The organism is Anaerostipes stercorihominis, assembly GCF_057535655.1.
This window is the reverse complement of record NZ_BAAJCL010000005.1, coordinates 1-57671: the sequence shown is the minus strand read 5'-3', so window position 1 is coordinate 57671 and position 57671 is coordinate 1. Positions and strand designations below refer to the sequence as shown.

The 57671-nt window shown below is 41.2% G+C and carries 57 protein-coding genes (1 of these 57 running past the window's edge); 47 read left to right on the top strand and 10 right to left on the bottom strand.

The genetic code is table 11. The features are described from left to right. The 6 genes from ilvD to AC27EF_RS06995 form a co-directional block, all read left to right on the top strand. Positions 1–1230, top strand: partial view of a dihydroxy-acid dehydratase gene (gene ilvD / locus AC27EF_RS07020; protein ID WP_487109889.1) — the 3' portion only. Its footprint begins 438 nt before the window's first position; the window shows 1230 of its 1668 coding nt (coding positions 439–1668); its start codon lies beyond the left edge, outside the window; the stop codon is at positions 1228–1230. A gap of 21 nt (positions 1231–1251) precedes the next feature. Next, positions 1252–2937: a biosynthetic-type acetolactate synthase large subunit gene (ilvB, locus tag AC27EF_RS07015; protein WP_487109887.1), complete on the top strand. Its 1686-nt coding sequence runs from the start codon at positions 1252–1254 to the stop codon at positions 2935–2937. Between the two features lie 28 nt (positions 2938–2965). Beyond that, a complete protein-coding gene (gene serC / locus AC27EF_RS07010; protein ID WP_487109885.1) occupies positions 2966–4048 on the top strand; it encodes a 3-phosphoserine/phosphohydroxythreonine transaminase in 1083 nt (360 codons plus the stop codon). 9 nt (positions 4049–4057) lie between these two features. After that, a complete protein-coding gene (locus tag AC27EF_RS07005) occupies positions 4058–5218 on the top strand; it encodes a phosphoglycerate dehydrogenase (RefSeq protein ID WP_487109883.1) in 1161 nt (386 codons plus the stop codon). A gap of 11 nt (positions 5219–5229) precedes the next feature. Then, positions 5230–6315 carry an aspartate-semialdehyde dehydrogenase gene (asd, locus tag AC27EF_RS07000; protein WP_487109881.1) on the top strand — a complete coding sequence of 362 codons (1086 nt, stop codon included), beginning with the start codon at positions 5230–5232 and terminating at the stop codon, positions 6313–6315. Between the two features lie 130 nt (positions 6316–6445). Further along, the gene (locus AC27EF_RS06995; protein ID WP_487109880.1) at positions 6446–7315 is read left to right on the top strand and encodes a mechanosensitive ion channel family protein; all 870 of its coding nucleotides are present in this window, start codon (positions 6446–6448) and stop codon (positions 7313–7315) included. Positions 7316–7435: 120 nt separating this feature from the next. On the opposite strand, the gene AC27EF_RS06990 is transcribed toward AC27EF_RS06995, so the two are convergent. Both AC27EF_RS06990 and argH read right to left on the bottom strand, forming a co-directional pair. Beyond that, on the bottom strand, positions 7436–9136 hold the full coding sequence (locus tag AC27EF_RS06990) for a hypothetical protein (protein WP_487109878.1): 1701 nt from the start codon (positions 9134–9136) through the stop codon (positions 7436–7438). A 12-nt stretch (positions 9137–9148) separates the two neighbouring features. Next, positions 9149–10531 (bottom strand): argininosuccinate lyase, encoded by a 1383-nt coding sequence (gene argH, locus AC27EF_RS06985; RefSeq protein ID WP_487109876.1) that lies wholly within the window; start codon positions 10529–10531, stop codon positions 9149–9151. Positions 10532–10722: 191 nt separating this feature from the next. Between argH and AC27EF_RS06980 the strand changes: the two genes are divergently transcribed. The 3 genes from AC27EF_RS06980 (at position 10723) to AC27EF_RS06970 (ending at position 12616) form a co-directional block, all read left to right on the top strand. Further along, positions 10723–11148 carry a putative ABC transporter permease gene (locus AC27EF_RS06980; protein ID WP_487109875.1) on the top strand — a complete coding sequence of 142 codons (426 nt, stop codon included), beginning with the start codon at positions 10723–10725 and terminating at the stop codon, positions 11146–11148. 73 nt (positions 11149–11221) lie between these two features. Continuing rightward, positions 11222–12061, top strand: a complete 840-nt coding sequence (locus AC27EF_RS06975; RefSeq protein ID WP_487109873.1) for a TrmH family RNA methyltransferase — start codon at positions 11222–11224, stop codon at positions 12059–12061. Positions 12062–12094: 33 nt separating this feature from the next. Next, positions 12095–12616 carry a nitroreductase gene (locus AC27EF_RS06970; protein WP_487109872.1) on the top strand — a complete coding sequence of 174 codons (522 nt, stop codon included), beginning with the start codon at positions 12095–12097 and terminating at the stop codon, positions 12614–12616. 63 nt (positions 12617–12679) lie between these two features. On the opposite strand, the gene AC27EF_RS06965 is transcribed toward AC27EF_RS06970, so the two are convergent. Then, positions 12680–13894: an argininosuccinate synthase gene (locus AC27EF_RS06965; RefSeq protein ID WP_487109871.1), complete on the bottom strand. Its 1215-nt coding sequence runs from the start codon at positions 13892–13894 to the stop codon at positions 12680–12682. Between the two features lie 236 nt (positions 13895–14130). Here AC27EF_RS06965 and argC point away from each other — a divergent pair, with 236 nt between their 5' ends. The 11 genes from argC (at position 14131) to holA (ending at position 25689) form a co-directional block, all read left to right on the top strand. After that, positions 14131–15171: an N-acetyl-gamma-glutamyl-phosphate reductase gene (gene argC, locus AC27EF_RS06960; protein WP_487109870.1), complete on the top strand. Its 1041-nt coding sequence runs from the start codon at positions 14131–14133 to the stop codon at positions 15169–15171. Positions 15172–15219: 48 nt separating this feature from the next. Then, on the top strand, positions 15220–16446 hold the full coding sequence (argJ, locus tag AC27EF_RS06955) for a bifunctional ornithine acetyltransferase/N-acetylglutamate synthase (protein WP_487110017.1): 1227 nt from the start codon (positions 15220–15222) through the stop codon (positions 16444–16446). Positions 16447–16501: 55 nt separating this feature from the next. Then, positions 16502–17425, top strand: a complete 924-nt coding sequence (gene argB, locus AC27EF_RS06950; RefSeq protein ID WP_487109868.1) for an acetylglutamate kinase — start codon at positions 16502–16504, stop codon at positions 17423–17425. Positions 17426–17430: 5 nt separating this feature from the next. Then, positions 17431–18621 (top strand): aspartate aminotransferase family protein, encoded by a 1191-nt coding sequence (locus tag AC27EF_RS06945; RefSeq protein ID WP_487109866.1) that lies wholly within the window; start codon positions 17431–17433, stop codon positions 18619–18621. A 71-nt stretch (positions 18622–18692) separates the two neighbouring features. Next, positions 18693–19130, top strand: coding sequence for a DMT family transporter (locus AC27EF_RS06940; protein WP_487109864.1), 438 nt, complete (start codon positions 18693–18695; stop codon positions 19128–19130). Positions 19131–19216: 86 nt separating this feature from the next. Then, positions 19217–19771: a helix-hairpin-helix domain-containing protein gene (locus AC27EF_RS06935; protein WP_487109863.1), complete on the top strand. Its 555-nt coding sequence runs from the start codon at positions 19217–19219 to the stop codon at positions 19769–19771. A 17-nt stretch (positions 19772–19788) separates the two neighbouring features. Further along, positions 19789–20478: a response regulator transcription factor gene (locus AC27EF_RS06930; protein WP_487109862.1), complete on the top strand. Its 690-nt coding sequence runs from the start codon at positions 19789–19791 to the stop codon at positions 20476–20478. A gap of 28 nt (positions 20479–20506) precedes the next feature. Continuing rightward, a complete protein-coding gene (locus tag AC27EF_RS06925) occupies positions 20507–21910 on the top strand; it encodes a sensor histidine kinase (RefSeq protein WP_487109861.1) in 1404 nt (467 codons plus the stop codon). 9 nt (positions 21911–21919) lie between these two features. Beyond that, complete coding sequence (locus AC27EF_RS06920; protein WP_487109860.1) at positions 21920–22441, top strand: GerMN domain-containing protein; 522 nt, start codon at positions 21920–21922, stop codon at positions 22439–22441. A gap of 3 nt (positions 22442–22444) precedes the next feature. Beyond that, positions 22445–24643, top strand: coding sequence for a DNA internalization-related competence protein ComEC/Rec2 (locus AC27EF_RS06915; protein WP_487109858.1), 2199 nt, complete (start codon positions 22445–22447; stop codon positions 24641–24643). 53 nt (positions 24644–24696) lie between these two features. Next, the gene (gene holA, locus AC27EF_RS06910) at positions 24697–25689 is read left to right on the top strand and encodes a DNA polymerase III subunit delta (RefSeq protein WP_487109857.1); all 993 of its coding nucleotides are present in this window, start codon (positions 24697–24699) and stop codon (positions 25687–25689) included. Positions 25690–25821: 132 nt separating this feature from the next. On the opposite strand, the gene rpsT is transcribed toward holA, so the two are convergent. Continuing rightward, a complete protein-coding gene (gene rpsT, locus AC27EF_RS06905; RefSeq protein ID WP_487109856.1) occupies positions 25822–26085 on the bottom strand; it encodes a 30S ribosomal protein S20 in 264 nt (87 codons plus the stop codon). Positions 26086–26323: 238 nt separating this feature from the next. Between rpsT and gpr the strand changes: the two genes are divergently transcribed. The 4 genes from gpr to hemW are packed head-to-tail and all read left to right on the top strand — an operon-like array spanning position 26324 to position 31291. Beyond that, positions 26324–27172, top strand: coding sequence for a GPR endopeptidase (gene gpr, locus AC27EF_RS06900; RefSeq protein ID WP_487109855.1), 849 nt, complete (start codon positions 26324–26326; stop codon positions 27170–27172). Positions 27173–27193: 21 nt separating this feature from the next. Then, complete coding sequence (spoIIP, locus tag AC27EF_RS06895; RefSeq protein WP_487109853.1) at positions 27194–28303, top strand: stage II sporulation protein P; 1110 nt, start codon at positions 27194–27196, stop codon at positions 28301–28303. A gap of 41 nt (positions 28304–28344) precedes the next feature. Further along, positions 28345–30150, top strand: a complete 1806-nt coding sequence (gene lepA / locus AC27EF_RS06890; protein WP_487109852.1) for a translation elongation factor 4 — start codon at positions 28345–28347, stop codon at positions 30148–30150. Next, positions 30140–31291: a radical SAM family heme chaperone HemW gene (hemW, locus tag AC27EF_RS06885; protein ID WP_487109850.1), complete on the top strand. Its 1152-nt coding sequence runs from the start codon at positions 30140–30142 to the stop codon at positions 31289–31291. Before lepA ends, hemW begins: the two co-directional genes overlap by 11 nt. Here the strand turns inward: hemW and AC27EF_RS06880 are convergent. After that, on the bottom strand, positions 31286–32185 hold the full coding sequence (locus AC27EF_RS06880) for a S8 family peptidase (RefSeq protein WP_487109849.1): 900 nt from the start codon (positions 32183–32185) through the stop codon (positions 31286–31288). The two genes, hemW and AC27EF_RS06880, sit on opposite strands and share 6 nt — an antisense overlap. Before the next feature lie 92 nt (positions 32186–32277). Between AC27EF_RS06880 and AC27EF_RS06875 the strand changes: the two genes are divergently transcribed. The 3 genes from AC27EF_RS06875 to AC27EF_RS06865 are packed head-to-tail and all read left to right on the top strand — an operon-like array spanning position 32278 to position 33944. Then, positions 32278–32637 (top strand): CidA/LrgA family protein, encoded by a 360-nt coding sequence (locus AC27EF_RS06875; protein WP_487109847.1) that lies wholly within the window; start codon positions 32278–32280, stop codon positions 32635–32637. Continuing rightward, entirely contained in the window at positions 32630–33322 is a 693-nt protein-coding gene (locus AC27EF_RS06870; protein WP_487109846.1) for an LrgB family protein, read from the top strand. Before AC27EF_RS06875 ends, AC27EF_RS06870 begins: the two co-directional genes overlap by 8 nt. A gap of 28 nt (positions 33323–33350) precedes the next feature. Beyond that, positions 33351–33944, top strand: a complete 594-nt coding sequence (locus AC27EF_RS06865; RefSeq protein WP_487109844.1) for a cytidylate kinase-like family protein — start codon at positions 33351–33353, stop codon at positions 33942–33944. 86 nt (positions 33945–34030) lie between these two features. Here AC27EF_RS06865 and AC27EF_RS06860 read toward each other — a convergent pair whose 3' ends face one another. Both AC27EF_RS06860 and AC27EF_RS06855 read right to left on the bottom strand, forming a co-directional pair. Continuing rightward, positions 34031–35047 (bottom strand): glycosyltransferase family 2 protein, encoded by a 1017-nt coding sequence (locus AC27EF_RS06860; RefSeq protein WP_487109843.1) that lies wholly within the window; start codon positions 35045–35047, stop codon positions 34031–34033. Positions 35048–35105: 58 nt separating this feature from the next. After that, the gene (locus tag AC27EF_RS06855; RefSeq protein ID WP_487109842.1) at positions 35106–37004 is read right to left on the bottom strand and encodes an ABC-F family ATP-binding cassette domain-containing protein; all 1899 of its coding nucleotides are present in this window, start codon (positions 37002–37004) and stop codon (positions 35106–35108) included. Positions 37005–37224: 220 nt separating this feature from the next. On the opposite strand from AC27EF_RS06855, the gene AC27EF_RS06850 reads away from it, so the two are divergent. From AC27EF_RS06850 to AC27EF_RS06820, 7 genes are all read left to right on the top strand, one after another. After that, the gene (locus AC27EF_RS06850) at positions 37225–37875 is read left to right on the top strand and encodes a redox-sensing transcriptional repressor Rex (RefSeq protein WP_487109840.1); all 651 of its coding nucleotides are present in this window, start codon (positions 37225–37227) and stop codon (positions 37873–37875) included. Positions 37876–37878: 3 nt separating this feature from the next. Next, the gene (gene acpS / locus AC27EF_RS06845; RefSeq protein WP_487109839.1) at positions 37879–38241 is read left to right on the top strand and encodes a holo-ACP synthase; all 363 of its coding nucleotides are present in this window, start codon (positions 37879–37881) and stop codon (positions 38239–38241) included. Then, entirely contained in the window at positions 38238–39731 is a 1494-nt protein-coding gene (locus AC27EF_RS06840) for an NAD(P)H-hydrate dehydratase (protein ID WP_487109837.1), read from the top strand. The genes acpS and AC27EF_RS06840 overlap by 4 nt, the downstream gene beginning before the upstream one ends. Further along, on the top strand, positions 39697–40839 hold the full coding sequence (gene alr / locus AC27EF_RS06835) for an alanine racemase (protein WP_487109835.1): 1143 nt from the start codon (positions 39697–39699) through the stop codon (positions 40837–40839). The genes AC27EF_RS06840 and alr overlap by 35 nt, the downstream gene beginning before the upstream one ends. A gap of 98 nt (positions 40840–40937) precedes the next feature. After that, complete coding sequence (locus AC27EF_RS06830) at positions 40938–41285, top strand: type II toxin-antitoxin system PemK/MazF family toxin (protein ID WP_487110015.1); 348 nt, start codon at positions 40938–40940, stop codon at positions 41283–41285. A 73-nt stretch (positions 41286–41358) separates the two neighbouring features. Then, entirely contained in the window at positions 41359–42309 is a 951-nt protein-coding gene (locus tag AC27EF_RS06825; protein WP_487109833.1) for a hemolysin family protein, read from the top strand. Beyond that, positions 42293–43021 (top strand): YebC/PmpR family DNA-binding transcriptional regulator, encoded by a 729-nt coding sequence (locus tag AC27EF_RS06820; protein WP_487109831.1) that lies wholly within the window; start codon positions 42293–42295, stop codon positions 43019–43021. Before AC27EF_RS06825 ends, AC27EF_RS06820 begins: the two co-directional genes overlap by 17 nt. An 80-nt stretch (positions 43022–43101) precedes the next feature. On the opposite strand, the gene AC27EF_RS06815 is transcribed toward AC27EF_RS06820, so the two are convergent. Then, positions 43102–43872 carry an ABC transporter permease gene (locus tag AC27EF_RS06815; protein WP_487109829.1) on the bottom strand — a complete coding sequence of 257 codons (771 nt, stop codon included), beginning with the start codon at positions 43870–43872 and terminating at the stop codon, positions 43102–43104. After that, a complete protein-coding gene (locus AC27EF_RS06810) occupies positions 43869–44768 on the bottom strand; it encodes an ABC transporter ATP-binding protein (RefSeq protein WP_487109827.1) in 900 nt (299 codons plus the stop codon). The genes AC27EF_RS06815 and AC27EF_RS06810 overlap by 4 nt, the downstream gene beginning before the upstream one ends. A gap of 234 nt (positions 44769–45002) precedes the next feature. On the opposite strand from AC27EF_RS06810, the gene AC27EF_RS06805 reads away from it, so the two are divergent. From AC27EF_RS06805 to AC27EF_RS06795, 3 genes are all read left to right on the top strand, one after another. Beyond that, positions 45003–45797: an enoyl-CoA hydratase/isomerase family protein gene (locus AC27EF_RS06805; protein WP_487109825.1), complete on the top strand. Its 795-nt coding sequence runs from the start codon at positions 45003–45005 to the stop codon at positions 45795–45797. A gap of 79 nt (positions 45798–45876) precedes the next feature. Then, a complete protein-coding gene (locus tag AC27EF_RS06800; RefSeq protein ID WP_487109823.1) occupies positions 45877–46593 on the top strand; it encodes a 3-oxoacid CoA-transferase subunit A in 717 nt (238 codons plus the stop codon). A gap of 2 nt (positions 46594–46595) precedes the next feature. Continuing rightward, complete coding sequence (locus AC27EF_RS06795; RefSeq protein WP_487109821.1) at positions 46596–47255, top strand: 3-oxoacid CoA-transferase subunit B; 660 nt, start codon at positions 46596–46598, stop codon at positions 47253–47255. A gap of 47 nt (positions 47256–47302) precedes the next feature. Here AC27EF_RS06795 and AC27EF_RS06790 read toward each other — a convergent pair whose 3' ends face one another. Beyond that, positions 47303–47917, bottom strand: coding sequence for a hypothetical protein (locus AC27EF_RS06790; protein ID WP_487109819.1), 615 nt, complete (start codon positions 47915–47917; stop codon positions 47303–47305). 431 nt (positions 47918–48348) lie between these two features. On the opposite strand from AC27EF_RS06790, the gene AC27EF_RS06785 reads away from it, so the two are divergent. From AC27EF_RS06785 to AC27EF_RS06740, 10 genes are all read left to right on the top strand, one after another. After that, positions 48349–49335 carry a diaminopimelate dehydrogenase gene (locus AC27EF_RS06785; RefSeq protein ID WP_487109817.1) on the top strand — a complete coding sequence of 329 codons (987 nt, stop codon included), beginning with the start codon at positions 48349–48351 and terminating at the stop codon, positions 49333–49335. Positions 49336–49707: 372 nt separating this feature from the next. Then, positions 49708–50415, top strand: coding sequence for a zinc metallopeptidase (locus AC27EF_RS06780; RefSeq protein WP_487109815.1), 708 nt, complete (start codon positions 49708–49710; stop codon positions 50413–50415). A gap of 221 nt (positions 50416–50636) precedes the next feature. Continuing rightward, positions 50637–51389, top strand: coding sequence for a nickel pincer cofactor biosynthesis protein LarB (gene larB, locus AC27EF_RS06775; protein WP_487109813.1), 753 nt, complete (start codon positions 50637–50639; stop codon positions 51387–51389). Further along, positions 51382–52650 (top strand): nickel pincer cofactor biosynthesis protein LarC, encoded by a 1269-nt coding sequence (gene larC, locus AC27EF_RS06770; protein WP_487109811.1) that lies wholly within the window; start codon positions 51382–51384, stop codon positions 52648–52650. Before larB ends, larC begins: the two co-directional genes overlap by 8 nt. Continuing rightward, the gene (gene larE, locus AC27EF_RS06765) at positions 52607–53476 is read left to right on the top strand and encodes an ATP-dependent sacrificial sulfur transferase LarE (RefSeq protein WP_487109809.1); all 870 of its coding nucleotides are present in this window, start codon (positions 52607–52609) and stop codon (positions 53474–53476) included. The genes larC and larE overlap by 44 nt, the downstream gene beginning before the upstream one ends. 1 nt (position 53477) lies before the next feature. Beyond that, a complete protein-coding gene (locus tag AC27EF_RS06760; protein ID WP_487109807.1) occupies positions 53478–54473 on the top strand; it encodes an energy-coupling factor ABC transporter permease in 996 nt (331 codons plus the stop codon). Beyond that, positions 54470–55273 (top strand): cobalt ECF transporter T component CbiQ, encoded by an 804-nt coding sequence (gene cbiQ / locus AC27EF_RS06755; protein WP_487109805.1) that lies wholly within the window; start codon positions 54470–54472, stop codon positions 55271–55273. The genes AC27EF_RS06760 and cbiQ overlap by 4 nt, the downstream gene beginning before the upstream one ends. 41 nt (positions 55274–55314) lie before the next feature. Beyond that, positions 55315–56043: an energy-coupling factor ABC transporter ATP-binding protein gene (locus tag AC27EF_RS06750; RefSeq protein ID WP_487109803.1), complete on the top strand. Its 729-nt coding sequence runs from the start codon at positions 55315–55317 to the stop codon at positions 56041–56043. Between the two features lie 93 nt (positions 56044–56136). Further along, on the top strand, positions 56137–56520 hold the full coding sequence (locus tag AC27EF_RS06745; RefSeq protein ID WP_487109801.1) for a hypothetical protein: 384 nt from the start codon (positions 56137–56139) through the stop codon (positions 56518–56520). A gap of 129 nt (positions 56521–56649) precedes the next feature. Beyond that, positions 56650–57312, top strand: a complete 663-nt coding sequence (locus AC27EF_RS06740) for a ribonuclease H1 domain-containing protein (RefSeq protein ID WP_487109799.1) — start codon at positions 56650–56652, stop codon at positions 57310–57312. Positions 57313–57671: the final 359 nt, after the last annotated feature.

The following is a 57671-nucleotide window of genomic DNA, read 5'->3' as shown; positions in this document are numbered from 1 at the left end:
GGGCGCGTAAACGGATGCAAAACCAGCTTATCGAGTATGTTTGAGGCGGTCGGCTCCTATGCTGCAGGGAAAATAACAAAAGAAGAGCTGGACGAATTTGAAAATAAAACATGTCCAACGTGCGGTTCCTGTTCTGGAATGTACACTGCCAATTCGATGAACTGTCTGACGGAAGTTTTGGGAATGGGGCTTCAGGGCAACGGTACTATTCCGGCAGTTTATTCTGAGAGAATCCGCCTTGCAAAGCACGCGGGAATGAAAGTTATGGAGCTGTTGGAGAAAAATATCAGACCGAGAGATATTATGACGGAAAAAGCATTTGAGAATGCGCTGACGGTGGATATGGCTCTTGGATGTAGTACAAACAGTATGCTTCATCTCCCTGCGATTGCCCATGAAGCAGGGGTGAACTTGGATCTGGAGAAAGCCAATGAGATTAGTGCGAAAACACCAAACTTATGTCATTTGGCTCCGGCAGGCCGAACATATATTGAAGAGCTGAATGAAGCAGGCGGAGTGTATGCAGTGATGAATGAACTTAATAAGAAGAATTTGCTGCACACAGATCTTATAACGGTAACAGGAAAGACGGTTCAGGAGAATATTGAAGGATGTGAGAACAAAGATCCAAATGTAATTCGTCCGATTGAGAATCCATACAGCCAAACAGGAGGAATTGCCGTGTTAAAGGGAAACCTTGCACCGGATTCCGGCGTGGTGAAACGCTCCGCAGTAGCGCCTGAGATGTTGAAGATGGAAGGACCGGCGCGAGTCTTTGATTGTGAAGAAGATGCAATCAAATCAATCAAGGGCGGAGAAATTAAGCCTGGGGATGTGGTTGTCATTCGTTATGAGGGACCGAAAGGCGGACCTGGCATGCGTGAGATGCTGAATCCAACCTCAGCGATTATGGGAATGGGACTTGGCTCCAGTGTGGCATTGATTACAGACGGCAGATTTTCCGGGGCGTCCAGAGGAGCGTGCATCGGACACGTTTCGCCGGAGGCAGCAGTTGGCGGACCGATTGCATTGGTAGAAGAGGGAGATATCATTGCCATTGATATTAATGCAAATTCGTTGAATTTAAAGGTATCCGATCAGGAGATGGCAAAAAGAAGAGAAAATTGGAAACCAAGAACACCAAAGGTAACTTCAGGATATCTTGCCAGATATGCTTCGCTTGTTACATCTGGAAATCGCGGGGCAATTTTAGAGATCAATCAGAAATAGAATTAGGAAAGAGGTCAAAAGATGAAACAATTGACAGGGGCTCAGATTGTTTTGGAATGTTTAAAAGAGCAGGGTGTGGATACGGTATTTGGGTATCCGGGCGGAGCCATTTTAAATATTTATGATGAACTGTATAAACAAAAAGATACATTTACCCATATTCTGACTTCTCATGAACAGGGGGCGTCCCACGCGGCGGACGGGTATGCCAGATCCACCGGAAAAGTGGGCGTTGTGTTTGCAACCTCCGGTCCGGGAGCTACAAATATTGTGACCGGGATTGCTACGGCGCATATGGACTCTGTGCCGGTGGTTGCCATTACATGCAATGTGGGAGTCAGTCTTCTTGGAAAAGACAGTTTTCAAGAGGTTGATATTTCGGGGATCACGCTTCCGATCACAAAGCATAATTTTATTGTAAAAGATATTGAAGATCTTGCGGATACTATAAGACGGGCTTTTAAAATTGCAAAAAGCGGAAGACCGGGACCGGTGTTGGTTGATATTCCGAAAGATGTTACTGCGGCAAAAACGGTGTATCAAAAAGAAACACCGAAAAGAATTATACGATCCAGCGAACTGATTCGTGAGATGGATATCCAGACGGCAATTCGGATGATTGAGGAGGCAAAAAGGCCCTATGTATTGGTGGGCGGCGGAGCCGTAATTTCGGATGCGGAACAGGAATTAAGAGAATTTGTGCAAAAGGTCCACTGTCCGGTCTGTGATACATTGATGGGAAAAGGTGCGTTTGACGGTTCTAATGATTTATATACAGGTATGATTGGAATGCATGGCACGAAGACATCGAATCTCGGAGTATCAAACTGTGATCTCTTAATTGCAGTGGGTACTCGCTTCAGTGACAGAGTGCTGGGAAATCCAGATACCTTCGCAAAAAACGCGGCAATTCTTCAAATCGACATTGACCCTGTGGAAGTGAATAAAAATATTAGAACCCCGGCGTATATCATAGGGGATATTAAGGCGGTTCTGACAGTGATAAATCGGCGTCTGACGCAGCAAAACCATGACGCTTGGGTGAAAGAGATTGAGGAATACAAAGAAAAATATCCAATGACGTACGAAAAAGGCAGATTGACTTGTCCTGAGATTGTAGAACAAATTTATGAGATGACAAAAGGCGAGGCAATTATTACAACAGAGGTTGGACAGCATCAGATGTGGGCGGCGCAATTTTATAAGTATGATCGTCCAAGAAAGCTGCTGACATCCGGAGGTCTCGGAACCATGGGATATGGTCTTGGAGCCAGCCTTGGAGCGAAAGTCGGAAATCCGGACAAAGTTGTGGTAAATATCGCGGGCGACGGATGTTTTCGCATGAACCTGAATGAGCTTGCAACGGCGTCACGATATAACATTCCGGTTATTGAAGTTATTATAAATAATGGAGTTCTCGGAATGGTAAGACAATGGCAGGATTTATTTTATGAAGAAAGATACTCATATACAACGCTGCAGGATTCTGTTGATTTTGTGAAAGTTGCAGAAGGATTTGGAGTTGCAGCAAAGAAAATTACGCATATTGAGGAATTTAAAAAAGCGTTTCAGGAAGCGCTGGATGCGGGGAAGCCGACCGTCTTGGACTGCCATATTGATTTAGATGATAAAGTATGGCCGATGGTAAATCCGGGAGGCTCGATTGAAGAAGCATTTGATCAATCAGATTTGGAAGGTAAAAAATAATATAATTTTAAATAAAGGAGAATGAGAAATGGCTAGAGTGTATAATTTTTCTGCCGGACCGGCAGTTTTGCCAGAAGAGGTATTAAAAGAGGCAGCAGATGAGATGTTGGATTATAAGGGATGCGGCATGTCTGTGATGGAGATGAGTCACAGATCCAAAATGTTTGATGACATCATCAAGACAGCAGAAGCAGATTTAAGAGATTTGATGGACATTCCGGATAACTACAGAGTATTATTTCTTCAAGGCGGAGCCTCTCAGCAGTTTTCAGCGATTCCGATGAATCTGATGAAAAATAAGGTGGCAGATTATATTATAACAGGACAGTGGGCAAAAAAAGCATATCAGGAAGCGTCCAGATATGGAAAAGTAAATATTTTAGCTTCCTCTGAAGATAAAACCTATTCCTATATTCCAGATTGTTCTGATCTTCCGGTATCTGAGGATGCGGATTATGTATATGTCTGCTACAATAACACAATTTACGGAACGAAATATCAGCAGGTCCCGAATACAAAAGGGAAAATTTTAGTGGCTGATATGTCTTCCTGCATCTTATCCGAGCCGGTGAATGTGGAAGATTTTGGAGTAATTTACTTTGGGGTACAGAAAAATGTCGGACCTGCAGGCGTTGTTGTCTGTATTATTCGAGAAGATCTGATAACTGACGACGTCCTTCCCGGAACTCCGACCATGTTAAAATGGAAAACACAGGCAGATGCAGATTCTTTATATAATACTCCGCCGTGCTATGGCATTTACATTTGCGGAAAAGTATTTCAGTGGATCAAAAAGCAGGGCGGACTGGAAGCTATGAAAGAACGAAATGAAGCAAAAGCCAAGATTCTGTATGATTTTTTGGATCAGAGCGAGATGTTTCGAGGTACGGTTGTAAAAGAAGATCGCTCTTTAATGAACGTTCCGTTTGTGACAGGAGATCAGGAGCTGGATGCAAAATTTGTCCAGGAGGCAAAGAAAGCAGGATTTGAGAATCTAAAGGGACACCGGACGGTTGGAGGAATGCGTGCAAGTATCTACAATGCAATGCCAAAAGAGGGTGTTGAAAAATTAGTTGCATTTATGAAAAAATTTGAAGAAGAGAATAAATAAGGAGCAGTCATGTATACAGTAAAATGTTTGAATCCCATTTCAAAGCAAGGATTAGATTTATTTACAAGTGAATTTGAGGTTATTGATGATTTAAGTGCAGCAGATGCAGTTTTAGTTCGGAGTGCAGGAATGCACGATCTTGAGATTCCGGATAGTCTTCTGGCAGTGGCAAGAGCAGGCGCGGGAGTGAATAATATTCCTTTAGAAGAATATGCAAAACGGGGAATTACGGTTTTTAATACTCCGGGCGCAAATGCCAACGGTGTAAAGGAATTGGTGGTAGCAGGACTTCTGCTTGCATCTCGTGATATTATCGGAGGATATAACTGGGTAAAAGAAAATGCAGATACTCCGGAACTGGCAAAGGTTGTGGAAAAACAGAAAAAATTATATGCCGGAAATGAATTAAAGGGAAAAAGCATCGGTGTGATCGGTCTGGGAGCCATTGGTGTTCTGGTAGCAAATATTTGCAATCGCCTGGGAATGAAAGTCTATGGTTATGATCCTTATGTGTCTGTGCGCTCTGCCTGGAGCTTATCCAGAATGGTAAATCACAGCAGTTCTTTAGACGAACTCTATACAAAATGTGATTATATTACAGTACATGTTCCTTATATGGATTCCACAAAGGAAATGATTAACAAAGAAGCAATTGCAAAGATGAAAGAGGGTGTTACCATCTTAAACTTTGCCAGAGGTGAACTGGTAGAGAATAAAGCGGTGATGGATGGATTGCAATCTGGAAAAGTGAAGCATTATGTAACCGATTTTCCAAATGAAGAGGTTGCCGGCATGGACGGAATTATTACCATTCCGCATCTTGGAGCGTCAACGGAAGAATCAGAAGAGAATTGTGCCGAAATGGCAGTAGAGCAGATGATGAATTATCTGGCAAATGGTAATATTGTAAATTCTGTAAATTATCCGAATTGTGATTTGGGTGAAATCGATTCTGAAGCACGTATTACAGTACATCATAAGAATCTTCCGAATATGATTGGTCAGTTAACGGCAATTTTGGCTGGGGACGATCATAATATTGTCAATATGCTGAACAAGTCTAAGGGAGATTGGGCATATTCTATCTTTGATGTAGAAAAGAAACCTTCCAAGGATATCATTCAAAAAATGAAAGAAATTGAAGGCGTTGTACGCGTGAGAGTACTGTAAGGAGGATTAGAATGAATGAGAAATTAAAAGTAGGAATCTTAGGTGCGACAGGTATGGTTGGTCAGAGATTTATTTCTCTGTTGGAAAATCATCCATGGTTTCAAGTAACAACCTTGGCTGCCAGTCCGCGCTCAGCGGGAAAGACATATGTGCAGGCGGTAGGAGACCGTTGGAAAATGGATACGCCGATGCCGGATGCAGTGAAGGAAATGGTTGTAAAAAACGTAAATGAAGTAGAAGCGGTAGCAGAAACGGTTGATTTTGTGTTTAGCGCAGTGGATATGTCAAAAGATGAAATCAAGAAAATCGAAGAAGCTTATGCCAAAACAGAGACTCCGGTGGTATCCAACAACAGCGCCCATCGCTGGACACCGGATGTTCCGATGGTGGTTCCGGAGATTAATCCAGAGCATTTTGAAGTTATTGAAAGTCAGAAAAAACGTTTGGGAACGACCAGAGGATTTGTTGCGGTAAAACCAAACTGTTCCATCCAGAGCTATGCGCCGGTATTAACCGCATGGAAAGAGTTTGAACCATATGAGGTTGTCGCAACTACTTATCAGGCAATTTCAGGCGCCGGAAAAACATTTAAAGACTGGCCGGAGATGGTGGAGAATATTATTCCATATATCGGTGGAGAGGAAGAAAAAAGTGAGCAGGAGCCTCTTCGCCTCTGGGGAAACATCGAAGACGGTGTGATTGTTAAAGCTGAGACACCTGTAATTACAACACAATGTATTCGTGTTCCGGTATTGAATGGGCATACTGCAGCGGTCTTTGTGAAGTTTAAAAAGCATCCGACAAAGGAACAGCTGATTGAAAAATTAGTGAATTTCAGCGGACTTCCACAAGAATTAGAGCTTCCAAGCGCGCCAAAACAGATGATTCAATATTTGGAGGAAGATAATCGCCCACAGGTAAAGGCAGATGTGGATTATGAAAACGGTATGGGTGTTTCTGTGGGACGTTTGAGAGAAGACACTGTTTATGATTATAAATTTGTGGGACTTTCTCATAATACGGTCCGCGGCGCTGCAGGAGGAGCCGTACTTTGTGCAGAGACACTGAAAGCAAAGGGATATATTACCAGGAAATAAGCCTTGCATCCAAGGCCTGAAACAGGTATCATAAAGAAACACGTAGATGTTTACGTGTTTCTTTATATTTTCTGGTATCGGAAATTTTTGGCGGATTTGTCCGCTCGTTCTACAAACAAAAGAGGAGCATATGATGTTATCAAAGATTAATATTAACTGGAGCCAATTATTGGAGAAGTATTTGGATGTTGCTTTTAGTTTGATTGGAAAGCTGATTGTATCGTTTTTGATTATTTTTATCGGATTTAAGCTGATTAAAGTTTTGATCAATTTAATAAAAGCAGCTTTGGAGAGGGCAGAGATTGACTATGGAGTCATTTCCTTTTCCTGTTCTTTTGTAAAGATCGCTTTGCGCTGCGTTGTTATTTTTATGGCAATTGCTCATGTGGGAGTAGAGATCAGTTCTTTTATTGCGATCCTTGGTTCCGCAGGCGTAGCGGTAGGTCTTGCGTTGCAGGGAAGTTTGTCCAACATTGCAGGAGGCGTTCTTTTGCTGATTTTAAAGCCGTTTCAGGTGGGAGATTACATTGTTGTTTCAGGCACAGACTGCGAGGGACAGGTTGCGGCAATGGATATTTTTTATACAAAACTGAAAACCATTGACAATCGGGTGATTGTCATCCCCAATGGAACATTAAGTAATTCCAGCTTGGTTAACAATACGAAACAGGACCGCAGACTCATTGATATAACCATTGGAGTTTCTTATGACGAAGATATCAAAGAAGTGAAACAAATACTTTCAGAAATTGCCAAAGACGAGAAAAGAATTCTTGATCAGGAGGGCGTGAACATCTTTGTCAGCAGTTTGTCCGATAGCGCTGTCATTATGGGAATTCGCTGCTGGGTATCCACAGAGGATTATGTCGCGACCAAATGGGAATTAAATGAAGAGATTAAAACTCGATTCGATAAACACGGAATTGAAATTCCGTATCAAAAATTAGATGTCTGTATCAAGACGGACACAGACGGCGCAGAGATTTCAGATGAGAAATAAGGCAGGAACTCTTACAGCAGCCTCCAATGGTTGAACGTTATGTGAGTATCAGGAATCGCTCACAAAGCTGTTTGACTTTTGGGGGGGGGCGCTGCTATGATGAGAACCTGCTTTTTCTTTTTAAAGCCGATGCCGTTTGATCCATTGTTCCAGAGCAGCTTTTGCCTGATTTCCTTTTTGGATGAGATCCTTCTGTTTTAAAGGAATCAATATAAGGATAGCAAGAAGAAAAACCAGGGGTATCAGCCATTTTAAACCAGAAGTCCATAGACTGGAAGATACCTTTCCCTGAAAAGATATTTTAATTTTATCGCTTTTCAGCTGATAGGTGTAAAGCTTTTGAACCGTTTCGTTTGAGTCAATTAGAGAGGCAGCAAAACGATTCGAGGTATTCTGGGAACTGGAATTTTGAATCTGATCTTTCGGTGTGACTGCTACATGAACACTTTGTTTTGGATGAACGGACACAAAGGTGTAGGTCCCTGAAATTTCGTCTTCTTTGCCAGGCAGCGAAAGTTTTTCTTCCAAGGTTGTGGAGGTTCCATGAAAAAGTGAAGAACTCTCTTTCACTGTCAGCGAAGATCCCTGAAAGATGTTGGAAAGATCATGACTGCAGGCATCCACAGAACCTTGCTGCTGGAAAGAGAGAACTTTTTTCTTCTTTCCGGTTATGGAAACATCGGAAATGGTTTCACCCTGAAAGGCTTCCTTTAGTTTTGCCAGTTGAAGCCGGCTGCAGGAGGAATCGAAGGTGAGCCTTGTCTTTCTGCGAAGATCGTTTTTGTTATTCCATACGGTTACGATTTCATAACCAGCAAGCTTTTGTGTGTGCTCAGAAGAGAACGTGATTTCCTTTTTTTTGATTGCTTGATCAAGGAGTGTTTGATTTTCAAAGGTATATACCACAGGAACCGTTCCCTTTTTTTGTACGAAATTGGAAAAGTCCAGAGATTCTTTATAATCAGTCTGAAACTGGAATGGGTTTCCTTTTTTGCAGATCACTTTATAGGTTCCGAAAGAATTTTTGGAGTGAAGAACCTTTCTTGTCTCTTCTGTTAAATTAGAAAAACTATCCGCAGAGAAAGTAACGGATAAAATTTTTCCATCACTGTTTCCGCTCCAAGAGACAGAATGTCCTTGAAAATAACGGCGGATCTTACCGAGATTTTGATCTAAGGTTGACTGTGGAAGGTAAAATCGGATTGTGCGGGAAAGGGTTCCGTCACTCTTTGGTTCCGTGTGAATCCGGATGGAAGAAAGTTCGGCATACTTCATCTCATCAATAGAAATTTTGCCGGAGGTTTCATAGGTTTTTCCGAGAAAAGAGATGGTTGTCTTTTTTAAGTCCCACAAATCATCGACAGAGTTATTGTCAATGTATTTTTTTTCATAAAGGGCGGTGTAAAGCCATGCCATCAGATCCTTGGAAGAAAAATTTTCTTTATAAATGAGTCCGGATACAAATGGAGAATCCCCGTATTGGTATGTGATCTCAGGAGCAAAGTGGAGAAGTTCTTCGGTTTTCTTCTGATAATCTTTGAAAGAGGAAAAACTTAGAGAAAAAGTGTAAGAGTACATGCCGTCTTTGGAGGATTTTTTATAGGTCAAAACCTCTGGACAGGAATCCTCAATTAATTGATCCAAATCCTCCTTTGTCCCCTGAAAGTTCCGAAGAAAATCATTGGAAGAAAAGGTACAAGACATCGTTCTTGTACCTGAAAAATCTTTATTTAAAGATACATTTCCGGTTAGTTCCACTCCACATCCCCATAAAAGTGTCAGGGAGAGAAGAAGGAACGAAAGAAAGATTTTTTTCTTCATAGAAACTCCTTGCTATTTGAGGGAAGCCAGATAATCTTCGTTGATTTTTAACACGTTTTCCATCGCAGCGTGTCCGGGAGCTCCGATGGTATTTCGTTTTTCAACACAAGTTTCCATACTGATGGCATCGTAAATATCCTCCTCAAATACCGGTGAAATGTTTTGGTATTCTTCCAGAGATAAGTCATCCAGAGATTTGTTTTGTTCAATACAAAGAAGAACCAGCCTGCCGATGATTCCGTGTGCATCGCGGAATGGAACACCATGATTAACAAGATAATCAGCGGCATCGGTTGCATTGGTGAAGCCGTGTTTCGCGCTTGCTTCCATTGCCGGTTTGTGGAAGGTCATAGTTTCCATCATTCCGTGGAACAGGGAGATACATCCCTTTACAGTGTCGATAGCATCAAACGTCAGCTCTTTGTCTTCCTGCATATCTTTATTGTATGCCAGAGGAATTCCTTTCATTGTTGTAAGAATGGAAGTCAGAGCGGCATATACACGACCTGTTTTTCCGCGGACAAGTTCGGCAATGTCCGGATTTTTTTTCTGAGGCATAATACTGCTTCCAGTGCTGAATCCGTCATCAATGGAGACAAACTGGTATTCGTTGGAATTCCATATAATAATTTCTTCACTGAAACGGCTCAGATGCATCATAATGGTAGATAACGCAGAGAGTAATTCAATCACATAGTCACGATCAGAAACAGAATCCATACTATTTAGCGTTGGTCCGTAAAAATCTAAAAGAGAAGCCGTCTGCTCCCGGTCCAGAGGATAGGTCGTTCCTGCCAGCGCTCCGGAGCCTAAAGGGCAGTAATTCATACGTTTGAATATATCGCCGAGTCTGTCATAATCTCGTTTGAACATTTCCATATATGCGCCCACATGGTGAGCCAGAGTTACCGGCTGTGCTTTTTGAAGATGCGTAAATCCAGGCATAAATGTATCAATGTGCTCCTTCATAATCTGGTGAAGCGTTTTCATAAACTCTTTCAAAAGAAGCTGGATTTCCAGAATTTCATCTCGTGTGTAAAGCTTCATATCCAAAGCAACCTGATCGTTGCGGCTGCGTCCTGTGTGGAGTTTCTTTCCCACATCGCCGATGCGCTGGATCAGATTTGCTTCCACAAAGCTGTGAATATCTTCATACTCGTTGGTAATTTCCAAAACACCGGTTTCAAGATCCTCTAAGATACCATTTAAACCGTCAAGAATGGTATCCCGCTCCTGAGAAGTCAAAACGCCGACGCTTGCAAGCATTGTCACATGAGCAATGCTGCCTCGGATATCCTGACGATAAAACTTTTGATCGAATGAAATGGATGCATTAAAATTGTAAACCAATTGATCTGTTTCCTTTGTAAAACGCCCGCCCCATAATTGTGCCATAAAAATTTTCCTCTTTTCTGTATATAATTTCTTTTTCCTCATAAAATCAAATGTATTTCCTTTTATATTCTACACGAAAGCGCGAATTTTTTCCATAAAATTTTCATTTTTTCGGAAAAGCAGATGCTGTGAATAGGAATGTTGGAAAACACGCACAATACAATAAGTATGAAAAAACAGGTGGATAGAATATGGAGAAGATGTATCGAATTGAAAAACATGTAATTTTATTTGGCATCGGAGGAATGGCTTATTTTTTTCTGGAAGTGCTGGTGCGCGGTTATTCTCACTATACCATGTTTTTATGCGGCGGAGCGTGTTTTGTATGCTGTGGTCTGCTGAATGAAAATGTGAAGATAAAAATGAGTTTTATAAGCCAAATGGTGTTATCCTCTTTGATTATTACTGCGTTGGAATTTACAACAGGTTTAATTGTAAATGTATGGCTGAAAATGGATATTTGGGACTATTCAAATCTTCCCTATAATTTTATGGGACAGATTTGTCTGTTTTATTCATTTTTATGGTTTTTGGTTTCCAGTGTTGCCATTGTTATGGACGATTACTTAAGATATAAATTATTTCAGGAAGAAAAGCCTCATTACAAAATTCTTTAGAGGATTTTCTATCGACAACTGCGTTTGGATCTGCTAAGGTAATAAAGTAGGAGAACCAATCGGAGGAAAGATCATGGAAATTACAGATTTTGAGGCTTCGGAGCTTGATATGTATGCAAGACTTTCAGAAAGCCGGCTATTACACTATCACGAGCCCCAAAAGGGTATTTTTATTGCAGAGAGTCCTATGGTCATTCAGACCGCGTTAGATGCCGGATATATTCCAATATCATTTCTTGTGGAAAAACAGCAGTGGACGGATGCTGCAAAAATTCTGACACAGCAGTGGGAAGATGTTCCGGTCTATATATTAGAGCGTGAACTGTTTCAAAAGATGACGGGATTTCAAATGACAAGAGGAATGCTGTGCGCTATGCGCCGTCGGGAACTTCCTGCAGCAGAAGAAGTCTGTAAACATGCAAAAAGGATCGTGGTCTTGGAAAACGTTATGAATCCGACCAATGTGGGGGCAATTTTTCGTTCGGCAGCGGCTCTTGGCATGGGTGGAATTTTGCTGACCGGAGGATGCAGTGACCCGTTGTATCGAAGGGCTGTTCGTGTCAGCATGGGAACGGTATTTCAGATTCCGTGGACGTTTCTGAACGAGAAGTCCGGGAATTCAAAGGACTGGATTTCTTTTCTGCAAGACAAGGGATTTAAGGTGGCTGCCATGGCATTAAACGAGACAGCGCTGTCCATTGCAGACCCCAGATTACAACAAGAGGAAAAGCTGGCGATTGTTTTGGGGACCGAAGGATTTGGGCTGTTGGAAGAGACGGTGGACCGCTGTGATTATACAATGAAAATCCCGATGTTTCACGGAGTGGATTCTTTAAATGTGGCAGCTGCCAGTGCAGTTGCATTTTGGCAGTTGGGTTTTTGTGACAGCGATGAGCCAAAGAGCAGATATTAAAAAATTAGCAAAATAAGATTTAGGAGGTTACATATGAGCGAAGTATTGGATTTGATAAAATCCAGAAGAAGTATCCGAAAATTTAAGCCCGATGAGATTCCAAAAGAAGTGCTGGATCAAATTATAGAAGCGGGAACGTATGCGGCAACCGGAATGGGAAAACAATCCCCGATAATTCTGGCAGTAACCAACCGTGAAATCAGAGACAAATTATCAAAATGGAATGCAGATATTATGGGAACAACGAGTGATCCGTTTTACGGTGCTCCGGTTGTTTGCGTGGTGCTGGCAGATAAAACAAGACCTACAGCAGTGTATGACGGGACGTTGGCTATGGCAAATTTAATGTTGGAAGCACATGCTCTTGGGATTGGAAGCTGTTGGATTCATAGAGCAAAAGAAGAATTTGACTCAAAAGAAGGAAAAGAATTATTAAAATCTCTGGGGATAGAAGGAGCGTATGAAGGAATCGGACATTGTGTGCTGGGGTATGTAGACGGAGAATATCCGAAAGCTCCAAAAAGAAAAGAAAACTGGGTATATTATATAGAATAAAAAAACATCTCTGTGAGACAAAGCAACAGAATGCCAGAGTTTCACAGAGATGTTTTTTGTTTTCTACTTGTCTAATTCTTTCAGTTTCATTGCGCGAACCTTCAGAGGAAGTCCGAATAAGGTAATGAAGCCTTCCGCATCATGATGATCATACAGGTCTCCTGTGGTAAAGGAAGCAAGAGATTCGCTGTATAAAGAATATGGAGAAGTTGTTCCGGCTTTGATGATATTTCCTTTATAAAGTTTGAATTTTACTTCACCGGTTACGTATTCCTGAGTTGAGGTGACAAAGGCCTGAATAGCTTCGCGAAGCGGAGTAAACCATTTTCCTTCATATACAACCTGAGCCAGTTTATTTCCCATATCTTTTTTCACTTCCATTGTAGCGCGGTCTAATACCAGTTCCTCTAACTGATCGTGTGCTTCCATTAAAATGGTACCGCCCGGAGTCTCATACACACCGCGGGATTTCATCCCGACAACACGATTTTCTACAATATCAACGATACCGATTCCATGTTTTCCGCCTAACTGATTGAGTTTTCGGATAATATCAGAAACCTTCATTGTTTCACCGTTAATTGAGGTTGGGATACCTTTCTCAAATGTCATGGTAACATATTCTCCCTCCTCAGGAGCTTTTTCAGGAGATACGCCCAACACCAGCAGATGATCATAATCTGGTTCATTGGCAGGATCTTCAAGCTCTAGCCCTTCATGACTGATGTGCCATAAGTTGCGATCCCGGCTATAGCTCTGATCGGCAGAAAACGGAAGATCAATGCCGTGAGCTTTACAGTATTCAATCTCAGATTCACGGGAATCCATATCCCATTTATCATCACGCCATGCGGCAATAATTTTAAGATCAGGGGCTAATGCCTTGATTCCCAATTCAAAGCGAATCTGATCATTTCCTTTTCCGGTTGCCCCATGGCAGATTGCAGATGCGCCTTCTTTGCGTGCTACATCAACCAGAGCTTTTGCAATTCCAGGGCGTGCCATTGAAGTTCCAAGCAAATACTTGTTTTCATAAACAGCGCCCGCCTGCACGCAAGGCATAATATAGTCATCACAGAATTCATCGGTAATATCGACAATATATAATTTAGATGCACCGGAATATTTCGCTCTTTCTTCCAGTCCGTCTAATTCCTCTCCTTGTCCGCAGTCTACACAGCAGCAGATAACTTCATAATCGTAGTGTTCTTTTAACCAGGGAATGATTGCTGTTGTATCAAGACCTCCGGAGTATGCTAAAACGACTTTTTCTTTCATTTTTAAATAATTCCTCCTAAATTTTACATATGTAGTTTTATCTGTCTATTAATATACTTGATCCGTTAGGTTTTTGCAAGATGTTTTTTTCTTTTCAATGCATATTTTTTGATAAAAAATGAATAAAACAAAAAATATATGCATATTTATGCAAAAGTATTGCATATTTTAAGATTCGGTTGTATACTAATGAACAATGATTTTGAGAGATAAATAAAGAAAAGAAGGAGATAAAAATGATTAAGGCAGGAATTATCGGATCAACCGGATACGCAGGTCAGGAACTTGTAAGAATTTTGACACAGCATAAGGATGCTGAAATTCTATGGTATGGCTCTCGAAGCTATATTGATCAGAAATATTATGATGTATTTCAAAATATGTTTGAAATTGTAGATGCTAAATGCCTGGATGATAATATGGAAGAACTGGCATCAAAAGTAGATGTGATTTTTACGGCGACGCCTCAAGGATTGTGCAGTTCTTTATTATCAGAAGAAATCCTTTCCAAAGTTAAGGTGATAGACCTCAGTGCGGATTTTCGGATCAAAGATGTAAAGCGCTATGAAGAGTGGTATGGAATCAAACATCAAAGTCCGCAATACCTTACAGAGGCTGTTTATGGACTTTGTGAGATAAATCGGGAAGCTGTAAAAAATGCACGGCTGATTGCCAATCCGGGATGTTATCCAACTTGTTCGATTTTATCCATTTATCCGGCAGCAAAAGAAGGGCTGATTGATATGAGTACGATCATTATTGATGCAAAATCCGGCACATCCGGAGCAGGAAGAGGGGCAAAGGTCAGTCAGCTGTATTGTGAAGTAAATGAAAATATAAAGGCTTATGGAGTTGCATCACATCGGCATACGCCGGAGATTGAAGATCAGCTAAGCTATGCATCCGGAGAAGATGTGGTATTGAATTTTACACCGCATCTGGTACCGATGAATCGAGGAATCTTAATCACCGCGTATGCATCCTTGAAAAAAGACGTTTCTTATGAAGATGTAAAAGCAATTTATGATTCTTATTATCAAAAAGAATATTTTGTTCGGGTGTTGGAGCAGAATGTCTGCCCAGAGACAAGATGGGTAGAGGGAAGCAATTATGTGGACGTAAACTTTAAAATTGATCCTCGGACCAACCGCTTGATTATGATGGGAGCCATGGACAATCTGGTGAAAGGAGCAGCAGGACAGGCGGTTCAGAATATGAATCTTATGTTTGGACAAAAAGAAACAGAAGGGCTGGAGCTTGTGCCGATGTTTCCGTAGTTGGAGAGATCATAAAGAAGAAGCAGGAAGGATAGAAAGAAGATGGAGATGAAAAAAATAGACGGTGGAGTTACGGCGCCGAAAGGATTTTTAGCAGCGGGCTTAAGAGCCGGAATCAAACAGGGAAAAAGTAATAAGGATATGGCAATTATTGTAAGTGAGAAACCGGCGGTGGTGTCAGGAACATTTACAAGAAATCTTGTGAAAGCTGCCCCTGTTTTGTGGGGAAAAAAAATTGCAGAGGAGCAGGAGACTGTGCGTGCTGTGGTTATAAATACAGGAATTGCCAATGCCTGCACAGGAGACAGAGGGTATCGCAATGTTTTGACAGAAGCGCAAAAAGTTTCGGAATGCCTGGAGATCAAACGGGAGGAAGTACTGGTGGCATCCACTGGCGTCATTGGGCAGCAGCTTCCTATGGAGATCATTGAAAAAGGAATTCAGCAGCTGATTCCTAAAATGAAAGCAGACAGAGACAGCGCAAAAGATGCCTCCTGGGCGATCCTGACCACGGATACAAAGCCGAAAGAAGCAGCTGTGGAGATAGAACTTGGGGGACAAACGGTAACCATCGGAGGAATGTGCAAAGGATCTGGAATGATTCATCCCAATATGGGAACGATGCTTGGATTTATCACAACAGATGTTCAGATTGACAAAAAGCTGCTGCAGGAAATGCAGCGAGAGATTGTGGAAGATACCTTTAATATGATTTCGGTGGATGGAGATACCTCTACCAATGATACGGTGTTTGTTTTGGCAAATGGAATGGCCGGGAATGCTGAAATTACAGAGAAGGATGAGGCGTATGAGAAGTTCCGTCAGGGGCTCTCCTATGTTCATGAATCATTGGCAAAGCAGATTGCAGCGGACGGTGAAGGATGCACAAAATTGTTTGAGGTTCACGTTGGCGGGGCAGCTACAAAGGAACAGGCTAAGACTTTAAGTAAATCCGTCGTAACATCCAATCTTACGAAAGCAGCTATTTATGGACGAGATGCCAACTGGGGAAGAATTTTATGTGCGCTTGGCTATGCAGGAGTGGCCTTTCATCCGGAAAAAGTGGATATTTCCTTAAAGAGTCAGGCAGGAAGCATTGCAATTGTAAAAAATGGAGTTGCCGCGGAATATTCAGAGGACGAGGCGACAAAAATTTTATCAGAAGATGAAGTTTGCGCGGAAATTGATCTGCATGACGGAGAGGCGCAGGCAACTGCGTGGGGATGTGATTTAACCCATGATTATGTGAGTATCAATGCAGATTATCGGTCGTAAAACAGCGATTTTTACAAGAGGAAGTTTATAAGGTCAGAAAAAGAAAGGAAGAAAAATGGATCAGATCAATCAGATTGAATTAATAGAACAGTCCAAAGAGAAAGCAAAAGTTTTAACAGAAGCGCTGCCGTATATTCGCCGTTTCAATAACTGTTACGTAGTTGTGAAATATGGCGGAAGTGCCATGAAAGATAAAAATCTGCAAAAAAGTGTCATTCGGGATGTTGCGCTTTTAAAATTAGTTGGCATGAAACCGATTATTGTACATGGAGGCGGGAAAGAGATCAGCAAATGGGTTCGCATGTCCGGAAAAGAACCGGAATTTTATCATGGACTTCGTGTAACCGACAAAGAGACGATGGAAGTGGCCGAGATGGTTCTTTTTAAGGTGAATCAGGAATTGGTTGCAATGATGGCGGAAGTCGGAGTGAAGGCGGTAGGACTTTCCGGGAAAGATGCCGAGATGATTCGTGTAAAGAAAAAAGAGATGCCGGGAAAAGATCTTGGATATGTGGGAGAAGTAAAAAGTGTAGATACAACATTGCTGGAAGCATTGATTGAAGATGATTTTGTACCGGTCATTTCACCCATCGGTCTGGGAGATTCCTATGAGCCTTATAATATCAATGCAGATGATACAGCATGTGCCGTGGCAGAAGCTTTAAATGCAGAAAAATTGGTATTTTTAACAGATATTGAAGGAGTTTTTGTAGATCCTGAGGATAAATCTACATTAATTTCAGAAATGGATCTTGCACAGGCAAAAGAGTTTATAGAAAAGGGAGTTGTCGGAGGCGGTATGCTGCCAAAGCTGAAAAACTGCATTGAAGCCATCGAAAGCGGCGTCTCCAGAGTTCATATTCTGGACGGACGAGTGACAAATTGTCTGCTGCTTGAATTTTTTACCGAGAAAGGAATCGGAACCGCTATTTTAAAAGAGCCTTTGTTTGATAAACCATTATTTAAAGAGGAGGCATAATCTATATGACACAGAAGGAATATATGGACCAGGGGGAACAATATTTATTAAAGACCTACAATCGTTTTCCGGTCGTATTAGAAAAAGGGAACGGCGTTTACTTGTATGATGCAGACCAGAATCAATATTTGGATTTCGGAGCCGGTATTGCAGTATTTGCTCTGGGGTATGGGAATGAAGCATACAATCGTGCGCTGAAAGAACAGATTGATCAATTGATTCATACTTCAAATCTTTACTATAATATCCCGGCGGTGAAGGCTGCAAAAACAATTGCGGAAGCTTCAGGATTAAATAAGGTATTTTTTACAAATAGCGGAACAGAAGCAATCGAGGGAGCCTTAAAAGTTGCAAGAAAATATGCTTACCAAAAAGATCCCTCAAAAGATTATGAGTTTATTGCAATGAATCATTCCTTTCATGGCAGAAGCCAGGGGGCATTAGCGGTTACAGGAAACAGTCATTACCAAGATGGATTTGTCCCAAAAGAATTTCGTGCAGTATTTGCAGAATTTAATGATCTTGAGGATGTGGCTTCAAAAATTACGGACAAAACTTGTGGAATCATTTGTGAAGTGGTACAGGGCGAAGGAGGAATTTATCCTGCCGATCAGAAGTTTTTAGAGGGTCTGCGACGCATTTGCGATGAGAAGGACATCTTATTAATTTTTGATGAAATTCAGTGTGGCATGGGACGCTGTGGTTCTATGTTTGCACATGATCTTTACGGAGTGAAACCGGATGTGCTGACCCTTGCCAAAGCCCTTGGATGCGGAGTTCCGGTGGGAGCTTTTGTTGTGGGAGAAAAAGCGGACGGAGCGCTGGTTCCGGGAGATCACGGAACCACTTATGGAGGTAATCCTTTGGCATGTGCAGCGGTGAATGCAGTATTTGATCAATTTCAACAGTTATATATTCCGGAACATGCCCGAGAGGTCGGAAGTTATCTGTGGGAGAAATTGGAAGTATTAAAGGAACGTTTTGACTGCATTGTCGGTCATCGGGGGATTGCTCTGATGCAGGGATTGGAATTTTCTCCTGAAAAGTCAGTGGGAGACATAGTAAACCGCGCCTTGGCACAGGGATTAATTTTAATTTCGGCAGGAAATCATGTGATTCGTTTTGTGCCGCCTCTGATCATTGAAGAGAAGCATGTGGATGAGATGATTCGGATTTTAGAAAACTGTATTGTATAATCTTTGAATAGAAAAGAGCCTTCACGGCAAAACTATGTGTTATAACATAGATTTTGAAATGGAGGTTCTTTATGTTTGGATTTATAATTGCGTTAATTTCCGGGGCTCTGATGAGTGTGCAGGGAGTTTTTAACACTGCAGTGACAAAACAAAGCAGTACATGGACAACCAGCACGTTTGTTCAGCTGACCGGATTTCTGGCATGTATTCTCATCTGGTTTTTCACAGAGAGAGAGCAAAGCTTTCTCATGCTTGCCAAGGTAACACCAAAATATTTATTGTTAGGCGGGATTATGGGAGCGGGCATTACATTTACCGTGATTCGCAGTATCAGCGCATTGGGACCTGCACAGTCTGCGATGCTGATTGTTGCTGCTCAGACAATTGTATCCTATCTTATAGAATTATTCGGATTATTTGGGACACAAAAAACAGAATTCCAATGGATAAAACTGTTGGGAGTGGCATTGTTTGTAACAGGGCTCGTAATATTTAAGTGGAAATCGTAAATATTTCTCTTGTGATGTAATATTTTTTTCGATATAATGGAGAAGAGATTTACATGTTCCAGACTCTTTGCAGTGACCGGAGGGTAGTGTTGTTTAAAAGAGTCAGAATATTCAGTATTATATTGGGATTTGCGTTGTGCATAGGAAGTTGTTCAAAAAAGGAAGAAATTCATCTTCCTGAAGAAAAGCCGTCAGTGACCACAACCTCTTCAGAGAAAATTTATGTGGATATTTGCGGTCAGGTAAAACATCCTGGAGTTTACCAATTTTCAGAAGGAGACCGGGTAGTTAAGGCTGTGGAAGCGGCAGGTGGATTTACTTCCAAGGCGGCAGCAGAAAGTATTAACCAGGCAGAAAAGATGAAAGACGGTCAGCAGATCTATGTGCCATCGAAGAAAGAGAAATCAAAGGATGCACAGACAGAGAAAGAAGCCGTGGACTCTTTCTCTGAAAAAGTAAATATCAATACTGCTGATGCGCAGGAATTGATGACGTTGTCTGGCATTGGAGAAGCGAAGGCTGCTGATATCATAGCCTACAGACAGGAACATGGTCCTTTTTCTAAACCTGAAGATATTATGAAGATTCAGGGCATCAAAGAGGGAGTGTATCGCAAGATCAAAGATAAGATAACAATATAAATGGTAGAGGTGAAAAAATGAGAAAGGTCTTAGTTGTTGACGATGAAAAACTAATTGTAAAAGGCATCAAGTTCAGTCTGGAGCAGGATGAGATGCAGGTAGACTGTGCCTATGACGGGGAGGAAGCTTTAAAAAAGGCAAAAGAGAACTCTTATGATATCATTTTGCTGGATGTGATGCTCCCGGGACTCTCCGGTTTTGAAGTTTGTCAGGCAATTCGTGAGTTTTCCAATATTCCGATTATTATGCTGACGGCAAAGGGTGAGGATATGGATAAGATTCTTGGTCTGGAATATGGTGCGGATGATTATATCACAAAACCTTTTAATATTTTAGAGGTTAAGGCAAGGATCAAAGCGATTATGCGCCGGAGCGTACACCATGAGGTCAGGGAAGAAGAACGTCAAAAGATTGTGGAATGCAGGGGCTTGAAGATTGACTGTGAAAGCCGCAGGGTACATATCCACGATAAGGAAGTGAATTTAACAGCTAAGGAATTTGATCTTTTAGAGCTTCTTGTTTTTCATCCCAATAAAGTTTACAGCAGAGAGGATTTGCTCAATACTGTCTGGGGATACGATTATCCAGGGGATGCAAGAACCGTGGATGTACATATCCGCAGATTAAGAGAAAAGATTGAAGTAAATCCCGGCGTGCCGGATTATGTACATACAAAGTGGGGGGTAGGTTATTATTTTCAAGCATAAGGCAAATCGGTTTGCCTTCTTGCACAGCATGCAGTTTTTTATTTTTATGTCTGTATTCCTCGTATCTGTGCTGATTGCGGTTTTGTTTAGTAAGCTTCTGAATGATGGGTACAGCGAGAAAGCCTGGGAGCAGAAAGTTGACAGCATTGCAAGTCAATTAAATTGGCTTGGCAACCAAGTAGTTGGAGTTGATTTTTTGATGGATGACAGCTCCAATTCTCTTTCTACCCAGACAGATGAGCTTGCGGCAAGTATGAGTGGGCGAATCATTATCATAAAAAGCAATTATAGAATTATCAAGGATACCCATACGGATTTTCAGTCACGCTTTTTTTTAAATGATGATATTTTAGCGATTATGGAAGGCAAAAAAAGGCGAATTGTTTCCGATAAAGATACCTCCTATATTGAAATTATGGTTCCGGCGCTCTCTAAAGTTGGGAAGAAGCAGGAAATTTTAGGCGTTGTGATTGCAACAATTCCGAGAGCCGATATGATGAGTGCTGTATCGGAGATGGAACATCGCAGAAATATGCTTTTGGTGGCATTTTTAATCTGCAGTTTTTCAGCGGCATTTGTGCTTAGTTATATTCTGACAATAGACCTGAAGAAAATTCAGAAGGATGTTGACTTTATTGCGTCCGGACACGAAGATCAGTCGGTTGCGGAAACAGGATTTTTGGAAGTACGCAATATTATTCATCGCTTTAATGAGATTCTTGGGCGGATGCAGACGCTGGAAGATTCCAGACAGGAATTTGTTTCCAATGTATCTCATGAATTAAAGACGCCAATGACTTCTATGAAGGTTTTGGCGGATTCTCTTCTTCAGCAAGGAGATCAGGTTCCGGCTGAGCTGTATCGGGAGTTTATGCAGGATATGGTAGAGGAGATTGATCGCGAAAATGTAATTATATCGGATCTTCTGTCGCTTGTTAAACTGGATAAGAAGGCCGCGCAGCTTCATATAACCAATGTGAATATCAATGAACTGCTGGAGATTATTATGAAGCGGGTAAAACCTTTGGCACTTCAGAGGAATATTGAATTAATCTTTGAAAGTTTTCGTCCGGTTACCGCGGAAATTGATGAGGTGAAATTGACGCTTGGTCTGACCAATCTGATTGAGAATGGCGTAAAGTACAATAAGGATGCCGGATGGATTCGAGTAACGCTGAATGCGGATCATAAATATTTTTATGTAAAAGTGGCGGATTCCGGCGTGGGAATTCCGAAAGATTGTCAGGACAAAGTCTTTGATCGCTTTTATCGGGTGGATAAAGCCAGATCCAGAGACACCGGAGGCACCGGACTGGGTCTTGCAATTACGAAGAATGTAATCTCGCTGCACAATGGCGAAATTAAGCTTTACAGCAAAGTAGGAGAAGGTACAACATTTACCCTTAGAATTCCGCTGAAATACAAAGGCTAGGAGGTTATCGTGAAGAAGAGCAGAATCTGTATGATTTTCTTATTCGGTCTGATCCTAATGGCTTTGGCAGCAGGATGCCGGTCTAAAAATGAAGCCAATGACCAGGATGAGAAAAAAGGAACGGCAGTTTATTATACAAATAAAGATTGTACCCGCTTAATCGAAATAAGAAAGAATTTGAAATTAAAGGGTGGATTGGAGAAGCAGGTTCAGAAGCTGTTGGTGCAGATGCAGAAGGTGGATTCAGATAAGAAAGAGCATAAATCTGCAATTCCCGGAAGAGTTGTGATCAGCAATGTCAGTGTCAGCAGCAATATTGTGTCTGTGGATTTTTCTTCCGACTATAAGAGAATCAAAGAAAATGAGGATTTGATTTGTCGGGCGGGGATTGTCTACACTTTAACACAGATTGAAGGAATTAATTATGTGTCGTTTTCAATTTCGGGGAAACCAATGCTGGACACAGATGGGACGGCTTTGGGAGCCTTGGGACAGGATAGCTTTGTATTTGGAAAGCTGCCAATGAAATAGCTTATGAAAAATAGACCAATGGTTCTTATATTTGTCGGATATGTATCCGGCATGACCGCTGTTTGGCATGGTGTGTCAGTGTCAGCGGTCTTTTACTATTTCCCATATCTGTTGTTTATATTGTATTTGACCTGGAAAGATCGAAGATACGCTTGGATTATTTTTGGAGTGGCGGCAGGAAGCTTTTTGCTCTTTTTTCAGCGTCAGACAATGGAGCGAGACATCCAAATCGCAGAAAAGCGGGAAACAGAGCTTTCTTCTGGAGAAATTCGCAAGTTATCAAAAACAAAAAGCGGAAAACGTGCAGTTACTTTAAAAAATGATCATCTGGAAGGAGAAATTTTATTATATGATTCCGGGAAAACCGATCTCTTTGTAGGAGATAAAATTCGTTTTGAAGGAGACTTGAGGGTTTGGGAGGAGGCATCCAACCCCGGACAGTTTTCATCCAGAAGTTATTATTTTTCAAAGGGGATTTATTACTATAGTTATTCAGATCAAATTGAAGTTTTAGGACATCGGGAAATAAAATTTTCAAGGATGCTGGAACAGGCCCGATGTTTTTGTGAGATGCAGATTCAAAGACAGTATCAGGGGGAGGTTCGGAATTTTGTTCGCGGCATGGTGTTGGGGGATAAAACGGGATTATCGGATGAGATAAAGGATGATTTTCGTGAGAGCGGCTTAATTCATCTCTTGGCAGTCTCAGGACTTCATATTTCGTTGGTTGGGCAAAAGATGTATCGGCTGATGCAAAAAATTGGAGGTGGATTCCTTCTTAGTTCTGTGGTGGGATTGCTTTTGGCTTGGTTTTACTGTCTTTTGACAGGAATGTCCGTATCGTCGATGCGAGCGGTTGTGATGTTTGCAGTATATTGTCTGGCGCAGGTCCTTGGAGAATGTTATGATATGCTGTCTTCCGCAGGGCTTGCTGGGATATTCCTTCTTTCCCTTCACCCTTTTTACATTTGTGATACGGGATTTATTTTATCGTTTACCGCAGTGGCGGTGATCGGCTGCTTTCAAATTTTAAAGCCGGTTTTTAGAGGCGGGTTGAAAAAAATTCTGGATTCCATTCTGTTTTGTGCGGCAATTCAATTGGGAATGCTGCCCATGATTCTCTATCTTCAGTACGAAACACCATTATGTTCCGGTTTGGCAAATTTTGCAGCAGTACCTATGGCATCGGTTGCTTTTTTTGCTGCTGTTGTAGTGCTTTGGCTGCCGTATACACCGCTTCATTGGGGAATCGGACAGATCTTTGAGTGCGTTCTTTGGATCGCAAAACAGCAATATGGAATGCTGACCATCGGAGCGGTACCGGAAATATGGGTTTTTTTCTTTTATGGTGTTTTCATTCTTTTGATTATGAAAAATGACAAGATTCGTTTTGGAATACGGATTTGTTTGATTTACGTAGGGATTTATGCAGTGATTTCCATTCCGATTCTGAAAAAACATACAGTGACATTTTTAGATGTGGGACAGGGAGATTGTATGATTGCCCGGACGAATGCCGGATTAATCATGTACGATGGCGGGAGTAGCAGCGAAGATCAGGTGGGAAGATATCGGATTCTTCCTTATATGAAATATTGTGGCTATTCCAAAGTGAAAGTTGCAGTTGTGAGTCATCTGGATTTGGATCATTATTCCGGAATTGTGGAGCTGTTAAAAATGGGAAGAATTGAATATCTTGGCATTCCCGAGGCTGCAAAAGATAAAACGGCGCTAAAACTTCGCAGGATGGCGAAAAAAGCAAAAACTCAAGTGTTTACACTGTCAAAAGGGCAGAGAATGGAAGGAGCAGGCATCTCGCTGGAAGTTCTGCATCCGCAAAAGGGAACGGTTCTGGAGAAAAACGCTGCGTCTCTGGTAATGCAGGGAAAACTTTTGGGATTCCGGGTTCTTTTGACCGGGGATGTGGAAAAAGAAGGAGAGGAGGAACTGTTAGAGCAAGAACTGCAGTCTGTGGAAATTTTAAAGGTTGCCCATCACGGATCAAAAAATTCAACATCAGAAATATTTTTAAATAGAACAAAACCCGAAATATCTGTAATATCCTGCGGGAAAGGAAATCTTTACGGACATCCTCATTCGGAGACTCTAAAGCGGCTGAAGGAAAGCGGCAGCTATATTTATCGTACGGATCGGGACGGGGCATTGATATTTCAGGAAAAAGAACGACAGTCATTGAAATAAGATCTGAAAAAGGGTATACTTACGAGAGCAGAAAAAGAAAGATGTGAAGGGATATGAAGAAGGTATTAGAACATATAAAAACAAACACATTCCCAAGATTTTATCTGTTTTATGGCAGTGAGAAGTATATGGTATTTCAAATGCGGGATCAATTAAAAAAAGCGTTGGTTGATCCTGAGGACACCATGAATTATTCATATTTCGAAGGGAAAAAGGCGGATACAAAAGAGATTGCGGAGTTGGCAAAGACCATGCCCTTTTTTTGTGATCATCGTTTCATCGTATTGGATCAAACCGGTCTCGGGAAAAAAACAGAGGAAACTTTTTTGGTGCAGTTAAAAGAGTGTGCGGATACGACGGTGCTGCTTTTTATCGAAGATGATGTTGACAAACGCTCCAAAATTTATAAGTTTTTAAAAAAGGAAGGGCATGTGGTAAATTTTGAACCTGCCAGAGAACAGGAACTATCCAGATGGATTACATCGTTGCTGAAAAAGAGCCAAAAGCAAATGTCTGCCGTTGTACTTCGAGATTTTTTGTACCGATGCGGCAATGATATGTTTACCCTGAAAAATGAACTGGAAAAATTGATTTCTTACACTGACGGCCGCAGTGAAATTACATCGGAGGATTTGAACGTTTTAACGTCTTCTCAGATCAGCAGTCAGATTTTTGTGATGTTGGAAGCCATTGCCAGAAAGCAGAGAGAAAAAGTTTTGACGCTGTATTATGATTTGATTGAATTGAAAGAATCTCCTTTCGGGATTTTAGCGCTGCTGGTTCGTCAATGTAATCAGTTTCTTCAAGTAAAGGATCTGGAACGTCTTGGGAAGAGCAATACAGAGATAGCAAAAGTCATGAAGGTTCCGCCCTTTGTTGCAGGAAAGCTGAAGGAGCAGGCAAAGATGTTTTCTTCGAAAACACTTTATATGATGGTTGAGGCGTGTGCAAAAACCGATGAACAAATCAAAAACGGACAAATTCAGGATCGGATTGGCGTAGAACTCTTATTGATTGAGTTTAGTCAATCAACTGATTCGGAATAAAACGACAAATTGGAGTATGTTAGGAAATGGAAAGGAAACCTCTCGTTTCCTGATACCACAAAAAAGAGGAGTCTGACGGTGACTCCTCTTTTTGTGGGTTAATGTTTTATTTGTATGTTGTATAAGATGCTGTTAAGCAACGGCGTTCACTGCTTTTGTTAAGCGTGAAACTTTTCTTGCAGCTGTATTTTTGTGATAGATTCCCTTAGAAGCTGCTTTATTGATCTCTGAAATGCAAGCTGTTAAAGCTTCATTTGCAGCTGCTTTATCACCTGCTGCGACAGCTGCTTCCACCTTTTTAATGTATGTCTTTACTTTTGTCTTGATCGCTTTATTTCTTGCTGTTTTTGTTTCAATAACTTTAATTCTCTTTTTTGCTGATTTAATGTTTGCCAAAGTGGGCACCTCCAATATGATAACTGTAATTTTTTTAATTTATGATTCTGCTATCTGTCTACAGCGAGACACGGTGAGCCATAGACAAAACATACTGTTACATTCTATAGAATTCTATGGGATTTGTCAAGATCTCTAAAGAAAAAAATACATATTTTTTTAAAAAAATCCAATACTAAGAAGGTGAGAGATGAACAGAATTTTTAGGAGTATCTTTGGAAAGAAAAGGAGACAGATTATGCAGAACCGCACAGATTTAGCGCTGGAGCTTAAGGAAGAAAAGGAGGAAGAATCTTCATTGTCAGGAGTTTCGGTCAAGACAAGGATTGATACATCCAATCATATCAAAGAAACAAAAATTTTTATTAAAAATAAACAGGGAGAAAAAGCTTTAGGAAAACCAAAGGGACAGTATATTACCATTGAGACTAAAAATTTAACTGAAAATGACGGAGGGTTTCATAAAGAGATGAGTGAAGCCTTATTTTTAAACTTAAAAGAAATGATCCCGGATGGAGCAAAAATTTTAGTGGCAGGTCTTGGAAATGCAGATGTTACCGCAGATTCTCTGGGACCGAGGGTTGTAAACAATTTATATGTTACGAGACATTTGAAACAGACAGGAATACTGAATGATTCTCTGGAATTAAGCGCGATTGCACCGGGTGTTATGGCACAGACCGGAATTGAAACCAGTGAAATTATCGGTGCACTGGTAAAAACAGCAAAGCCGGATATTTTAATTGCCATTGATGCGCTGGCTGCCAGAAGCTCCAGCAGATTAAACCGGACGATTCAGATCAGTGACACAGGAATTGCTCCAGGTTCCGGAGTTGGAAATCATCGCAATGAGATTACAGAACATACAGTGGGGATTCCGGTGCTGGCAGTGGGAGTTCCAACCGTTATTTCTGTTCCGGCAATTCTCAATGATCTTTTAGAAGGAGAAGATCAGGAAAAAGCGATGCAGCATCTGGAACCGGAATTTATTTCTATGCATGTAACGCCAAAAAATATTGACGAGTCAATGAAAAGAATCAGTTATACAATCTCGGAAGGAATTAATCATTTGTTGCATATTTCATAAAGTCATGAATAAAATGAAACTATGGATAAAAAGAAAAAACAAATCGTCAATTTTTGCATTTTTCTGTTTTTTTTGTTTTTTGCAGTACAGACTGCATATCAAAGAGAATTTACAGAGGAAACAATTTATGAATATTATGACCGGCTGATGGAAGGTTTTTTCCCTTCTTATCAGAACAAGCAGCAGCCGATTTATGGGACAGTCCTTTCCGGAATGATTTCTGCATATCGTACAGATTTTCTTCCGATTTTGCAGTACAGTGAAGATTATAAGAGGACATCCGAGTCCGATCTGGTTTCAGAAGAATATTATCATTTTGAAGATGACGAGTCCACAGATAAGAATGTGGAGGAAGTGGCAAAGGAAGGAAAAAAATTTCATGCAAAAAGCTGGGATTCCCCGGCATATTTAAGAAAGTATATTTATCAAATTGACAGCACTACCATGGTAACAGACAGTGAAATTAACGGAAAAGTATTGATGAATATGGATCTTCGCCTGAAGAAAGCGTCATCTCCGCAAATTTTAATTTATCATACCCACGGAAGTGAGACCTACAAAGACAGCAGAGCCGGAAAGAAATCGGATACGGTAATCGGTGTGGGAGATGAGCTGACAAAGAAATTGGAGGCAAAGGGAATTCGTGTGCTGCATGACCGAAATATTTACGATATTAAAAATGGAAAGGAGGAGCGGTCAAAGGCTTATAATTTTGCAGCCGATGCCATAGAAAATCATTTGGAAAAATATCCGGGAATTCAGGTGGTCATTGATCTGCACAGAGATGGTGTGGGCAATAACGTGAAGCTTGAGACCACACAAAATGGAGAGCGGATGGCACAAATTATGTTTTTTAATGGGGTAAGCCGTACGGCATCCAATGGGAACCTTGCTTATTTAAAAAATCCCAATAAAAAAATGAATTTGGCATTCAGTCTTCAGCTTCAGGCAGAGGCAATGAAAAAATATCCGGGATTTACAAGAAAAATCTACATGAAAGGATATCGCTATAACCTTCATTATCGGGGCAGAAGCCTCCTTGTAGAAGTGGGGGCACAAAATAATACGGTACGGCAGGCAAAAGCATCCATGAGTTTACTTGCTGAATTATTAAATAGTGTGTTATACTAAGTCAGGCTGTCTTTTTGACAGAATAGATTTAGGAGGAACGTATGGATCAGAGTAAAATACGAAATTTTTGCATTATCGCACACATTGATCATGGGAAATCTACGCTGGCAGACCGGATTATCCAGATGACAGGAACTTTAACAGATCGCGAGATGCAAGAGCAGGTTCTGGATAATATGGATTTAGAGCGAGAGAGGGGAATTACAATTAAATCCCAGGCGGTACGTATTGTTTATAAGGCAGAGGATGGAGAAGAATATATTTTTAATCTTATTGACACGCCGGGACATGTGGATTTTAATTATGAAGTATCAAGAAGTCTTGCTGCCTGTGAAGGGGCAATTTTAGTAGTGGATGCGGCACAGGGAATTGAAGCTCAGACTCTTGCCAATGTATATCTTGCCATTGATCATGATCTGGAGGTGATGCCAGTAATCAATAAGATTGATCTTCCAAGTGCAGATCCCCAGAGAGTCAAGGCAGAGATTGAGGATGTCATTGGAATTGAGGCGGAAGATGCTCCTTTGGTATCTGCAAAAAGCGGGCAAAATGTAGAAGAGGTCTTGAAGCAGATTGTAGAAAAAATTCCTGCGCCGTCAGGAGATCCGAAAGGACCGCTTCAGGGATTAATCTTTGACAGTATTTATGATGCATATAAGGGTGTTATTATTTTTACGAGAATCAAAGAAGGAACCATCAAAGCAGGAACCCGTATGAAAATGATGGCGACCGGGGAGAGTGCCGAAGTTGTGGAAGTGGGAACTTTTGGAGCCGGACAGTTTATTCCGTGTGACCAGCTGTCTGCCGGGATGGTTGGCTATGTAACAGCCAGTCTAAAGAACGTACAGGGAACAAGGGTGGGAGATACGATTACAGATTTTAATCATCCGTGTGAAGAACCTCTCCCGGGCTATAAGAAAGTTAATCCAATGGTATATTGCGGACTGTATCCCACAGACGGAGCAAAATATCCTGACTTGAGAGACGCATTGGAAAAGCTTCAGCTAAATGATGCGGCGCTTCAGTTTGAACCTGAGACATCGATTGCTTTAGGCTTTGGATTCCGATGCGGGTTTTTGGGTCTTCTGCATTTGGAAATTATTCAGGAACGATTGGAGAGAGAATATAATCTTGATTTGGTTACGACAGCTCCGGGAGTAATTTACCGGGTATATAAAACTGACGGAACGATGATCGAGCTTACCAATCCTTCTAATTTGCCGGATCCTTCAGAAATTGATCATATGGAAGAACCGATTGTGACGGCTGAAATCATGGTAACCTCAGAGTTTGTGGGGGCCATTATGGGGCTTTGTCAGGAACGGAGAGGAGTTTATCTCGGAATGGAATATATGGAAGAAACCCGGGCGCTTCTTCGCTATGAACTTCCGCTCAATGAGATTATTTATGACTTTTTTGATGCACTGAAATCTCGTTCCAGAGGATATGCATCGTTAGATTATGAAATGAAAGGATATGAGACGGCCCGTCTTGTAAAATTGGATGTTCTGATCAATAAAGAAGAGGTGGATGCATTGTCTTTTATTGTTCATGAAGATACGGCATATGAGCGCGGACGCAAGATGTGCTCAAAATTAAAAGAAGAAATTCCAAGACATCTCTTTGAAATTCCGATTCAGGCTGCAATCGGAAGCAAGATTATCGCACGCGAGACAGTCAAAGCTATGCGTAAGGACGTTCTTGCGAAATGTTACGGCGGAGATATTTCACGAAAGAGAAAGCTTTTGGAAAAACAGAAGAAAGGAAAAAAACGAATGCGTCAGGTGGGCAGCGTAGAGATACCACAGGAAGCATTTATGAGCGTTTTGAAACTGGATGAAGACTAAAGCAATAGAATTGTACGTGCATATTCCCTTCTGCATTGCAAAATGCAATTATTGTGATTTTTGCTCCTTTCCGGCATCAGAAGAAGTTATTTGCCGGTATATGGAGAAACTAAAGGAAGAACTCTGTCAATGGGGGAACAAACTTGGACATCCCAAAGTATCTACAATCTTTATTGGCGGAGGTACCCCTTCTTCCCTTGAAAAAGAACAAATGGAAAGTCTTTGCCAAACTATTTTGAAGGAATTTCGGGTATTAAATAATGCTGAAATTACCATAGAAGCCAATCCGGGAACCGTAGATTTTGAAAAACTTTTATCATATCGAACTTCGGGAATCAATCGAATCAGTTTTGGACTTCAGACGACTGTACAAAAGGAACTTTCTTACCTGGGAAGAATTCACACGTATGAACAATTTTTGCATGGATTTCATCAGGCGAGAGAAGCAGGGTTTGAGAACATCAATGTGGATCTGATGAGTGCCATTCCCAGACAAACACTATCGTCATATGAAAAGAGTCTGAGAAGAGTTGCCAAATTACAACCGGAGCACATCTCCGCTTACAGTCTGATCATTGAAGAAGGAACGCCGTTTTTTGAAAACGATCATCTTAGCTGTGATCTTCCATCAGATGAGGAAGAGCTTAAAATGTATCAGATGACAGAAGAGATTCTTAGAGAGTACGGTTATCATAAATATGAAATTTCAAATTATGCAAAGAGAGGATATGAAAGCCGGCATAATCTTGGATATTGGTCAGCGGTTCCCTATCTTGGCGTGGGATTAAATGCATCTTCCTATCTGGATGAGAAACGTTTTGATCATCCGTCAGATTTAAAAGCGTATCTTGGTACACAAAATTTTTGTGAAAGTCTGGAAAAAGCAGTCACCTTATCTGACAGAGAACGAATGGAGGAATTTATGTTTCTTGGACTCCGGAAAACCCAGGGAGTGTCAAAAACTCTTTTTCGTCAGTTATTCGGCTGCTCCATGGCTTTCGTTTATCAGGATGTGATAAAAGAAGCCGTGGGGCACGGCTGGATGGAGGAAACGGATGAAGGAATTCGCTTGACCAAAGAAGGGGTACTGATTAGTAATCATATTCTTTCTGATTTTTTACTGCCGGAAGAACCGTTATAAATCCATCAATTTTTGGAGATTGATAAGCCCCCAGCCTTGATGGCGTCTGGGGGTTTTTAATTTGTCGCAGCTGGAACGAAGCTTAATTTTGACTTCTTTGTTCGTATAATAAGGATATTTTTCCAGAAGCAGTGCAAAAGCGCCCGAAACCGCTGGGGTTGCCATGGAGGTTCCGCTTTTTAATGTATAGCGGTTTGAAAATCCACAGGAGAGAATATTGGTGCCAGGTGCCACAACGTCTGGTTTCATAATACAGGATGCGGTTGGTCCTCTGCCGGAATAGTGGCTGGAGAAACGATAATTTCCAATAATTTTCGATGAGTCGTCGCTGGAACCTACGGTAATGATCTTGGGGCTGTTTCCAGGAATGGAAATGCTTTGGGGGTTGGGACCCTGATTTCCCCCTGCGATACAGACAACCAAACCGTCGTCCCAAAGCTGGTTTACATGGAAGAGAAGTTCTTCGGAAGCTTTGTTATCATGGTTGTTCGCAGTGCCAATAGAAATATTTACAATCCGAATATCATAAGAACGGTAATTGTGATGAATCCAGTCCAGGCCGCGAATAAAGGCAGACTGCACACCGTTTCCCATGGCATCCAGCACTTTGATGGTAACAATGTGAGACTTTGGAGCGATGCCAAGATAATCAGATTCGTACAAGGCGGAAGATGCTGCGATTCCGGTAATATGCGTTCCATGTCCGTTATCATCGTATGGGCGGGAACGCCCTCTGACAAGATCAACAAAGGCGGCAATGCGCTGATCCAATGGTGAAAAATCTTTATGCCCGGCAAGTCCGGTATCCAAATAGGCAATACCGATGCCTTCTCCGAGAAATCCATGCTGATGGGCAAGATCTGCATGGATTTGTTTTGAAACAGATGAATACATGGTGTTCTCCTAATATTTCTTATGATAGAATACGTGAAAATGAAAAAAATGAGACAAAAATAGAACTACGAGAGAAGAGACTGGAGGAGTTTATGAAATTTTTGAGACAATTTATGTTAATTATTTTAATATCTTTTTTGGGTGAGAGTTTAAAAGTATTTCTGCCATTTCCGATTCCCGCCAGTGTATATGGATTGATCCTTATGCTGGTCTGCCTCGGCACCGGAGTGGTTGCACTGAATCAGGTAAAAGACGCGGCGTTTTTTTTGATTGAGATTATGCCGGTAATGTTTATACCTGCTGCGGTGGGATTGATGGATTCATGGGATGCGCTGAAAGCAGTGCTTCTTCCCGTATCAGTCGTCACCGTTGTCATTACCATTGTTGTAATGGCAGTTGCCGGACGGGTATCGCAGACAGTCGTTGCAAAAAGGGGGACGAAAAATGAATGAATTGTTTCGGACTTCCCTGTTTTTGGGAGCTGCTCTTAGTCTGATTGCTTACGAGATCGGACTTGTTCTGAAACGTAAGTTTGCTGTGGCGATTTTAAATCCGCTATTGATCGCAGTTGTGATTGTAATTGTTTTATTAAAGGCGCTGCATGTGGAATATACCGTATATAATGAAAGTGCCAAATACGTATCATATCTTTTAACACCGGCAACGGTTTGTCTGGCAGTGCCGCTTTATGAGCAATTAAATCTTCTTAGAAAAAATTTATTGGCGGTGATATGTGGGATTTTTGCCGGAACACTTTCCAGTCTGGGTGGAATTTTTGTACTTTCAAAATTATTTTCTTTCAATCACCAGCTCTATGTTACACTGCTTCCCAAATCAATTACCACGGCAATTGGAATTGGGATTTCGCAGGAGTTTGACGGAATTGTAACAATTACAGTTGCTGTGATTATTCTTACAGGAATTCTGGGAAATGTGATTGCAGATGGCGTATTTCGTATATTCCGAATTCATAATCCGCTGGCAAAGGGGTTGGCGCTGGGAACGGCTTCTCATGCCATTGGAACAGCAAAGGCGATGGAAATGGGGCCGGTAGAAGGAGCGATGAGCAGTCTTGCGGTTGCGGTATCAGGAGTTTTGACCGTTGTTATGGTATCATTTTTTGCACCTTTGATTTAGAGAGTGAGAATAAGGAAGGGAGAATTGTATGGAGGAAGCGAAAGAATTAATCATTACCATTGGAAGAGAGCATGGGACCATGGGAAAAAGGATTGCAGATGCGTTAAAAGAAAAGCTTTGTCTGCCGATCTATGATAAGGAAAGTCTGTTGGATGCAGTCAAAGGAACCAGAGACTATGATGAGCTAAACGCTTTTTACCATGACCGACAAATCAATAGTCTGTTATATGCCATCGCCATGAGAGAAAATCTTACGCACATCAACCAAGTACCGTTTGAAATTATAAAAAGAGTGATTGAGGACAGAGGTGGAATTGTTATGGACAGCTGTGGGAATTATCTGTTTTGCGGCAGACCGAATACTGTCAGGATTTTTCTTCATGGAAGCAAAGAAATCCGTAGAAAAAATCTTATGGGAGCGATGGGATTATCTAAAAAGCAGGCAGAAAAAGAAATGGAAGATGAGGATGCCAAGAGGTTTGAATTTCACAAATATTACACCAATGAAATTTGGGGAATGTCCAATGGCTATGAATTGTGCCTGGATCAGGGAATTCTTGGAACCGAGGGGTGTTTGAAAGTCATTATGGAATATTTGAAAATCCGAGGGCTTATCTCTTAAAAAACATGATTTTTTGAATAAATAAAAAACATCTCGTTTGACAACAGCTGCAGTGAGCATGGTTTTTCAATGAGATGTTTTTTCATTTAATTGAATCCGATAAATTTTCGAGCAGCTTTGTACATTCCGATGGTTGCTTTTCTTCCGCCGTATCCCGGAAGATTTACGGCATATCCGGTAATACTGTGTCGGATTTTTCGATAGAGACGTTTATTTTTCTTATAGAGATATCTCCAGAGCTCTTTCTTCATCTTTAAATGCTCTTTTGTTCCGGATTTCACGGCGATCACAGAAGAAATACACATAATAATGGAGAGATAGTGTCTCATATAACGGGCAAGAGGTTTGCTGACAATGTCAAATTCTGAAAGATAATCAATCATAAGATAGGTTACCTTAAATTGCTGGTCGATTCGTTTGATCATATTGGCTTCATTAACAGACTGGTCATCTCGTCCGATAAAATATCGATAAAAATTAACGTCCAAATAATACATGGTTTTGACATATGGAAGAGGTTTGAATACATAAATATTATCTACGTAAAATGTATGTTCCGGCAATTCTAACTGACATTCATGGAGCAGAGCGGTGCGGTAGATCACAGAGTGCATTAAAATATATTGACTGACTGGAAAACGTCCGACTTCATCCCAGCAAAAGACTCTTTCTTTTGGAATGGCATGACGGTAATGGATAACCGTTTTTCTTTTAACGCCCTGCTTTTCATACACATAGTTAGACAGAAGCATGTCCAGAACTGTCCCCTGGCTGTAAAAGTTGGATAAGGTGTCCAGAATTTCACCATAAGCATATTCATTGACCCAATCGTCGCTGTCTACGACTTTTAAATAAATGCCCTTGGCATTGGCAATTCCGGTGTTGACAGCGCCGCCGTGTCCTTTGTTTTCCTGATGAATGGCACGACATATATTCGGATATTTCTTTTCGTATTCTTCCGCAATGTCAGCAGTATGGTCTGAGGAACCGTCGTTGATAATTAAAATTTCAACCTGATCTCCTCCGATCAATAAGGTATCAATACAATGACGCATATATTCCTGAGAGTTGTAACAAGGTACAACAAAGGATATTAATTTCATATAAACCTCCTAATTTGTTTTCATCCTATAGTTACTATTATAATCTCTTTGATAGAAATTAGCAAAGAGTTTCCCATTCTTCATAGAGTTTTTCCAAAGAATCGGTAATCAATGCGTGCTGGTTTCCCAGCTCTATGAGTTTTTTAGAGTTTGTGGAGTTTTCTGGCAAAGACATTTGCAGATTTAAATGTTCCTGTGTTTCTTCCAGCTTGGAAATTTCTTCCTCCACTTTTTTTAAGCGATTCTCTTTTTTTCGCTGTTTGGCCTGTTCTTCTTTTTGCTGCTGCCAGCTGACTTTTGATGCAGTAACTGTTTCCGGTTTTGGAGCTTCTTCCTGTTTTGTGTTGTTCTCTTTTTCCTTTTGGAGGAGATAATCCTGATAGTTGCCTGGATAAGAATTCAATCCGTGATCGGAAATTTCCAAAACTCTGGTTGCGGTTTTGTTTATAAAGTAACGGTCATGCGATACATACAAGATTGTACCGGTATAGGCATTCATTGCAGTTTCCAAAATTTCTTTGGAATGAATATCTAAATGATTGGTAGGTTCGTCAAGAATCAAAAAATTTGCATGGGAGAGCATCAATTTTGCAAGGGATACACGACCTTTTTCTCCGCCGCTTAAAGAAGAAATCGGACGAAACACATCTTCTCCGTAAAATAGAAACGCTGCCAGGGTATTTCTGATTTTTGTATTGGTCAGATCAGGATAAGAATCAGAAATTTCGTCAAAAATAGTTTTGGATGAATCTAAATTATCCTGAGCCTGATCGTAATATCCGATGGTGACACCGGCGCCGAGTTGGATGATCCCCTCATTTTTTCTGACCTTTTTACAGATGATTTTTAACAGGGTAGTTTTTCCGGTTCCGTTTGGACCAATCAGTGCAACCCGTTCTCCCCGAAAAATGTCAGCGCTGATTTTTTGAAATAAAGATTTTGAATTAAAAGATTTAGCGACATCTTTTAAACTTAAGACATCGTTTCCGCTGATCGTTTCCGGCTCAATGGAAAGGCGCATGTCAGCGTTATAGTCCATAGGTTTTTCCAGAACTTCGATTTTTTCTAAAGCTTTTTCTCTGCTCTCAGCTCTGCGGATGGATTTCTCCCGATTGAATCGCTTTAATTTCTGGATGACTTCTTGCTGATGTTTTATTTCCTGCTGCTGGTTTTTATATTCTTTCAGCCGAATTGCTTTGATTTGATTTCGTTTTTCAATAAATGCTGTATAGTTTCCATCAAAAAGCATGGATTTACCAAACTCAATTTCCATAACCTTATTGACAATTTTGTCTAGAAAATAGCGGTCATGAGAAACGATGATGACGGCGCCTTTATAATGAGAAAGATAAGTTTCCAGCCATCGAATGGATGCGACATCCAAATGGTTTGTCGGTTCATCCAACAAAAGTACATCTGGATTTTTCAGAAGCAGTTTTCCCAGTGCAACACGCGTTCTTTGTCCGCCGGAAAGGGTGTTGATCTGTTTGTTAAAATCTTCTTCTGAGAATCCAAGACCTTTTAATATTCCGGTGATCTCACTTTTATAGGCAAAGCCATTCATCTGTTCAAATTGGTGGGTAGCCTGCGTGTATTGATTCATTTTTTGTTCCAGGGCATCTCCTGTTAAATCTTTCATCTCCTGCTCATATCTGCGCATTTTTTCATCCAACAAAATAACATCCTTTTTAACAGAAAGCAATTCGTCAAAAATGGTATGATGGAATTGATGTTCCTGATGTTGGGCAAGATAACCGATGGAAGTATCTTTTTTTATAGAAATATTGCCTTCGTCTGCCCCAAGTTCTCCAATTAAAATTTTTAAGAGTGTAGATTTTCCGGCACCGTTATATCCGATAATTGCCAGGCGGTCATTTTCATTTAAATGAAAAGATACATTTTTGAGAACTGGCTTTTCGACAAATGTTTTGCAGAGATTCTGGCATGATAAAATCATAGAAAACTCCTTTCAAAAATAAGATATTACAACGATTTGTTGTAATTGACACTATTTTTCAGAATATCATATTTTTCTCTAAAATAAAAGGCATTTCCTCCGAAAGACTGAAAATCTGTAGAAGTGTTCAAGAAATTTTGGATAGATTCATGGCAGAAAGATTGACAGATATTAGACAATCTTATATAATAGAAACAGAATAAATGTTTGGAGGAATCAGATGGGAAACGCAGATAAGAATATTTCATCCGCAGTTATAAAGCGCCTGCCACGGTATTTTCGCTATCTTGGCGCGTTGAAGGCAAAAAATATCACTAGAATTTCCTCAAAAGAGTTAAGTGAGCAGATGATGGTAACTGCGTCCCAGATTCGTCAGGATTTGAATAATTTTGGAGGATTTGGGCAGCAGGGCTACGGATATAATGTTGACAATTTGTATACAGAGATCGGAAAGATTCTGGGGCTTGATCAGCGCAATGATATGATTATTGTCGGAGCAGGAAATCTTGGGCAGGCTCTTGCCAACTATCAGTCTTTTAATGAAGATTACGGATATAAGGTGATGGCATTGTTTGATGTGAATCCAAAATTGATTGGAATTTCCGTTCGGGGAGTTAAAGTTCTTGATACGGACGAATTGGAGAATTTTATTAAGACCCATGATATTAAAATTGCAGCGCTCACCATTCCGAAGGATCAGGCGCCGGGAATTGCCCGGAAGATGGCGGAATGGGGAATCAAAGGATTTTGGAATTTCGCCCCAATTGATTTGCATCTTCCGGAAAATGTTACGGTGGAGAATGTACATTTGGCAGAAAGCCTGATGACGCTGACTTACAATATTCACAATCGGGAAGAGAGTGAGATGTAAACGATGATCATCGGAATTGGAACGGATCTTGTGGAAATTGAGCGAATCAGAGCAATGCTTTCAAGACAAAGTGGTCTCAAAAGAATTTTTACAACCAAAGAATTAGTTTGTGCAAAGAATAATGCTGCGACTTTAGCCGGCAATTTTGCTGTAAAAGAAGCCGTTTCCAAAGTATTTGGAACCGGCTTTTTCGGTGTAGAACCGTTTGAGATTGAAGTTTTAAGAGACAAGAAAGGCGCGCCGTTTGTGTGCCTTTGTGGACGTGCAAAAGAAATGGCACAAAAACTTGGAATTGAACAAATCCATGTTTCCATTACCAATACGGAAGCATTGGTACAGGCCTTTGTAATAGGAGAACGACAATGAAATATGTATTGAAAAGTCAGGAAATGCAGGATATTGATCGGGAAACCATTCATAAAATTAAAATTCCCGGACTGGTTTTGATGGAGAGGGCCTCCCAAGCTGTAGCTGAGTGTGCAATGTCCTGCGTAAATGGAGATGCCAGAATTTTGGTGATTGCGGGAATTGGAAATAATGGCGGCGATGCATTGGCCACAGCCAGAATTCTTTTGGAACAACAATATTCAGTGGATGTTATGATTGTTGGGAATTTGGAAAAAGCATCGGAGGATCTGAAATTACAGTTGAAAATTTTAGAGAATCTCGGATATCAATTTTTGCGGCAGGCAGAGATTGCTTCTTACGATCTGTTGATTGAAGGAATTTTCGGAGTGGGACTGACAAGAGAAATCAAAGGGGAATATGAAGAGATCATTGAGCAGATCAATGTTTCAGGGAAGAGGGTTCTCTCGATTGATATTCCTTCCGGGATTCATGGGGATACCGGAAAAATTATGGGATGTGCCGTTCGTGCGGATGCTACCGTGACGTTCGGCGGATTCAAGAGAGGTCATTTGCTGTATCCGGGGAGAGATTATTGTGGAGATACAAGATTGGCATCCATCGGTTTTCATGACCAAACGATACAAAAATATGCCACGGCATTTACGCTTGAAAATCCTCGGAATCTCATGCCCAAAAGAGAAAATTATTCCAACAAGGGAACTTACGGAAAGGTACTGGTCATTGCGGGCAATGAAACAATGTCAGGCGCCGCCTGCTTTGCAGCGGAGGCAGTACTTAGAATGGGCGCAGGGCTGGTGAAGGTCTTGTCTCACAGAGAAAACCGCAGAGTACTTCAGACGAGATTGCCGGAATGTCTGTTTGGAGAATATAAAGAAATCAAAGAAGCTTTATCCTGGTGTGATTGTGTTTTGTTTGGACCGGGAATCGGTATTTCGGATGATGCAAAAGAGATGCTTCAATTTCTTTTGGAATACGGGAAAGTACCGCTTGTAATTGATGCCGACGGATTGAATCTGATCAGCCGTTACCGAATGAATCTATCATATGCTCATGGATTGGTGCTGACCCCGCATGTTTTGGAGGCTGCCAGACTTCTCGGAGTAACAAGAGAAGAAATTCAGGAAGATTTTTGCCGGATGGCAGAGCGCATTTCGGAAATTTTTCATGCTACAGCTGTTTTAAAAGACGCCGCAACGGTTGTTGCAGAAGAAGAAAAACGGTTGTATATGAATCAAAGCGGCAATCACGGAATGGCAACCGGAGGCAGCGGAGATGTTTTGGCAGGAATGATTACAGGACTGCTTGGTTCTGGAATGACACCAAATCAGGCAGCTGTGAGAGGCGTATATCTTCATGGTTTGGCGGGAGATGCTGCCAGGGAAGAAAAAGGAGCCTACAGCATGATTGCGTCAGATATTTTAGATCACATAAAGGATGTTACAGGAGGAAGACATGAATCAGTATTATCGAGTGCATGCAGTGATTGACTTGGATGCAATTTGTCATAATATGAGAGAAGTGAAACGAATTGTGGGACCGGAAGTAAAGGTTATGCCGGTGATTAAGGCGGACGGATATGGGCATGGAGCAGTTCCTGTGGCAAGAGCGCTGAATAAGATTGGAGCGGACGCTTTTGCGGTTGCCATTATGGAAGAGGGAATTACACTGCGCAATCATGGCATTCGACAGCCCATTTTGATTTTGGGATACACTTCGGAATATCAGTACAGCTCTATGATTCAATATGATATTGAGCCTACGGTTTTTTGTTTTGAAATGGCAGAGTCCTTGTCAAAGATTGCACAGGCTCTGGGCAAAGATGCCAAAATTCATATTAAAGTTGATACGGGAATGAACCGAATCGGGTTTCAGCCTACCGAAGAGTCGGTACAGATCGTTGAAAAGATTTCGAGACTTCCGAATCTTAAGATTCAAGGTATTTTTACACATTTTGCCTGCGCAGATGAAGCCAATAAAAGTTCAGCTGCAAAACAGGAGGAAAAATTTGATTGGTTTGTAAAAGAACTCTCGGAAAGGGGAGTCGAAATCCCCATAAAACATGTTTCCAACAGCGCAGCGATCATAGATCTTCAAAAGTATCGCAAAGATATGGTGCGGTCTGGAATTATAACGTACGGGCTTTATCCATCCAAAGAAGTATCAAGAAATATACTGGATTTACAGCCGGCAATGTCTTTAAAAACACACATTGTCCATATAAAAGAAGTCGAGGCAGGAGAAGGGATCAGCTATAATTATACTTACGTAACCAGCAGAAGAACCAAAATTGCTACAATTCCCGTAGGATATGCAGACGGATATCCCAGACTTCTCTCTTCCAAAGGCAGGGTGCTGATCCGGGGTCAATATGCACCGATTGTGGGAAGAATTTGTATGGATCAGTTTATGGTAGATGTGACGGACATTGAAGGAGTTTCTGTCATGGATGAAGTTACATTGATTGGCAAAGATGGGGACTGTGAAATTTCAGTGGAAGAAGTTGCAGAGCTTGCCCAGACGATTCATTATGAGTTTATTTGCGGAATCGGAAAACGGGTACCTCGTGTTTATGTTGGAAACAATTCAGAATCCTAGGTTTTTTTGAAAAATAAGGGTTTCTTTGAATACTTTTGAAAGAAATGTCAATACTCTTCATAAACTAAAAAAGAGAGAAATGGAGAGTGTTTATGATTATGGTAATAAAGCGAGGGGATATATTTTATGCAGATTTAAGACCGGTGGTGGGGTCAGAGCAGGGGGGGATTCGCCCTGTGATCGTTTTGCAAAATGATGCCGGAAACCGATATAGTCCTACGATAATCTGTGCAGCCATTACAAGCAAGATGAACAAGGCAAAACTGCCGACACATGTGCCGTTGGATTGTCGGAAATGTCAACTGGAGAAGGACTCTGTCATTTTGTTGGAACAGATTCGTACCATTGATAAAAGCAGACTCAGAGAAAAAGTATGTCATTTAAATTGTGATTTTTTAGATCAGGTGGATCACGCACTGCGGATCAGTTTAAGTCTTGATACATAGCCGGACGCAGGAAAGTTGACCTTTTCTTTTGGAAATGATATATTGAATTTAGGTTTCAAAAAAGGAGAAAGTGATGATGGAAAATAATGTCTCGGTGTTTCTTGTCGTATGCTTTACCGCGATGGTGGGATTTGCGGCTGGGTATTTTTTTTGGAAACAGCGGGAAAAGCTGAAGGAAGCCAAAAGGAAGCTGCATCCTTCAGAGCAGGAAAATGAAAAAGAAGAAGACAATGAATATGAAGAAGAAATCATGAACATTGTCAATGAAGGTCATGAACAGGGTGCGATCATGGAAGGCGAGGCCAAAATGATTACAAATATTTTTGAATTTGGAGACAAAGATGTAACTGATGTCATGACCTCCAGAAAGAAGATCGATGCCATTGAGGTTTCTGTATCCATTGAGAAAGCGCTGAGCTATATGCTGGATAAACCTTATTCCAGATATCCGCTTTACGAGGATGATATTGATAATATTATCGGCGTGCTGTATTTAAAAGATGTGATTGATGCGTATCTCAATAAAAAGGATGCAAAACTTTCAGAAGTTGCAAGGGAGCCTTTTTTTGTGCATCAGACGATGAACTTATCGGTATTATTCCAGGAGATGCAGACGAAAAAAATCCACATGGCAATTGTAATTGACGAATATAGTCAGACAGAGGGCCTTGTCTCAATGGAAGATATGCTGGAAGTGATTGTGGGAAATATTTGGGATGAGTATGATATTGAGGACCGCAACGTCACGAAGATTGGATGGGCCGATATATATCTCGTAAGAGGGAGCACGCGGCTGGAAGAATTAGAAGACGTTCTCGGAATTGAATTTGATGTGGAAGACGTTGAGACGCTGAATGGATTTTTGATTGATCATCTGGGGCATCTGCCGGAGGACAATGAAGAAATAGAAATATTATATGAAGGATATTCATTTCAGTCTGTTGATATTCATGATAAAATGATTCGACAGGTAAAAGTGGAAAAAAGAAAAAGGAAGGAAGAAAAAGATGTCAGGACACAGTAAATTTGCAAACATTAAACACAAGAAAGAAAAAAATGATGCGAAAAAAGGAAAAATTTTTACTGTCATCGGAAGAGAAATTGCGGTAGCAGTCAAAGAGGGAGGTCCGGATCCGGATAATAACAGCAGACTTCGTGACGTTATTGCCAAGGCAAAGGCAAATAATATGCCGAATGATACCATCGAGCGCGGAATTAAAAAAGCAGCGGGAGATGCAGACTCCGTGAATTATGAGCAGATTACATATGAAGGATACGGTCCAAGCGGAGTTGCTATTATTGTTGATACTTTAACGGATAATAAAAATCGTACGGCATCCAACGTACGGAGCGCATTTACAAAGGGGAATGGAAATGTCGGAACGCCGGGATGTGTTTCCTATATGTTTGAGAAAAAAGGGCAGATTATTATTTCCAAGGAAGAGTGTGAAATGGAGTCGGACGATCTGATGATGATTGCGCTGGACGCGGGCGCGGAGGACTTTGTGGAAGAAGAGGATAGCTTTGAGGTACTAACTGCGCCGGATGATTTCAGCCGGGTAAGAGAAACCCTCGAAAAAGAGGGAATCCCGATGGCAGATGCCAATGTAACAATGATTCCGGGAACGATGGTGCAGTTAACCAGTGAAGACGATATTAAGAGTCTTCAAAAAACGTTGGATTTGCTGGATGAAGATGATGATGTTCAAGAAGTGTATCACAACTGGGACGAGTAAATTTGATAAATGCCGGTATTGCCTGTGTCAAGGGCTTTGCCGGCATTTTTCTATTTGAAGTTAAAGGTATTTACTTGATTCTAAAACTGCCGTTTATTCAACACAGCAATGCTTACAATGAGACAAGAAACACACATTAAAATTGTGATCAGAAGTGCTGCTCTATAAATTTCTATTGATTGGGCTCCGGTGAGCAAGGGGGCACTTTTCATGAAGGCAATAGGGTTGTAGGTTCTGATTTTTGGGAAAAGGCTAAGAAGATACATGCCGAAAACACTGCCGCCTGTTCCCAGGAGCACTCCGGTATGGCTTTTGCTAAGAGCGGAAAATAGTACCATAACACATATGGTCCATATTCCGAAGAGCCACCAATGAACTGCTGCCGGCGCCAATCTAACCACAATCCTGTTATTCCAAAAATAAGAGTTATATCCATAAGTAACAGCAAAGCATAGCCAATAGTCGAGGGTCCATGCAAAAAGCATTGCAGCAAATTTTGCAAGAACGACTTTAGAGCGGGAAAGTCCTTTGGTTAACATGAGAATAAGTGTACCTGACTGATATTCTCTTGTGAAAATACCGCTGAAGATTAACACAAATATAAGGAAAGCGATCTCAATGTTCTTGAAAAATTGTGTCCAGGAAGTAAGCGCATTGATTGTTACCTCTGTGACAAGGATTCCGTTGTCTGTCAGAGAACTGGAAAGCAGTTCAAGCATCCACGGTGTGAGTTTTGCAATCGCCGGATTCATAATACCGAAAATTAAAAACAAAATACTGAGAACTGTGAGCTTTCCGCTTCGAACAGATTCAAGCATCTCTTTTTTAAAAAAAGCAATCCACGATTTCATTTTGATATCACCTCCATAAACAGAGATTCCAAAGAAGATTCGGCACATTCGATTTTAGAAATCGGTATTTTATGTTTTGTAATAACTGAAAGCACCTGAAACATTTCGGATGTATCGCCAGAGAAGACAAGGGTATCTTTTTCGGTAAGCTGAGCTTCTGTAAATATCGCAGAAAGAAATTCAGCAGCTTTTGTGTTTGTGGTTTCCACAATGAATTTATGGGAATGACACTCTCTTTTTAGGTTAGAAACAGATCCCTGCACAGCAATTTTTCCGTTGTTTAAGAAAGCGACATCAGTGCAGATTCGTTCGACATCCGACAAAATATGTGTTGAAAATAATACCGTTGTCTGTTTTCTGGCAGAAAGAAGAATATCAAGAATTTCTTTTCTTCCAATCGGGTCAAGTGCTGAGGTTGGTTCATCGCAAATTAAAATTTTCGGGCGCCCAAGAAGCGCCTGAGCGATCCCGAATCTTTGTTTCATTCCTCTGGAAAAACCTTTGATGCGATGATGTTCTTTCGGGAGACCTACAAGAGAAAGAAGTTCCTTGCTTCTCCTGTCAATATCCTTACTTTTCATTTCCAAACTTTCACCGCACAATTTCAAGTATTCTTCGGCTGTCATAAATGAATAGAATTCTGGAACATCGGGGAGATAACCAACATAGCGATTTGTTAAGGTTTGCCCATATCTGACTTTATGACCGGATATTACTATTTCTCCGCTGTCTGTTTTTAGAAGTCCCAGAATCAATTTCATTGTTGTCGTTTTGCCGGCACCGTTTTTTCCCACAAAACCAAAAACGCTGTGTTCGGGAATTGATAGATTTAATCCTGTCAAAACTTCTTTATCTCCAAAACGCTTTTTTAAATTTGTAATACGGAGCATATCCATATTAAGAATCCTCCTTAACTTTATATCATCACGCAGCGTCACAAGCAAGACGTTACGCAGGGGGATTTTTTAAATCAGTAATCTAAATTCTAACACAAAAGCCCTAAAATGTCTTTTGCATAAAATTTTTGTGCAAAATACCGATAAATGAGGTTTATTAATTGAAATAGTTTGTTGAAAATGTTATAATAAAATTATAGCAATGAAATACAAATTATGAAGGAGGGAGAGCCGATGGAACTGAAAAAGCTGCAGTATGTAGTCGAAGATGGGATTGGAATCATTACTATGAACTACATGAAAAATCTGAATGCGATCGATGATCAAATGGCAGATGAACTAATGTACGTTGTGGATGCATGTGAGAAAGATCCTGAGGTAAAGGTTGTTGTTCTGCGAGGAATGCCAAAAGCATTCTCTGCCGGCGGTGATATTGGTTATTTTTATCATCTGATTCAGCAGGGCGGAGAAGTGAATATGGATTCTTTGATCGGGAAAGTCGGGAATGTGACAGACGGGCTGAAGCGGATGAGCAAGCTGGTCATTTCCAGTGTCAGCGGTGCGGCTGCCGGTGCGGGTGTGAGTCTGGCATTTTCTGCAGATTTTGTTGTATGTGCGGACAATGCAAAATTCATTATGGCATTTGTCAATCTTGGATTAGTTCCCGATACCGGAGGAACCTATTTATTCGCAAAAAGTCTGGGAACACAGCGTGCAATGGAACTTTGCATCACCGGTCGTCCGATGAAGGCAGAGCAAGCAAAGGAAGCCGGTATGGTTTATGATGTTGTTCCGGCAGAGGAGCTGGATGACGCTGTAATGAAGCTTGCAAAGAAATTTGCCTCAGGACCTTTGCTTTCCTACAAAAACATCAAGAAACAAATGTATCAGGCAAGTCTTGCAGACTATAAAAAGTACTTGGATGAGTGTGAAATTCCTACGCAACGTGAATGTGCTGCTTCCGATGATTTTATAGAAGGTGTAAAAGCTTTTATGGAAAAGCGAAAAGCAGAATTTAAGGGTAAGTAAAAGAAGTCGATTTCAGTGAATGTGGAAACCCCGAGGATGAAGCGAACGTCCGATTGTCTGGGTGGAAGGAGGTAAGCATTTGAAATCAAAAGTAGTGACAAGGGAAGAAGCTCTATCGAAGTTTCAGAACGGACAAACGATCATGTTTGGAGACTGGCATGGAGAGTTTGCCGCGGATGAAATCATTGATGGAATGCTGGAGAAAGGCATCAGGGATATTGATGCCATTGCAGTTTCAGCCGGAATGCCGGATCAAGGTCTTGGAAAGCTGATTTATGATCACAGAGTGAAACATTTGATTACAACGCATATCGGGCTGAACCCGGTGGCCAGAGACCAGATGTTTGCGGGAGAGCTGGAAATTGAATTTAGCCCGCAGGGTACTTTTGCGGAACGTATTCGGTGCGGAGGTGCAGGACTTGGAGGATGTCTGACCCCGACAGGCGTTGGAACGGATGTGGAGGAAGGAAAAGAAAAATTTACGATTAACGGAAAAGAATATTTGCTGGAGCTCCCCCTTCATGCAGATGTGGCGCTTATCAAGGCAACCAAAGCGGACAAAGCCGGAAATATTTCCTTCCGTATGAATTCCAGAGCAACCAATAGTACAATGGCATTGGCAGCAGATGTGGTGATCGTGGAAGTTGAGGAAATTGTAGAGGTCGGAGAGCTGGGTCCGGAGGAAATTGATGTTCCGGCACCTGTCATTGATATGGTTTATGAGAGAACCGGAGAAAAAAGACCGATGTGTCCAATGTGGAAGCGCGCGAAGGCGAAAGCAGAAGGGGGGGAATAGCGATGGCAGGATTGACAGGACGTGCATTGATTGCATCCCGATGCGCAAAGTTTTTTAAGGATGGTGATTTTGTTAATCTTGGGATTGGACTTCCGTTGATGTGTGTAAATTATCTTCCGGAAGGCGTAGATCTATGGCTGGAGGCAGAGATTGGAACCGTAGGAAGTGGTCCTTCTCCCAGTTGGGATGAGGCAGATATTGATATTATCGACGCAGGCGGACAGCCGGCTTCTGTGATTGTCGGTGGAAGCGTTTATGATCATGAAATGTCTTTTGCTTTTATTCGCGGCGGACATATTGACGCAGCTGTCTTAGGCACACTTCAGGTGGATCAGGAAGGCAATATTGCAAACTGGACCATTCCCGGGAAATTAGTTCCCGGGATGGGCGGCGCAATGGACTTATGTGCCGGTGTTAAAAAAATTATTGTTGCCACAGATCACTGTGAAAAAAGCGGAAAGTCAAAAATTTTAAAGAAATGTACGCTTCCGCTGACCGGTGCAAAATGCGTGACAGATATTGTAACGGAAAAATGCTATTTTGAAGTAACGGCAGAAGGGCTTGTTTTGAGGGAGATCGCAGAAGGGTATACGGTGGATGATATTTTGGCATGTACCGAGGCTGATGTTATAGTTCCGGATGAAATTGGCGTGATGAAATAAAAGAAAAGGGCGGTATCGTTGAAGGAAGGCAGATACCGCCTTTGAAGTTATCGTAAAATGTAGGACTTTACCGGATGACCAACTGGATTATAGGAGAGCGTTTGGTCGTAAAATCGGATGAGAGTATCCAGTTTGGAGGCGATAAATTTTTGAAGAATTTCGGCAGAAGTAATCTGGTTTAGATAGTCAATCTGATCGAATGCCTGTTTATAAAGCTCGGAGCCTCCGGTAAAATAGTGATCGGAGCTGGATGCCAGACGTTGGGCATAGCGATTTGCACGAATTTGATGATGTTCCAGAAGATATTCTCCGTTGCGGATTTTTCGGCCGATTAAAAAATTCACAGGTTCCTGATTGGACGGATTGGACGTCATTTTCACTAAAAATGTTTGAAAAAAAGAAGCATCCAAGGTGTTTTTTTGATGGAGATATTCGCAGACAATGGTTTCTATGGCAATTGTTTTCGAGAAAAGCTCATTGGGATTTTGAACAAGGATCTGGTTGGCGCCAAAAGTAACTGCGATCCCGTTGGCAAAAGGAAAAAGTTTTTGGGGATTTCTTCCAACATCTTCTATATAGTGTCCATGTTCTTTGATGGAAGCTTTTGAATCTGCAATGGCAACAATTCCATCTCTTGCTTTAAAAATACCGGTAAATGACATGATGATAAACTCCTTCTTTCCTGAATGAGACATAGTTGTTTTCTATGATTATAACAGGAAAAGCGACGGAAGTCAGCAGCGATGGGCGGTATTTTCAGCTTATGCTAAAATAGGAGAAGAAAGAACAAATGTGAAGACAGGAAAGAGAAGTTTTGGAAAAAATTGATCAGGTGATTGAATCAGATTCTTAAAAAAGTATCTGGGAAATTGGACTGGGAATTTATGCCGACGTCCTTAGATCAGGTTTGTGTCTGTCGGATGGAAGTGAAAAAAATGTCCTGTAAGGTGCACTGGAGAGAGCATCACAAGAAAGAGATCTAATGAGAATAAATGTTGAAATCCCATGATTTTGATGGTATACTTTCTTTGATTGCGTAGCAGTGGCAATCGAAACTGAATCAAAGAAAACTTCAGATAAAGAGGAGAATCATATGAGTATCAAAATTGGAATTATGGGATATGGAAATTTGGGACGAGGAGTTGAATGTGCCATCAGACAGAATCCTGATATGGAACTTGCGGCAGTCTTTACAAGAAGAGATCCGAAAACTGTGACGATTCTCACAGAATCCGCAAAAGTATGTAAAGTAGATGAGGCGCCGAATTGGAAAGATAAAATTGATGTTATGATTTTGTGCGGAGGAAGTGCGACAGATCTGCCAGTACAGACTCCGGAGTTTGCGAAGATGTTTAATGTGGTAGACAGCTTCGATACACACGCGAGAATTCCGGAACATTTTGCCAATGTAGATGCAGCGGCAAAAGAAGGAAAAAAAGTCGGAATTATTTCCGTTGGCTGGGATCCGGGAATGTTCTCTTTAAACCGTATGTATGCCAATGCAATTCTTCCGGAAGGGAAGGATTATACATTCTGGGGAAGAGGTGTCAGTCAGGGACACTCCGATGCAATTCGGCGCGTCAATGGGGTAAAAGATGGAAAGCAATATACAATTCCGGCAGAAGCTGCTCTGGAGGCAGTAAGAAATGGTGAGAATCCAGAGCTGACAACAAGAGAGAAACATACGAGAGAATGTTTTGTTGTATTGGAAGATGGAGCGGATGCCGCCAGAGTAGAAGAAGAAATCAAGTCCATGCCAAATTATTTTGCCGATTACGATACAACCGTACACTTTATCAGTCAGGAAGAGCTGGATCGTGATCACAGTGCAATTCCTCATGGCGGATTTGTATTAAGAAGCGGCTGCACCGGATGGAACAAAGAAAATCAACACTTGATTGAGTATCGTTTAAAGTTAGATTCAAATCCGGAATTTACATCCAGCGTGATTGTAGCATATGCAAGAGCTGCATACAAATTATGGAAAGAGGGACAGAGCGGATGTAAGACGGTATTTGATATTGCACCGGCTGATTTAAGTCCAAAATCAGGGGAAGAACTGAGAAAAGATCTGTTATAAAAGAGTTAAAGATGATTAGAAAAAAATAAACAGACTAAATTTTTTTCTATTTCTCATTCAGGAAAAGGAAAAATATCAAAACCGAATATTCATTTATACAGAATTTATGGGGATGTTTTCTGAGAATTTTTAGTTTAGCTCGCGCAATTCGTTGATTTTGTGCGGGCTAAATTCATTTAACGCATACGAAATATCGTTTTGACATCTCTGTTTTCAAGAATTGAAATGATTTCCTTTCTGTTTTTGACTGAGAACAGAATGAAATAAATCTAAAACTTATGAATATTTCATAAAGTTCCACATAAACATCTTGATTTCGTTGGATACTAACGATATAATTTTTTACAAGTAAAGAGAAAGAAGGGAATTGTTATGTATTTTCCGTTTGGTAGTTTTTATTTTGACAGAACCTATATTCTGGTCTTAATTGGTGTAATTATTACAATGGTTGCATCCTCTAAAATGAATTCTACATTTCGCAGATATCAGAGGGTGAGATGTCATTGTGGACTGACTGGATCTCAGGCAGCAGAGAGAATCCTGAGACAGGCAGGAATTTTTGATGTGTCTGTTGAGAGAGTAGGAGGAGAACTGACGGATCACTATGATCCAAGAAGTAAAGTTCTTCGTCTTTCCGATTCCACCTATGGATCTGATTCCATTGCGGCGATTGGAGTCGCGGCTCATGAGTGCGGGCATGCCATTCAACACCAGCAAAATTATGCGCCGTTAACAATTCGGGGAGCGTTAGTTCCTGCGGTAAATTTGGGCTCAGGATTATCTTGGATTTTTATTATCGGAGGAATTTTTCTTGGTATGAATCAGACGCTGATCAATGTGGGAATTGTTCTGTTTTCACTGGCAGTATTATTTCAGTTGATTACATTGCCGGTGGAATTCAATGCTTCCTCCCGTGCTTTGAAAATTCTTGGAAATACAGGAATTATGTATGGAGAAGAAGTAGAGCAGACGCGGAAGGTGTTGTCGGCAGCAGCTCTCACTTATGTTGCCAGCGCTGCAGCAGCAATTTTAAGTTTGCTGCGTTTGATTCTATTGTTCGGTGGAAGAGATCGAGATTAATTGAAAAGTCTTTGCAAAGAAAAAATGCCTGGTGAATACCGGGCATTTTCAATGTTTCAAAGCAAAGAGACTAAAAGTTGTGCAAAATATATAAAAATAAATGAAAAATAGTTTTTAAAAAATACATATAGCACAATAGAACTTGACTTTTCCTGTGGAATCTATTATGATGAGAATAGAATAATTGGTAGAACCAATTTAAATAAGGAGGGCTCCAATCAATGACAGAACTTGAACTGCTGTTAAGAAAAGTACAGAAAGGTGAAGTGTCAGTACGGGAGGCGGCGAGGTTTTTGCGCAGGCAGCCTTTTGAAGATTTAGGGTATGCCAAAATTGATACTCACAGAAAACTTCGTTCAGGATTTCCGGAAGTTGTATTTTGCAGCGGGAAAGCAGACGAGCATTTACTTCAAATCATTGGGAAGTTATATGAAGAGGAAGGGGAGGTGTTTGGAACTCGTGCATCCAAATACCAGTATGAGCTGCTGAAAAAATATTATCCGGAAATTCAATATGATGAGATTTCCCGTATTGTTAAAATCGAGAAACAGAGAAAGAAACGGACAGGCAAGATTGCAGTCTGTACTGCGGGAACCGCGGACATTCCGACAGCGGAAGAAGCCGCGCAGACCGCAGAATTTTTCGGAAATTTTGTGGAGCGTATTTATGATGTCGGGGTCAGTGGAATCCATCGGTTGTTTGCGAGAATCGAGACAATTCAAAGCGCCAACTGCATTGTTGTGGCAGCGGGGATGGAAGGGGCGCTGGCAAGTGTCATCGGAGGTTTGGTAGATAAACCGGTAATTGCAGTTCCTACGTCCATCGGATATGGCGCCAATTTGAACGGAATATCTGCATTGCTGACAATGATTAATTCCTGTGCCAACGGGGTTGCTGTTGTGAACATTGACAATGGATACGGAGCAGGATATATGGCGTCGCAGATTAACCGAATGGGGGTATATAATGGGTAAAACGTTATATTTAGAATGTCAGAGCGGAATCAGCGGAGATATGTTTGTAGGTGCACTGCTGGACCTTGGTGCAGATAAAGAAAAATTAATTCAGGTGTTGGAACAATTACCGGAAGAGGGATTTCAGATTGAAATCTGCAGGAAAAAGAAAGCCGGGATTGAAGGGTACGATTTTCATGTGATCTTGGATCAAGCGCATGAAAATCATGATCATGATATGAAATATCTCCATGGACATATGCACAAGGATGAAAGAAGCAATCCGGAAGAAATTCATCATGTTCCTCATCATGACCATCGGAACCTTTCGGAGTGTCTTTCCATAATTGAACATTCCGGACTTACGGATCGGGCAAAAAAGATTGCAGCGGATATTTTCCGAATTCTGGCGCAGGCAGAGGCAAAAGCGCATGGGGAATCCATCGAATCTGTCCATTTTCATGAAGTTGGAGCCATTGATTCGATTGCGGATATTTGTGCGGCGGCATTTTGCATAGATGATCTGCAAATTGAAAATGTTATCATTCCGGAACTTTGTGAAGGGAAAGGCATGATAAGATGTCAGCACGGGATTCTTTCAATTCCCGTTCCGGCTGTGTTAAATATTGTGCAGCAGCATCAGCTGCCACTTCGTTTGGTTGAGGTACAGGGAGAATTGGTGACTCCGACAGGCGCCGCGATTGCAGCGGCAATTAAGACTTCCGACCGGATCCCCGAAGTTTTTCAGGTGCAAAAGATTGGAATCGGTCTTGGAAAACGCCAATACCAGCGTCCGAGTCTCCTGCGAGGGATGCTGATTTGTTCCAAAGAAAATTGCAGAGATCAGATTTTGAAATTGGAAGCCAATATTGATGATTCCTGCGGAGAAGTACTGGGTTATGCCATGGAGCGTTTATTTGAAGCAGGGGCAAAGGATGTTCATTATTTTCCGGTGTATATGAAGAAAAATCGTCCGGCATATCAGTTAAATGTTCTTTGTGATAAAAAAGATCGGGAGAAACTGGAAAGAATCATATTCAAGGAAACCACAACCATTGGAATACGTTGCATTTCCATGGAGCGAACCATTCTTGAACGAAGAGCAGAAACCATTGAGACGCAGTTGGGAACAGCGCAGCTGAAAGTTTGTCAGTATGAAGGCGAAGAATTTGCCTATCCGGAATATGATTCGATAAGAGCGATTAGCAGACAGCAAGGGGTTTCATATCGGGAGGTTTATGAAGAAGTTTGCAGAAAGTGGAAAGATGAGAATGAAAAATAGTCAGGAGAAATTTCAGGATCTCAGGCGGCGGATGAAAAGTTATGCGAAAGAGGATGTGATGCTTGCGTTTTCCGGGGGAGTTGACAGCAGCTTCCTGCTTTGGATGGCTTGTGAGCAGGCGAAAGTATATGGCACAAAAGTTTATGCTGCGTATTTGCAGACGATGCTTCATCCATCTGGCGAGAAACAGGCGGCAGCGAAAGAAGCCAAAAAAGCCGGAGCCATCTTTCTGGAGCTAAAGATTGATGAACTTACCGATGCGGGAATCAAAGAGAATCCAAATGATCGGTGCTATCGCTGTAAGAAATTTTTGTTTCAGAAAATAAAAGAGCTGGCAGATAAGCTTGAGGTTTCTGTTGTTATGGAAGGAACCAATGAGGATGATCTTCATGTTTGGAGACCGGGGATCAAAGCGGTCAGGGAGCTTAAGATTCTAAGCCCTTTAGCAGATGCAGGACTTACAAAGAAGGAAATTCGGCAGTTTGCGAAAGAATATCACATTTCGGTCTCCAATAAACCTTCAATGCCCTGTCTTGCGACACGGTTTCCCTATGGAACAGAGCTTTCTTATGAGAAATTAAAACGAGTGGATCAGGCAGAAAGGTATTTGCGCAATCTGGGGCTCTATAATGTCAGGGCTCGGATTCATGGAGAGACGGCACGAATAGAGGCCGATCCAGATTCCTTTGCCTGTGTCATGGAACATCGGGAATCTGTGGTTTCTCATTTAAAGCAGCTTGGATATTCCTATGTGACATTGGATCTGGAAGGTTTTCGATCCGGAAGTATGGATATTTATATTCAGAAAGAGGAAGGAGGATTTTAAAATGCATATGGCAGATGCGCTGGTATCGCCGACAGTAGCCGGAACAATGTATGTATGTTCTGCGGCGGCGATGACATATTCAATGAAAAAAGTTCATTTAGAGACAGACACAAAAAAAATACCGATGATGGGAGTAATGGGGGCATTTGTATTTGCGGCACAGATGATAAACTTTACCATTCCGGGAACGGGGTCTTCCGGTCATTTGTGCGGAGGGATGATGCTGTCGGCAATTTTAGGTCCTTTTGCCGGTTTTCTTACAATGATCGGCGTACTTTTGGTACAATGCTTATTATTTGCAGACGGAGGTCTTTTGGCTCTTGGAGCGAATATCTTTAACATGGCATTTTACGGGTGCTTTGTTGGAGGATGGGTGATCTGGAGACTTGCAATGCGCCGTGGAATTTCAAAACCCAGGATTATGTTCGCATCGGTTCTTGGCTGTGTCTTTACTTTGCAGATGGGTGCATTTTCTGTGACCCTTGAAACTCTGGCATCTGGAATTACAGAGCTTCCGTTTGCGGTATTCGCGGGAATGATGCAACCGATTCATCTGGTCATTGGTCTGGTGGAAGGATTGATTACTGCAGCGGTTCTGTGTTTTATTTATGAGGCAAGACCGGAGCTTTTGTGGACCAGCCAAAAGGTTCACGGAAAACTATCCTACAAAGGTACGGTTGTAATTTTAACAGGAGCTGTCTTTGTCATTGGAGGACTGCTGTCCCTTGTGGCATCTTCCAATCCAGACGGTTTGGAATGGTCTATGGAAAAAGTGGCAGGAACTGCAGAATTAGGTGCCAGCGGTATTTTTTATACAATATCAAAAAATATACAGGAGATTACAGCAGTGCTGCCGGATTATTCTTTTCGAGGGAGTCATGGAGCGGCAGGCACATCCTTTTCGGGGATTGTGGGCGCCTTGATTGTGGCAGCAGTATGTATCCTGCTTTGTATATTGCTGCAGTCATTAAAAAAACGGAAAGCGAAGAAACTGTGAATCGGATAAGAAATACAATCTATGAACTGCATTATTTAGACGATATGGCATCAAAAGATCAGTGGATGCAAAGGCTGCATCCACTGTCAAAGCTTTTGGTGACTTTTTTCTATATTTTAACCGTAATATCCTTTGATAAATATGATGGTATCGGTCTTTTTGGCATGGGTTTTTATCTGCTCTTTATGTATACATTGAGTGGGATTTCTATAAAACGGACAGTGGGAAAATTAAAGGTGGTTTTTTTCCTGACGGCTGCCGTAGGGATTGCGAATCCCTTTTTTGACCATCGGATCATACTGCAAATGGGAGCTTTTGCAGTAACAGGAGGGGGCGTATCTATGATAACATTAATGTTAAAAGGAATCTATGCGATTTTAGCGTCTTATTTGTTCATTGCGACCACGTCAATGGATCAGATCTGTTATGGGCTCCAGTGTCTTCGTGTGCCAAAAAGTTTTTTGACCATGCTTCTTTTGATGGAACGTTATATCATTGTTCTTTTGAAGGAAGCCGAGAGGATTACATTGGCTTATGAAATGCGCGCGCCAAAACAGAAAGGGATTCACTGGAAGGCTTGGGGATCTTTGGCCGGGCAAATGCTTTTGCGAAGCGTGGACCGGGCGCAGGTGGTATATGAAAGTATGCTTTTGCGGGGCTATGATGGGACATTTCGGATCAAATATAGCACAAAAGGAAGGGCGTCGGACATATGTTATACATTCTTCTGGGTACTTTGTTTTTGGCTTTACCGTCAAATTCCGTTGTTTTGGATTATTGGGCGGTTTGCCGGATTTTAAGAGTGGCATGGGAGACGTCGGCAGAAAGGATATGGAGTGTTATGAAAAAAATCGAAGCAAAGAATTTATCGTTTGCTTATCATGAAAAAGAAGCGGTTCTTAAAAATATTTTTTTTCAGGTAGAGGAGGGGGAAACTATAGGGCTGATCGGTGCCAATGGTGTTGGTAAATCCACAATGTTAAAGCTTCTGGTAGGTATCCTGACGGAATACCGGGGGGAGCTGTCTGTATGCGGAATGTCAGTGGAAAAGGAAAATCTTGCACAAATTCGTGAAAAAATCGGATATGTCTTCCAGGATTCGGATAGTCAGCTTTTTATGTCAACAATTTATGAAGATGTGGCGTTTGCGCCGAGAAATTACGGGTACTCTGAGCAGGAAGTGGAAGAGAGAGTACAAGCAGCGCTGTCTGCAGTACATATTGAAAAGATTCAAAAAAAACAAATTTATCAGCTTTCCGGAGGTGAAAAAAAACTTGCTTCCATTGCGACAATTTTATCTATGAAGCCCGAAATTATTCTGCTGGATGAACCGTCGGTAGCCTTGGATCCGAGGAATCGAAGAAATTTAATTTATGTTCTAAAAGAACTTCCCGGAACTAAAATCATTGCTTCTCATGATTTGGACTTGATTTTTGATATTTGTGATCGTACAATTCTTTTATCTGATGGAAAAATTGTCAGAGACGGAGACAGTAAAATACTGTTGACGGATCAAGTGTTATTAGAACAGCATGGCTTGGAACTTCCATTGTCTATGCAGCATCGTTAAAGGAGCAGAATCAATGATGTTACAGTACATACTTCCTGTAGTTGTCTGGATTCCCTTGGGAATTTATCTTTTTGTTTAATACGAAGATCCTTAATGCTTTTTCATTTAGAGGAGCACCGGCATCTTTGCATTGGAATTTCTCTTGGTTTGACTGGATTTTTGATCTATAAGGGATGGAGAGTGTATGGACTTTGGGCGATGCTGACGATTCATTTTCTCACCGTGTGTGCCATCATGGAAATCGTCTGGAAGACGGCAAAAAAATATTTGAAACAGGGGACAGCAAAGAAAGCTTTACTGTTTTTATATCGAAGTTGCCTGCTTAGTTGGATTGCAATAGTTTTTGTCTGTGGTTACGGATCTTATCATATTCGGGATGTCCGGGAAACCGGATATGAATTAAAGACCAAAAAGAAGCTTCCGAAATCGGTGAAAATAATTCAAATTTCGGATCTTCATGCAGGAACAACTATGTGAAGATTAGCTTAACGCAGCATTACCAAAAGTAAACGCTTTACATGAAAGATTTCATGTGTACTGAAAGGGTTTGTTTTGGATAAGGAATGGAGTTGGAAAAAGAAATTTGAAAAAGAAGAGGATCAGAATATGGCTGGAAAATTTTATGCAGTAAAAAAGGGAAGAACTCTGGGTATATATCAAACATGGGATGCGTGTAAGGCACAGGTTTCAGGATTTCCCAACGCAAGATATAAGGGATTTCAGACAAAGGAGGAAGCAGAAGCTTTTTTGGCTTCGGATGAAAATCAACAGATGGTTGTGGATGAAAAGACGCTGATTGCTTATGTAGACGGAAGCTATGATCATAGTCAAAAAAAGTTTTCCTATGGAATGGTTTTGATTTGGCAGGGATCAGAAAAATATTTTGCAGAAGCATATACAGATTCCAGTCTGATCTCCATGAGAAATGTAGCCGGAGAAATTAAAGGAGCAAAGGCAGCCATGGATTATGCGATCAATCATAGTTATAAAAAGATTGCAATTTATTATGACTATGAGGGAATTGAGAAATGGTGTACCGGAGAGTGGGCTGCAAAAAAAGAGGGAACAAAAGCCTATTGTCAATTTTTTGAGCGGGCAAAAAAATCCTTGCAGATTAAATTTGTAAAGGTAAAAGGACATTCCAGTGATTTGCATAATGATATGGCAGATATGCTTGCCAAGACAGCTCTTGGAATCGGAGACGGCAGTTTTCAGCCTCTGTCCAATGGTGAGTTTAAAAAAATAGAAAGAGAAACAATTCCAAATTGATGAGTAAACTTTTTGAGAATAAATTTTTTCGGATTCCTTCGACAAATATTTTGGAAGAAATTCGTTATAATATCCCAGATCAAGGGTTTTATTACCTGATTTCAGAAAAAAATATGAAATAGTTTCAAGGAGTGATTTTATTTTAAGAAAAAAACTAAGGAAAGCCGGGATATTCTTCGTGTTGGTGATGTCAGTTTTATTCTGAAAGGTACAAAATAAAGCAGAAGCAAATGATGCTGTGAAGGTCGAAGCTTTTCAACTCAATCAAAAGACTAAAGTGAAACGTCCCCGCTAGCATAGACACCCAAAACGAAAGGATTCTATCCAGTTCTTAGTTTTTCTTGATTTTTCTCGTTTTT

What these genes read in the sequence shown, in the direction of transcription:
- ilvB (WP_487109887.1), top strand. Translation starts at nt 1,252, where the DNA reads ATGAAACAATTGACAGGGGCTCAGATTGTTTTGGAATGTTTAAAAGAG.
- serC (WP_487109885.1), top strand. Translation starts at nt 2,966, where the DNA reads ATGGCTAGAGTGTATAATTTTTCTGCCGGACCGGCAGTTTTGCCAGAA.
- AC27EF_RS07005 (WP_487109883.1), top strand. Translation starts at nt 4,058, where the DNA reads ATGTATACAGTAAAATGTTTGAATCCCATTTCAAAGCAAGGATTAGAT.
- asd (WP_487109881.1), top strand. Translation starts at nt 5,230, where the DNA reads ATGAATGAGAAATTAAAAGTAGGAATCTTAGGTGCGACAGGTATGGTT.
- AC27EF_RS06995 (WP_487109880.1), top strand. Translation starts at nt 6,446, where the DNA reads ATGATGTTATCAAAGATTAATATTAACTGGAGCCAATTATTGGAGAAG.
- AC27EF_RS06990 (WP_487109878.1), bottom strand. Translation starts at nt 9,136, where the DNA reads ATGAAGAAAAAAATCTTTCTTTCGTTCCTTCTTCTCTCCCTGACACTT.
- argH (WP_487109876.1), bottom strand. Translation starts at nt 10,531, where the DNA reads ATGGCACAATTATGGGGCGGGCGTTTTACAAAGGAAACAGATCAATTG.
- AC27EF_RS06980 (WP_487109875.1), top strand. Translation starts at nt 10,723, where the DNA reads ATGGAGAAGATGTATCGAATTGAAAAACATGTAATTTTATTTGGCATC.
- AC27EF_RS06975 (WP_487109873.1), top strand. Translation starts at nt 11,222, where the DNA reads ATGGAAATTACAGATTTTGAGGCTTCGGAGCTTGATATGTATGCAAGA.
- AC27EF_RS06970 (WP_487109872.1), top strand. Translation starts at nt 12,095, where the DNA reads ATGAGCGAAGTATTGGATTTGATAAAATCCAGAAGAAGTATCCGAAAA.
- AC27EF_RS06965 (WP_487109871.1), bottom strand. Translation starts at nt 13,894, where the DNA reads ATGAAAGAAAAAGTCGTTTTAGCATACTCCGGAGGTCTTGATACAACA.
- argC (WP_487109870.1), top strand. Translation starts at nt 14,131, where the DNA reads ATGATTAAGGCAGGAATTATCGGATCAACCGGATACGCAGGTCAGGAA.
- argJ (WP_487110017.1), top strand. Translation starts at nt 15,220, where the DNA reads ATGAAAAAAATAGACGGTGGAGTTACGGCGCCGAAAGGATTTTTAGCA.
- argB (WP_487109868.1), top strand. Translation starts at nt 16,502, where the DNA reads ATGGATCAGATCAATCAGATTGAATTAATAGAACAGTCCAAAGAGAAA.
- AC27EF_RS06945 (WP_487109866.1), top strand. Translation starts at nt 17,431, where the DNA reads ATGACACAGAAGGAATATATGGACCAGGGGGAACAATATTTATTAAAG.
- AC27EF_RS06940 (WP_487109864.1), top strand. Translation starts at nt 18,693, where the DNA reads ATGTTTGGATTTATAATTGCGTTAATTTCCGGGGCTCTGATGAGTGTG.
- AC27EF_RS06930 (WP_487109862.1), top strand. Translation starts at nt 19,789, where the DNA reads ATGAGAAAGGTCTTAGTTGTTGACGATGAAAAACTAATTGTAAAAGGC.
- AC27EF_RS06925 (WP_487109861.1), top strand. Translation starts at nt 20,507, where the DNA reads ATGCAGTTTTTTATTTTTATGTCTGTATTCCTCGTATCTGTGCTGATT.
- AC27EF_RS06915 (WP_487109858.1), top strand. Translation starts at nt 22,445, where the DNA reads ATGAAAAATAGACCAATGGTTCTTATATTTGTCGGATATGTATCCGGC.
- holA (WP_487109857.1), top strand. Translation starts at nt 24,697, where the DNA reads ATGAAGAAGGTATTAGAACATATAAAAACAAACACATTCCCAAGATTT.
- gpr (WP_487109855.1), top strand. Translation starts at nt 26,324, where the DNA reads ATGCAGAACCGCACAGATTTAGCGCTGGAGCTTAAGGAAGAAAAGGAG.
- spoIIP (WP_487109853.1), top strand. Translation starts at nt 27,194, where the DNA reads ATGGATAAAAAGAAAAAACAAATCGTCAATTTTTGCATTTTTCTGTTT.
- lepA (WP_487109852.1), top strand. Translation starts at nt 28,345, where the DNA reads ATGGATCAGAGTAAAATACGAAATTTTTGCATTATCGCACACATTGAT.
- hemW (WP_487109850.1), top strand. Translation starts at nt 30,140, where the DNA reads ATGAAGACTAAAGCAATAGAATTGTACGTGCATATTCCCTTCTGCATT.
- AC27EF_RS06880 (WP_487109849.1), bottom strand. Translation starts at nt 32,185, where the DNA reads ATGTATTCATCTGTTTCAAAACAAATCCATGCAGATCTTGCCCATCAG.
- AC27EF_RS06875 (WP_487109847.1), top strand. Translation starts at nt 32,278, where the DNA reads ATGAAATTTTTGAGACAATTTATGTTAATTATTTTAATATCTTTTTTG.
- AC27EF_RS06870 (WP_487109846.1), top strand. Translation starts at nt 32,630, where the DNA reads ATGAATGAATTGTTTCGGACTTCCCTGTTTTTGGGAGCTGCTCTTAGT.
- AC27EF_RS06865 (WP_487109844.1), top strand. Translation starts at nt 33,351, where the DNA reads ATGGAGGAAGCGAAAGAATTAATCATTACCATTGGAAGAGAGCATGGG.
- AC27EF_RS06860 (WP_487109843.1), bottom strand. Translation starts at nt 35,047, where the DNA reads ATGAAATTAATATCCTTTGTTGTACCTTGTTACAACTCTCAGGAATAT.
- AC27EF_RS06855 (WP_487109842.1), bottom strand. Translation starts at nt 37,004, where the DNA reads ATGATTTTATCATGCCAGAATCTCTGCAAAACATTTGTCGAAAAGCCA.
- AC27EF_RS06850 (WP_487109840.1), top strand. Translation starts at nt 37,225, where the DNA reads ATGGGAAACGCAGATAAGAATATTTCATCCGCAGTTATAAAGCGCCTG.
- acpS (WP_487109839.1), top strand. Translation starts at nt 37,879, where the DNA reads ATGATCATCGGAATTGGAACGGATCTTGTGGAAATTGAGCGAATCAGA.
- AC27EF_RS06840 (WP_487109837.1), top strand. Translation starts at nt 38,238, where the DNA reads ATGAAATATGTATTGAAAAGTCAGGAAATGCAGGATATTGATCGGGAA.
- alr (WP_487109835.1), top strand. Translation starts at nt 39,697, where the DNA reads ATGAATCAGTATTATCGAGTGCATGCAGTGATTGACTTGGATGCAATT.
- AC27EF_RS06830 (WP_487110015.1), top strand. Translation starts at nt 40,938, where the DNA reads ATGGTAATAAAGCGAGGGGATATATTTTATGCAGATTTAAGACCGGTG.
- AC27EF_RS06825 (WP_487109833.1), top strand. Translation starts at nt 41,359, where the DNA reads ATGATGGAAAATAATGTCTCGGTGTTTCTTGTCGTATGCTTTACCGCG.
- AC27EF_RS06820 (WP_487109831.1), top strand. Translation starts at nt 42,293, where the DNA reads ATGTCAGGACACAGTAAATTTGCAAACATTAAACACAAGAAAGAAAAA.
- AC27EF_RS06815 (WP_487109829.1), bottom strand. Translation starts at nt 43,872, where the DNA reads ATGAAATCGTGGATTGCTTTTTTTAAAAAAGAGATGCTTGAATCTGTT.
- AC27EF_RS06810 (WP_487109827.1), bottom strand. Translation starts at nt 44,768, where the DNA reads ATGGATATGCTCCGTATTACAAATTTAAAAAAGCGTTTTGGAGATAAA.
- AC27EF_RS06805 (WP_487109825.1), top strand. Translation starts at nt 45,003, where the DNA reads ATGGAACTGAAAAAGCTGCAGTATGTAGTCGAAGATGGGATTGGAATC.
- AC27EF_RS06795 (WP_487109821.1), top strand. Translation starts at nt 46,596, where the DNA reads ATGGCAGGATTGACAGGACGTGCATTGATTGCATCCCGATGCGCAAAG.
- AC27EF_RS06790 (WP_487109819.1), bottom strand. Translation starts at nt 47,917, where the DNA reads ATGTCATTTACCGGTATTTTTAAAGCAAGAGATGGAATTGTTGCCATT.
- AC27EF_RS06785 (WP_487109817.1), top strand. Translation starts at nt 48,349, where the DNA reads ATGAGTATCAAAATTGGAATTATGGGATATGGAAATTTGGGACGAGGA.
- AC27EF_RS06780 (WP_487109815.1), top strand. Translation starts at nt 49,708, where the DNA reads ATGTATTTTCCGTTTGGTAGTTTTTATTTTGACAGAACCTATATTCTG.
- larB (WP_487109813.1), top strand. Translation starts at nt 50,637, where the DNA reads ATGACAGAACTTGAACTGCTGTTAAGAAAAGTACAGAAAGGTGAAGTG.
- larC (WP_487109811.1), top strand. Translation starts at nt 51,382, where the DNA reads ATGGGTAAAACGTTATATTTAGAATGTCAGAGCGGAATCAGCGGAGAT.
- larE (WP_487109809.1), top strand. Translation starts at nt 52,607, where the DNA reads ATGAAGAAGTTTGCAGAAAGTGGAAAGATGAGAATGAAAAATAGTCAG.
- AC27EF_RS06760 (WP_487109807.1), top strand. Translation starts at nt 53,478, where the DNA reads ATGCATATGGCAGATGCGCTGGTATCGCCGACAGTAGCCGGAACAATG.
- AC27EF_RS06750 (WP_487109803.1), top strand. Translation starts at nt 55,315, where the DNA reads ATGAAAAAAATCGAAGCAAAGAATTTATCGTTTGCTTATCATGAAAAA.
- AC27EF_RS06745 (WP_487109801.1), top strand. Translation starts at nt 56,137, where the DNA reads ATGCTTTTTCATTTAGAGGAGCACCGGCATCTTTGCATTGGAATTTCT.
- AC27EF_RS06740 (WP_487109799.1), top strand. Translation starts at nt 56,650, where the DNA reads ATGGCTGGAAAATTTTATGCAGTAAAAAAGGGAAGAACTCTGGGTATA.